We start from the raw sequence: 57671 nt of genomic DNA on the forward strand, positions 1-57671 counted from the left end.
TCTGGACCAAAACCGCCGACCAAATCCTAGCCAGCATCGGCAACTACTGCTCACAAATTAATGACTCAGGACACTAGCTAGCGAGGCCGCCTCGACGTCAGCCCGCTCGGGGGCTGCGGTCGCCGATGAAGAACCCGGCGACGAGCACGACCAAACCGATGATCGCGACGGGAATCGACCACGTGCGACGGTCGGATACGGCCGAATGGCACTGCGCGACGTAATCGGGCGGATCCTCAGTGAGCTCGTCGATGATCGGCAGGTTCTTCAGCTGGTTCGGATCGTTGCTGTTGGCTTGGCTGGCGGCGGTGTCGTCCGCGGCGATGCCATTGCCACACGAGATCTTCTGATTGTCCGGTCCGGCAATCGACACCGGGACCAGCAGAGCGATGACCCCTATCAAGAGGACGACCGCACCGACCAGGACAATCAAACGTCGCAGATTCATGATCGGTTTGATGCCCCAATAGGCGGGGCACCAAACCTCGCAACCGGCAGCCACGCCAAAGCGGCGCGGGTCCGCCGGTCCGTATGTTTGTGCTTGTCGATGTGCGCAGCATGGCCGGAAAGGAGCGAAACGCTTTGGTAGGCCCCTCGTGGTAGATCAGGGTCTGGTAGTCCTGCTCGCCCTGCTCGCCGCGGTCTTCTTGGCGATCGGCATCGTGGTTCGTCAGCGCGCCACCTTGGACGTTCCGCAGGAGCACGGCGTCAGCACCGTGATGGTGATGACGCTGCTGCGCAGGCCACTGTGGTGGGCCGGCACGGCGGCGGCGCTGGCGGGTTATGGCTTCCAGGCCCTCGCCCTGATCAAGGGATCGCTGTTACTGGTTCAGCCCATTCTGGTCTCGGCCCTCCTGTTCGCCCTGCCGTTGAGCGCCCGGCTCGCCGACCGCCGGGTCACCCGCGGTGAGTGGATGTGGGCGGTGGTGCTCACCTCGGCCCTGGCGGTGTTCGTGGTGCTGGCCAAGACCCGACCGGGTGATTACGAAGCGTCCGTTCCCCTTTCCGCACTTGTGGCGGTTCTCTGCACCGGTGCGGTGGCGGCGTGTGTGATCTTGGCTGTCCGTACCGCCGGGTGGAAGCGGGCGGTGCTACTCGCTGTGGCGGTCGGGTTGCTGTTCGGGGTGGTCGCGCTGCTCACGAAGATCGTGATGTTCCTGCTCGCCAACGGCGGCGTCGGCAGGGTGTTGACCACCCCGGCGCTCTACCTGCTCATCGTGCTGGGCGTGTTCGCGGTGTTCCTGCAGCAGTCCGCATTCCACGCCGGATCGCTGCAGACCTCGGTGCCGACGATGCTCGTGCTCGAACCGGTGGTCGCTGTTGTGCTGGGGGCGGTCGTCCTCGGCGAGCACATGACCGTCGGCGGTGTGAAGGCGGTCGCGATCTCAGCCGCCGTCGTCGCGATGGCGGCGGCCACGATCGCACTCGGTCGCGAGGAGGGCGCGCTCGAAGAGGAGCTCGAGGCGGAGGCCGCCGCAGCGGCAGCCGACCGGGGTCCCTAGCCTGCCGCTACCGCACGTCCGGTTGGCGCGCATCCGTCGCCACCGCCGCCCAGAGAAGGCGAGCGGCGTCGCGCGCGGTTTCCCGCGGAGCGATCGGCTCGGCGATCCCCGGCTGCTGGGCCGGACGACCGCTGATGTGCTCCAACAACGCCACCGCCAGCTCGCGCAGCTTGACGTTGAACTCCTGGCTCGCGCGACGCAGCATGACCCACGCCCGCTCGGCATCGCAGCCGACCAACCCCATCAAGGCACCCTTGGCCTGCTCGATGGCGCCGCGTGACTGCAGCGCAGCCAGTAGGTCTTCGAAAGCGGCCTCGTTCTGAGCCGCGGTCGTGACCAGAGCGGCGGAGACGAGTTGTTCATAGGCGATCAGCGTGGTGACGGTGACGGCCGAGGCCGGTTCGGTCAACGAGCACGACAACACAATCGCCGCGTCTTCGCGCCAGAAGCCCGGCACCGCCGCTGCTCCGTGTACGGCCTTCAGGTCGGCCGTGATCCCACTGGCGACGTCGGCCGCCGCATCGAAGGTGAGGTCGGGCCAGCGGTCATCGGTCCACAGGTCAAGGCTCAGCACCGGCACCTGATGGGTGAGCGCGTCGGCGACGGGCCCGCCTAGTCCAGACAGCTGCACCGCGACCATCTCGCCTCCGATCCCGAGCGCCGCGAGCGCAGCCGGATCCTCGTTGAACTGCTTGTCGTGCACGGTGACCGCGATCCCACAGGTATTCGGCAGGTCGGCCTGCAATCGTTCGAGGATCCGGTGCAACAGAGTGATCAGCTCGGGGTGCTGGCGCGGCTGAAAACTGGCTGCTGGCACGGCGATCCGCTCAATCGACGACGGTGACGGTCGCGACCTTGTCCAGGCCGGAGATGCCGAGCAGCGTGGTGATCGGCCCGTTCGCGGGCACCACCAGTTCGAGTTTGGCGCTCGCCGCGACCGAGAACAGCTCACGCAGGGCGGCGCTGTCGCAGTACGTCACTTCAGTGAGGTCAACCGTGACGGAGGAGTTGTCCGTGACCGCGCGCGACAACACGTCGCTGAACTCGTCGACGTTCGCCAAGTCGATCTCGCCGACCGCGGTGACGACCGGAGGCGCCTCGCTGCCCCCGGGCGAAAGCCGGAACTGGTTGCGGGTCACTACTTCAGTCCCCACCGTCGTCGAGGCACCAATGGACGGCAGCGTGATCGAATCCAGTCACAGCACCTCCCGATGTCCTAGAGGCCCCGCCTCCATGCACGCCACACAGCCCGCATCGCTGCCTCTTCCCGACAGACGCTCCTTGCCAGTAGTTGTCATACCACGAGGACGGGGTCGAGGCGGGCAGAGCGGGTTCAAACGCGAATCTCCGGTAATTGAAACGTCATATCGACGGTCGTTCCCGCCGAAGTGCCGTCGAGATCCACGCGATCGCTGACCGCGCGCATCAGCGACAGGCCGCGGCCGCGGGTCCCAGGATCGGAAGGCGGCGCCTTCCATGACCCGAAGTCGGTGACGCGCACATGGATCACCGCGTCGTGGATCTCGGCCTCGACGCGCATGCGCCCTGGCTCACGGCCGCGGTAGGCGTGCTCGACGCAGTTGGAGCAGGCCTCGTTGACGACGAGGATGAGGTCCGACACTGACTCGTCGGAGGCGCCGTTGGCGGCGAGCCAGGCCGCCAGCCTGTGCCGGACCTCGGTCAATTTCGGCGCGGCCGCGGTGTCGTCGATGACGAGGGACGCCTTGGGGGACCGGTAGATCACGATGGCCACGTCGTCGTCGAAACCGCTGCCGGGGGCCAAGCCGCGCAGAACCGCGTCGGCGACACCTTCGATCGGCAGGTTCGCGGTATCGGCCAACACTGAAGCCATCCGCTCGATCTGGGTGTCGATCGGCCGGTCACGGCGTTCGACCAGGCCGTCGGTGTAGAGCATCAGGGTCGAATCCGGGGGCAACGGATGCGTCGTCTGCGGGCGAGGCCGCGAGTGGGCCACGGCGAGCGGGACCGAACCCGCCCCGTCGAGCAGCTGCGGCGGTGCGGCTCCGGACACCAGCACCGGCGGGACGTGACCGGCGCTGCTGTACTCCACGGTTGCGGACGCGGTGTCGACGATCGCGACGAACACCGTGGTGCAGTGGGCGTCCGGGATGAACTCCGCAACCGCGTCGAGGTGTTCGAGCACCGTCGACGGTCGGGCGCCGGTGAGTAGCAGGGCGCGCGTCGACGCACGCAACTGCCCCATCACGGCGGCGGCCGACAGTCCGCGGCCGACGCAGTCTCCCACCACGATCCCGATCCGGCTGTCACCGACGGGGAGCACGTCGTAGAAGTCCCCGCCGATCTCCAGCGGATGGACCGCGGGCTCGTAGCGCACCGCGAACCCGGGCGGAAGATCGATCGGGGACAGCAGTGACCGCTGCAGCGTCAGCGATGTCTCTCTGGCGCTCTCGAACTGCCGGACGTGCTGCATGGCCGAGCTGAGGTGGCCGACGAGCGCCGAGACCAGGCGCCGGTCCTCCGCGCTGACCCGCCGCGGAACCTGGTGCTCGAGGCACAGCACCATGTCCCGCGCACCGGAGAGGACCGCGACGAAGCCTCGGGTGGTGCCGGCGCTGGGCACCGCGCCGACCGGCGTCACCGTCAGCGGTATCCATGTGCGGGCGTCCTCGACCGTGCGACGCCAGTCGTCGTCGAGGTCCCTCCATGATGTGACGGTGGGTTCACCGGCCACCCGCACCGTCGGCTCCTCGCCCTCCGTCTTCGGCCATGTCACCGCGATCAGCCGCTGCGCATCCAGGGGTACGCGGCACTGCGCCAGCGTTATCGCCAGCACCTCGTCGACGTTCTTGGCGACGCTCACCGCCGTCGCCAACCGCGCCATCGCCCGGTCCCGCTCCGCGGCCGCGCGGGGCGCCGTGACATCGCGGATGGTGCCGATGTAGAGACCGCGCCGCGAGCGGTGGTCCGGGACGGCGTTGATGCTGACCGCAACCCAACGCGTTCGTCCATCGCGGTGCCTGATCTTGGTTTCGGCCGTCAGGCGGCCTTCGCGGACCAGTTCGTCCCTGCGACCATCGGCCGCGACCCCGTCGACCGCCCAGGGATGAGGCATGGGGTAGGGCAAGCCGTCCTGGTCGTACCCGGTGATGTCCGCGAAGGCGTCGTTGATCTCGACGATGCACCCGGTGGCGTCGGTGATGAAGAAGCCCTCTTGCAGCGAATTGACCAACGCGCTGCGGAACACGTCGCGATCGGCGAGATCGTCGGCTCTGGCTCGTTCTCGTTCGAAACGCTGGTAGAAGTCTGCGGCGTCGGTCATGTTCGCGGAAGTCGGCCCTCCCAGCTCGCGCTCACACCGGTATCACCGAGCGCACAGTCTGTCTCGACAGTAGCCTGCCTATCGCAGCACGATCCCCTGAAGCACTGATCTATGGCTGGAGGCGACGGGTTAAGCTCGCCACATTGCCGTCGTCGTGGCGGCGCCTACCGAAGGACCACCGTTGTCACGTAATGACCCGATAACCACTTCGATCTCCCACGAGGACGGCATCGCTGTGTTGACGGTCGGCGGTGACGTCGACCTGGCCACGGTCCCGGCGTTCCAGGCGGCCATCACCGAGGCGCTCACGCAGGAGCCATCCGCCCTCGTCGTCGATCTGCTGGCGGTGGACTTCCTCGCGTCGGCGGGGCTGCAGGCACTTGTCGCGACGCATGAGACCGTGAGCAGGTCAGCGCGCTTCGCGGTGGTCGCGGACGGGCCGGCGACCAGCAGGCCGATTCAGCTGACCGGACTCGATCAGGTGTTCTCGCTGTATCCGACGCTGGCAGAGGCGTTGGGCGCGTTGAAGTCCAACTCTTAGTCCCAGCGCTCTCGCCGGCCGGAATTTCCCACTGAGCGGGGCTCTCGATCTTGGGTTAGAGTTCGAGCGCCGGCTTGATCTTGAAGCTTTCTGGCACCGGTCGGGACAGTTAGGACTGCATCATGAGATCAGCTCAGTTCGGTCGTCGTATCGCTGCCGTCGCTGCTGGTGCCGCTGCCGTGGCGATGGTCATGTTCAGCGCATCATGCGCAAGCGAGGAGAAGGCGCCGGAAGAGACCACGACGACAACGACCACGACGACGACGACCACGACGACGACGACCACGACGACGACCGAACCGGCGCCCGCACCGCCACCGGTCGAGACCACCGACAAGGCGCCGCGCATCTCGCCCGGACCCAACCCGTTCTCGCCCACGGTGACCGCACCGGCGGCGCCGACGGCCATCCCCGGCGACAACTAGCCATCCCCCGAGCCGGGCCGGACGGTGAGCGCGCGGCATCTCGGCGTGCTGGTGCTGATCATCGCGGGCGTATTCGTATTCGTCTCCGATCTGCGCCTCGCCTCCGGTCGGCCCGGAGGTGAGGTGATCGCCGGCCCGTACTCCTACCTGTTGGCGAGTTCGACCGATCTGGGGCCCTCGCGCGACGGCGGGGTACAGCTGACGATGGCGTTGCGCGACGAGCACCGTCCCACGGGGGTGTTCGCCTGGGCCGACGGCCACGGCCTCTCCGTCCGCTGGCGCCCCGGACACCAGTGGGCCGTGGTGGAAGGGCCGGCGGCATCCGTGGCCGATGCGTTCGACGTCGAAATCCACGATTACCGCGGCCGCCGCGGCCAGGTCTTCTACGCATCCCGACAGCAGCCCTACGTGCCGAATGTGTTGCGTCAGGACGTCTTTCAGGTCGGCCGGATCCTCGGATACGTGCCGCACCACACTTCGCACACCTGGACGCTGCCGCTCGATGTGCCGGACAAAGGCCTGACACCCGAAGCGCTGCGCAACACCTACAACGCCGCGCCGTTGGCCGCGGCCGGCTATACCGGCAAGGGCACCACGATCGTGTTCTTCGCCTTCGACGGCTTCGACCAGGCCGATCTCGACAGCTTCGCCGACACCCACGAGTTGCCCCGCTTCACCCCCGAGGTGATCGGGGAACTCGACGAACCCCGCGGGGAAGCCACGATGGACCTACAGGTGGCCCACGCGGTCGCTCCCGATGCCCGCAAGGTCGTGGTCAGTGCCCTTCCGACTGTCACCACCGACGGCGCCTTCGAACGCATCGGTCAGATGCTCGAGGAGACAGACCGGCGGTATCCCGGCGCCGTGTGGAGCTTCTCCATCGGGTGGGGTTGCGACAAGCTGCTCACCGCCGCCGACCTCGCCCCCGTGCGGTCGGCGCTGGCCACCGCGCAGTCACATGGCACCTCGGCGTTCAATGCCAGCGGCGACCTGGCGGGCCTCGAGTGCAAGGGCGGCGACGACTGGTCCTCGCCGCCGGGTGAGTCCGACATCGGGTTGGACTCCGTCGCCTCGCTGCCGGAGATGACAGCCGTGGGCGGCACCACCTTGTCCACGGACAGCCGAGGCCGGTGGCTGTCCGAGCAGGCTTGGTTCGACGTGCCGCTGTCGGTGGGCACCGGCGGCGGAGTCTCGGCGGTGTTCGACCGTCCGGACTGGCAGCGCGGGGTGTGGCCCGACCGCGACACCGACCGCCGGCTGACTCCGGACGTGGCGGCCGTCGCGGACCCGTTCACCGGTGTGCGCATCGTCTTTCGGCAGACGCCGTTGGTCGGCGGCGGCACGTCGCAGGCGGCGCCGATCTGGGCCGGCCTGGCCGCGGTGATGAACCAGTACCTGCTCGCGAACGGCGGGCGCCTGCTCGGTGAGCTGAACCCGCTGCTGTATCGGATCGCGCGGGGCGCCCCGCTGCCGGCGTTTCGAGACGTGACTCTCGGCGGTAACGCCGTCGCCGACGCCGCGCCCGGCTACGACCTGGTGACCGGTCTGGGCACCCCGGATGTCGACAACCTCGTCCGCAACGTGCTCATCCTGCAGAAGGCGGCCCCATGACGACCGGCGACGACGACAGCGTGCCGACCGCGCAGTGCCGAGTCTGCAATTCCGACGTGCCGGCCGGCGAGTACTGCGGGTTGTGCGGATGTCACCTGACACCGCGGCCGCGGGAGGGTCCGGACTGGTTGCGGCCGCTCGACTTCAGCGCCGCGCCGAACGAACACCTGTTGCAGCTGTCGGTCGCGAGCTCGCTGTTCCCGCACCTTCCACAGCGCTCCCGCTCCGCATTCCGGTTCGGGCTGCTGGTGTTGGTGGCGGCGCTGATTGCCTGCACATTCCTACGGTTGCCTGCCGCTATGGTGACCGTCGCCGCGCTGGGGCTTCCGCTGCTGTTTCTTCTGTACCTTCGCGAGTCCGATGCGTTCCGCGACTTTCCCGTTGGCACAATTATTCTCACCGTTGCTCTGGCGGTCGGGCTCGCGGTGGGGTGGGCGCTGTTGACGGGTGCGATGTTCGCCAAATCCTATGGTGTCGCGCTCGGCTCGGCGATCGTCGGTGCGCGCATGCTGAGTATGGGCATTGTGATTCCCCTCGGCGGGGTCATTCTGATGTTGTTACCCGCCGTCGTCGTTCGCGTGGCGCGTCCCTCCTCGCGAGAAGCATTGGACGGCTTCGTGATCGGGGCTCTGAGCGCACTGAGCTTCTCCGCGGCGGCGACGCTCACGCGGCTGGCTCCGCAGTTCGGCACCGGTGTGGTGAGCAAGCGGCCGATGGAGAGCCTGCTGGTCGAGGCGGGCATCAGGGGACTGGCGGCGCCGTTGATCGCTGCGGCGGCCGGCGGATTGGTCGGTGCCGCACTGTGGTTCATCCGCCCACCGAACAAGCGCGACCAGCGTCCGGGGGTCGTCCGCGCGGTGCTGCTCGGTTTCGCGGGCGCGGTGCTCGTGGTGTATCTGGCGCTGGGCTTGATCGACGTTGCCCGCTTCCCGCAGGTGCTGATGCTGGTGCTGTACCTCGCGCTGGCGGTGGTGGCGCTGTTGCTGTTGCGCGTGGGACTGCACCTGGCGCTGCTGCACGAGGCGCACGACGAAATTCACGCCGAGGAGCCGCTGTTGTGTCCGCACTGTGGTCATGTCGTCCCGGATATGGCGTTCTGTCCGGCGTGCGGGGTGGCCACGCGTGCCTCTTCGCGATCATCGCGCAGGGCACGACGTGAATCACGGCCGGTTCGCGGTGACCCGGAATGAGCGCGCCGACGAAATTCTTTCCCGGCTATGCGGTTCCGGCCGGCGCGTACACGGCGGCTGCGCCGCGGCGGACCTCGCGACGGCGGCTGGTGCTGACGTGGGTGGTGGCGATCGCGGTGCTCGCCGCTGCCCTGGTCGGGGTATCGGCGATGCTCGCCAAGCCGCCGGTGCGCTACGTGTGCCCGCCCGACTGCGGGCGCCCACCGACCGGCACCCCGGTGTCGGTCAACCCTCGCTTCACCGCGCCGGACGGTGCGTTCTCGGTGTCCTATCCCGCTCCAGAGGCGGCGTACCGGGTGAGCACCGAGCCCAACGGGGTGACCGCCGAACTACTCGCCGGTGATGGCGGGACACTGCAGTTGTTCAGCGAACCCGCCGCAGGCCGATCACCGCGGGACATCGCAAAGTCGTTGGTGAGTGCCACTTTTCCCGACACCCGCACCGCCTACGAGATCCCCAACGCGATGGTCGGCTACCACTCGGGATACGGCGAGGTCGCCGACTGTTGGCCGCAAGGCGCGAACAGCAACTATCTGCGCATGCGGGTGCTGGTGATGGTCGCGGTGAAGAACGACCTGGCGTTGGTTGCGGCCGCGGTGGGGCCGTACCACCAGTTCGGCCCGGACTTCGGGTTCGGCAAACCCTCCGGCGCGAACCTTCAGATCGCTTTGGACATGGGCAAATACGTCAACAGTTTCAGTTGGCGCGGGGATCCGCCTCGCTGATCCGCTCACGCCGTCGACGCGACCTTGGCGGCAGCGTGGTCGGGCATCGGTTCGTAGCGCGCGAAGGCCCTGGTGAACGTGCCGGCGCCGTGAGCCAGCGATCGCAGATCGATGGCGTAGCGGGTGAGCTCGACCTCGGGGATCTCGGCCTTCACCAGTGTGCGGTCCTCACCGACCTTTTCGGTGCCCAGCACCCGGCCGCGCCGTCCGGCCAGATCGCCCATGATCGCGCCGACGAAGTCGTCGGGAATCAGCACCGTCACCTCGTCGACGGGTTCGAGCAGGTTCACCTTCGTCGCCGCGGCCGCCTCGCGCAGGGCCAGTGCTCCCGCCATCTGGAAGGCGTAGTCGGAGGAGTCGACGCTGTGGGCCTTGCCGTCGAACAGCGTGACGCGGATGTCGACGACCGGATAGCCGGGCCCGACTCCCTTCTCCATCTGGGCCCGCACGCCCTTCTCGACGCTCGGGATGAACTGCCGGGGCACCGCGCCGCCGACGACTTTGTCGACGAATTCGAAGCCGGAGCCTTCCGCCAGCGGCTCCACCTCGATGTCACAAACCGCGTACTGGCCGTGTCCACCCGACTGCTTGACGTGTCGTCCATGGCCTTTGGCCTTGCCGCCGAACGTTTCTCGCAGCGGCACCCGCAATTCGACGGTGTCGACGGCGACACCGTAGCGTCGCGAGAGCACGTCGAGGACAACGCTGGCGTGTGCTTCGCCCATCGTCCACAGCACGATCTGATGCGTCTCAGGGTTCTGCTCGATGCGCAGGGTCGGATCCTCGGCGGCCAACCGCTGCAAACCGCCGGACAGTTTGTCCTCGTCGGTTTTCGCCCTGGGCTGCACCGCGATGGGCAGCAGCGGTTCGGGCATGTTCCACGGCCGCAGCACCAACGGATCGGACTTGTCCGACAGCGTGTCTCCGGTCTCGGCACGGCTGAGTCGGCCGATCGCGCAGATGTCGCCGGCGATCACCGAGGGCGCGGGGCGCTGTTGTTTGCCGAGCGGGAAGGACAGCGACCCGATGCGCTCGTCTTCGTCGTGGTCCTCGTGCGCGGCCAGTGATCCGGTCAGGGCGCCGCTACCGCCGAAGAATGACGAAAAGTGGCCGGACACATGGACTGTCGAGTCGGGCGTGACGGTTCCCGAAAAGACCCGGACCAGGCTGACGCGCCCCACGTAGGGGTCCGAGGTGGTCTTGACGACCTCGGCCAGCAGCGGACCGTTCGGATCACACGGCAGCTCAGCACGCGGCTTGCCCTGCGGAGTGAAGACCTCGGGCAACCGGTGCTCGGGCGGCGGGGGAAATCCGGCAGTGATGATCTCGAGCAATTCGAGCGTGCCCACCCCCGTGCCACTGCACACCGGGATCACGGGGAAGAACGTCGCCCTCGCGACGGCCTTCTCCAGATCGTCGATGAGCACCGACTGGTCGATCTCCTCGCCGCCCAGGTAGCGCTCCATCAGCGTCTCGTCCTCGGACTCTTCGATGATGCCCTCGATCAGGGTGCCGCGGTGTTCGGTGATCGCGTCGGCGTACGAGCCGTCGGGTTCATGGGCAGCAGTGCGCTTGCCGTCGGCGTATTCGTAGTGCGTCTGCGACAGCAGGCCGATCAACCCGGTGCAGGGCGAATCGGCGGGCAGGTACAAGGGAAGCACCTTGTCGCCGAACGCCTGTTGCGCGGCGGCCAACGCGTTGGCGTAGTTCGCGCGCGCATGGTCGAGTTTGGTGATGACCACGGCGCGCGGCATGCCCACCTGGCTGCATTCGAGCCAGAGCGCCTTGGTGGGTTCGTCGACTCCTTCGTTGGCGGCGATGACGAACAGCGCGCAGTCCGCGGCGCGCAGGCCAGCTCGCAGTTCGCCGACGAAGTCGGCGTAACCGGGGGTGTCGATCAGGTTGACCTTGATGCCGTCGTGTCGCAGCGAAGCGAGCGCGAGGCCCACCGAACGCTGCTGGGAGATCTCGGCGTCGTCGCTGTCGCAGACGGTAGTGCCGTCCTGAACGGAGCCCTGGCGGGTCAGGACGCCCGCGGCCACCAGAAGTGCCTCGACGAGTGTGGTTTTGCCGCCACCCGATGGGCCCACCAGCACCACATTGCGGATGGCGGCCGGACTGTCCGCGGTCGGGGCGGCTCCGGCGCCCTGGGAATGTGTCGTCTTGTCAGCCATGACGTTCCCTTCCACGACGGCTGCCCAGCCGCCAAAGTGTGTGTTAGACCACAATCGCCCTAACCGACAACGAGCACAAGGGCTTGACCGAATTCCCGCTCAGGCCTGCCACGAGGACCAATTCGTGATGGTCACGCTGACCACGGGGCCGTCGAGGGCGATCCGCTGATACTGCGGATACTTGTTGCGGAGCAGCATGTACCCGGTCGCCAATTCCTCGCCCCGGTAATGAATTTCGGCTCGGCCGTCGGCGCGTACCCACCACAACCGCGACCAGTCCTCTTCGTAGTGGTCGACGAGCATGCTCACCCGCGGGTTGCCCTCGATGTTGCTCAACCGCCGCAGGTTGCGGGTCGACTTTCGCTTGGCGTCGACGGCGGTGTAGGCCACGCCGGCGTGGACGGCGAACACGACGGGCACCAGGTGCGGCGCTTCTTCCGATCCCACGGTGGCGAGCATCGCGACGCGCGCCGCGGCGAACATGGCCTCGGGCTCGAATGCGGCTTCGTGATCCGCCATCACCGCTGACTCGGCCCGGGCCGCTGCGGCGCGACGCTGATCGGCGATCGCGTCACCGGCGTGCGAGTCACCCCGATCTGGGGATCGCGGCCGGTTCTCGTCGGCGGGGTACGCGGCCGATGGGTCGCGGGCGGAGGCGGGGCGACCGGGGCCGCTGACGTCGAGACGCGTGGCGGTGGGGCTTGCCGCGGCGGAGGTGGCGTGGTGGCGGGTGCTTGCGTGCGTGCCGGCGCGGTGGTCTGGACGGTCGGGCGGACCGGCTCGCGGTGCCGGTCGACGGGCTCGCCCGGGGTGCGAAACACCAGAAGGACACCGGAGACGACGAGCGCGATCGCCGCGCACGCGGTGACGACCAGAACGCCGGCATTGCGCTTGGTCCGATACCAGGGTGGCGGCGCCGGCTCGAAGTACCAGGTGTCCTCGTCGAACGCGTCGAACGTCATGTCACGCCCCGGCGCCTTCTCGGGGTCGAAGACTTCGACGTCCGTTTCGGTGCCCGGCTCGGCGGCGAGCGCGACATCGACCGACTCTTCCTTTCGGTAGTCGAAGTCCCCCGAAACTTCGCGTCGCGCCACACGAGAATGCTAACGCCGGGCAACGCGGGAGGCCCGGGAAACTCGGATGGAAGTTGCACGTCGCCGCGTTCGCCGCGATGGGATTTCGAGCGCCGCCGGTCCGGTGTCGAGGTCGAGCTCAATGTGTTTGCGCTAACGCCGGATTGGGGAACTACGGCGCGATCATCGAGGCCGACCAGCAGAAGGGCAGAAGTGCGACGCGCGACATGTTCGACCTCTTCGTCGCGGAGTTCGTCGGCCTGAACGACAAAGTGCGCGCGGCGGTTTCGGATAACCGGGCCCGCCACGGACGTGCGGGGTCCACGTTCGCGCCGGACGGGTCAGACGTCTTTGACCGGTTCGATGCCGAGGTCTCGGTAGGTGACCAGCGCGGCGAACGGCACGCCCCGCGCGGCAAAGCGCTTGGCCGCGATGTCGCCGCGGTCCACCATCGGGATGACGCCGGTGACGACCGCACCCGCCGCGGTCACCCGGTCGAACGCGATCTCGGTCGAGCCGCCGGTGCTGATCACGTCGTCGACCAACAACACCCGCGTACCCGGCGCCAAGCGGGTGCCCTCGATCCACTGCTCGCGTCCGCGCGCCTTCTGTTCCTTACGAACCGAGAACCACGCCTTGCCGGTGACCATCGCGACGCCGTGGGCCAGCGGGTCAGCACCCATGGTCAACCCGCCCACCGCGTCGAACTCGATTCCGCGGCTCTCGGCCAATTCGGCGACCGCGCGGCTGACGATCGTCAACCGCTCACCGGTGTCGATCGCGTACTTGCCGTCGATGTAGTCGTGGCTGAGCTGGCCGCTGGCCAACCTGAACGGCTCGTCGCGACGTTCGTGGCCGCGGGTGGCGATCAGGTCGAACGCCGCTTGCCAGGTGGCCGGTCGCCCGGAGGGAGCCGCAGTCATGAGGTGATCGTATTTCAGCCGCGGCGCGCCAGGCGGGTCAGCTCGACGGCGGCCGAACGCAATTCGTTGATCGAGTCGATCGGCGTCGGGTAGCCGATCCGGGTGTAGGCGAGCCCGCGTTCGGTGGCCAGGCGCAGGTCGAGGCCGTACCGGTCAGCGCCGGTGCAGGTGGCCGCGGTGGTGTCCGGGTAGCCGCCCAGCACCTTGGCCATCGCGACCAGCGCGTCGGCGTGGTCGGCGTTGAGATGTGCGACGGCTCCGGCCGCGAGAGGTTGCACCGGGTCGGGTTGCGCGGCCGAATACGCCTCACCCGTCGTCGACTCCATCCGCCCGTAGCCGCCGACCCAGCGCACCCGCCGCACCCGCAGCACCCACAGCGTGAAGTCGCTGTAGTCGATGTAGTACCTGGCGGCGGCGACGGCGCTCAGGTGTGCCTCGCGCGCGGCGGCGAGCTCATCGTCGGCGGGCCGCTCCACCACCCCGGCCAGCGTGACCCGCCCGCTGGCCAGCGGATCGGACTCCGACGTCGGCGCGACGATCGCGATGCTCGCCCGCGCGTCAGCCAAGAGGTTGCGGCCGTGCTCGGCGAGGTTGGACACACACAGGACAGGGGCGCCGTCGAGCAACCCGTACGTCACGAACGACGCCCACGGATCGCCGTCGGCGGTCAGCGTCGCCAGAGTCCCGGTATTGGTGGACGCGGCGATGGTCCGAGCTTCCTCGGCGGCCGACGGGCGGACGGCGTTGACGACCTCCGTCAGCGGCGGAGGAATCGACGGTGCGTCGCCCGGGTCGCCGTGATCACGTGTGGCCACGCCGGAACGATACCGAAGGGGTCGCCGCGGGAACTTCGGCCGATTCGTTTCTTCGCGACGTGGGTAGGTTGAGGACCGTATGGAACAACGCAGCGGTGTCAGAGGATCCGACGTACCCCCCGATCACGATCCGACGGAGGGCAGTCATGTCGAGGACGGTGTCGTAGAGCACCCGACCGCCGACGACTTCGGCCACGCCCGGGTTCTGCCCGAGGACCGTACGTGGTTCAAACGCGCCGTCTTCTACGAGGTGCTGGTGCGCGCGTTCTACGACTCGAACTCCGACGGCATCGGCGATCTGCGCGGACTGACCGAGCAACTCGACTATGTGAAGTGGCTTGGCGTGGACTGTCTTTGGCTGCCCCCCTTCTACGATTCGCCGTTGCGTGACGGCGGCTATGACATCCGCGACTTCTACAAGGTGCTGCCCGAGTTCGGCACCGTCGACGATTTCGTCGAGCTGCTGGACGCGGCGCACCGCCGCGGTATCCGCGTCATCACCGACCTCGTGATGAACCACACGTCCGACCAGCACGCCTGGTTCCAGGAATCGCGCCGCGATCCAGACGGACCGTACGGCGACTTCTACGTGTGGAGCGACACCAGCGACAAGTACTCCGACGCGCGGATCATCTTCGTCGACACAGAGGAGTCCAACTGGACCTTCGATCCGGTGCGACGGCAGTTCTATTGGCACCGATTCTTCAGCCACCAGCCCGACCTCAACTACGACAACCCGGCCGTTCAGGAGGCGATGATCGACGTCCTGCGGTTCTGGCTCGACCTCGGGATCGACGGCTTCCGGTTGGACGCGGTGCCCTACCTCTTCGAGCGGGAGGGCACCAACTGCGAGAACCTGCCCGAGACGCACGCGTTTCTCAAGCACTGCCGCAAGGTGATCGACGACGAATATCCGGGCCGCGTGCTGTTGGCCGAGGCGAACCAGTGGCCGGCCGACGTTGTCGAGTACTTCGGTGATCCCGACACCGGCGGCGACGAATGCCACATGGCGTTCCACTTCCCGCTGATGCCGCGGATCTTCATGGCGGTCCGACGCGAGTCGCGGTTCCCGATCTCGGAGATCCTGGCGCAGACGCCCGACATTCCGGAGATGGCGCAATGGGGCATCTTCCTTCGCAACCACGACGAGTTGACGCTGGAGATGGTCACCGACGAAGAGCGCGACTACATGTACGCCGAGTACGCCAAGGATCCGCGGATGAAGGCCAACGTCGGCATCCGCCGACGGCTGGCGCCGCTACTGGACAACGACCGCAACCAGATGGAGCTGTTCACCGCGCTGCTGCTGTCGCTGCCCGGTTCGCCGGTGCTGTATTACGGCGACGAGATCGGGATGGGCGACATCATCTGGCTCGGCGACCGCGACGCGGTACGCACCCCGATGCAGTGGACGCCGGACCGCAACGCGGGCTTCTCCACGGCCACACCCGGGCGGGTGTATCTGCCGCCGAACCAGGACGCGATCTACGGCTATCAGGCCGTCAACGTCGAAGCGCAGCGGGACATCTCGAACTCGCTGCTGAACTGGACGCGCACGATGCTCGCGGTGCGCAGCCGCCATGAGGCGTTCGCCATCGGCAGCTTCCACGAGTTGGGCGGCTCGAACCCGTCCGTGTTGACCTACGTGCGCGAGGTTGAAAAGGACTCCGGCACCAAGGACGGCGGGAAAGACACCGTGCTGTGCGTCAACAACCTCTCGCGGTTCCCTCAGCCGATCGAGCTGAATCTGCAGGCCTACAACGGGTACACGCCGGTCGAGATGACCGGATACGTGGAGTTCCCGCGCATCGGCCAGTTGCCGTACCTGCTGACCCTGCCCGGCCACGGGTTCTACTGGTTCTCGCTGAAGGCACCCAGCCCGGAGCATGGAGAACAGTCATGACCCTGCCGTTCGAAGAGTGGCTACCACACCAACGGTGGTATGCCGGTCGCAGCCGCGAGTTGGCCGCTGTGCGGCAGGCGGCCAGCACCGCCCTGCGCGATGACCTGGACCTCGTGCTGCTCGACGTCTCCTACACCGACGGCTCCCAAGAGCGGTATCAGGTGCTGGTGCGGTGGAATACCGGCCCCATCGAGGAGTACGCGGAGGTTGCGACGATCGGCGCCGACGGGGATCGCACCGCGTACGACGCGCTCTATGATCCCGCCGCCGCCCGGTACCTGCTGTCGCTGATCGACTCGTCGGCGACGGTGGGCTCAGGCGACGCGACGGTGCGCTTCGTCAAGGAACCCGGCGTCGAACTGCCGCTCGACGCCGCGCCGCGGGTGTCGGCGGCCGAACAGAGCAACACCAGCGTGGTTTTCGAGGAGGAGGCGATCCTCAAGCTCTTCCGTCGCATCACGCCCGGGACGAACCCGGACATCGAGTTGAACCGGGTGCTGGCCCGCGCCGGGAATCCGCATGTCGCGCGGTTGTTGGGCTCGTTCGAGACGAGCTGCGACGGCGAGCCGTGCGCGCTGGGCATGGTGACCGAGTTCGCCGCGAATTCGGCCGAGGGCTGGGATATGGCGATGGCCAGCACCCGTGACCTGTTCGCTGAGGGAGACCTGTACGCCGACGAGGTGGGTGGTGACTTCGCAGGCGAGTCGTATCGGCTCGGTGAGGCGGTCGCGTCGGTGCACGCGACACTGGCCGACGAACTCGGCACGGCGACCACCGTGTTCCCGACCGACACCGCGCTGGAACGGCTGGCGTCTGCGACCAAGGCCGTGCCCGATCTCGGACAGTACGCGCCGCTGATCGAGGAGCGGTACCGCAAGCTGTCGGAGGAGACCGTCACCGTTCAGCGCATCCATGGCGACCTGCATTTGGGTCAAGTGTTACGCATTCCCGCGGGTTGGCTGCTGATCGACTTCGAGGGTGAGCCCGGTCAGCCGCTCGAGGAACGGCGCCGACCGGATTCCCCGCTGCGCGACGTGGCCGGGGTGTTGCGGTCCTTCGAATACGCCGCCTACCAACGGTTGATGGAACAGTCCTCCGACGAGGACCACGACCGTCAGCTCGCGGCGCGAGCCCGGGAGTGGGTCGACCGCAACGCCGCCTCGTTCTGCGAGGGCTACGCCGAGGTGTCGGGTACCGACCCTCGCGACTCCCGGCAGCTGCTGGCGGGCTACGAGTTGGACAAGGTGGTCTACGAGGCCGCTTACGAGGCGCGCTTCCGGCCGAGTTGGTTGCCGATCCCGCTGAAGTCGATCGCGCGCATCGTCGGCTGAAGCGGCCACGGCGCTGCTGCTGCGGCGTTTAGCGGCCGAGCAGGTGGGCAACCGGATAGCTGTGAGCGCAAATCCGGACCCAGGCTATTCACCCAACGACGGCGGGGGCGTCGGCGACACGTTGCGCCCGATGGAGGCGTTCGACTCCGACGACGTGCGCAACGCCGACGGTGACGAAACCGTCGACCCGCCCGACGGATGGCGTGAAGCCGACAAGATCAACGCCGACGGCGAGGTCGACGAGAGCCTCGACGAGAAACTCGCCGCCGAAGAACCCGAGCAACCCGAGTTGAACCAGCCGTTGGGCGAGCCGAGCGGTGACACCGAGCTGCGCACGGACGACGAGTTGGACCACCTGGACCCCGACCAACACGGTCGTGACGCGGGTCAGATCGACGGCAGCCCCGAGGACGGCGACTCGTTCTTCCCCGTGGTCGAGTAGGGGTCTCTTCAGTCGCCGAGTCTGAGCTTGTGTTCGAGAACCAGTCGATTTTTCGCGCACAACTTCAGATTCGGCGCATGGGGGGTTCGCCTGAGAGCGTTTCGGCCTACTCCGCCGGGGCGGCCTGCAACACCAGAACCGAACGCGCGGCCACTGCTACCTTCTGCCCGGCTTCCACCGGTGTCGATTCGTCGCCGTCCTCGGCGGAGGTGTCGACCACCGCGATCCAAGAATCGCCGAACTTCTTCTCCGGCATCACAAAGTCGAGCGGTTCGTAGTGGGCGTTGAAGCACAGCACGAACGAGTCGTCGACGATGCGCTGCCCCCGCACGTCGCGGTCGGGTATCCCGTTGCCGTTGAGATACACCGCGATCGACTTGGCGTAACCCGTTTCCCAGTCCTCATCGCTCATCTCGGACCCATCGGGAGCGAACCACGCGATGTCGGGCAGCCCGTCGCCGCCGCGCTGGCGCACCGGCCGTCCGGAGAAGAACCGGCGCCGGCGAAACACCGGATGCGCCGCGCGCAGCGCCGACACCTTGCGGGTGAATTCCATCAGATCGGTGTCGGGGTTGGCCCAGTCGATCCACGACAGCTCGTTGTCCTGGCAGTAGACGTTGTTGTTGCCCTGCTGGGTGCGGCCGAGCTCGTCGCCGTGGGCGATCATCGGCACACCCTGCGAAAGCAGCAGTGTCGTAAGGAAATTGCGCTGCTGTCGCGCTCGCAGCGCGTTGACCTCGGGGTCGTCGGTTGGCCCCTCCACGCCACAGTTCCAGGACCGGTTGTGACTTTCCCCGTCGTTGTTGTTCTCGCCGTTGGCCTCGTTGTGCTTCTCGTTGTAGGACACCAGGTCGCGAAGCGTGAAACCGTCGTGGGCGATCACGAAGTTGATGGAGGCGACGGGTCGGCGGCCGGTCTGCTCGTATAGGTCCGCCGAACCCGTTAGACGGTAGGCGAATTCGTCGAGTGTGGCGGGTTCGCCTCGCCAGTAGTCACGGACCGTATCGCGATACTTGCCGTTCCACTCCGTCCACTGCGGCGGGAAATTGCCGACCTGATAGCCACCGGGTCCGACGTCCCAGGGCTCGGCGATCAACTTGACCTGGCTGACGGTCGGGTCCTGTTGTACGAGTTCGAAGAACGTCGACAACCGGTCGACGTCGTAGAACTCGCGGGCCAGTGTCGAGGCGAGGTCGAACCGGAATCCGTCGACGTGCATTTCGGTCACCCAATACCGCAACGAGTCCATGATCAGCTGAAGCGAATGCGGGTGGCCGACGTTGAGGCTGTTACCGGTGCCGGTGTAGTCCATGTAGTAGCGCTTGTCGTCCTCGACCAGCCGGTAGTACGCGCCGTTGTCGATTCCCCGCATCGACAGTGTCGGGCCCAGATGGTTTCCCTCGGCGGTGTGGTTGTAGACCACGTCGAGGATCACCTCGATGCCGGCCTCGTGCAGCGCGCGGACCATCGCCTTGAACTCCTGCACCTGTCCGCCCGGGTTGGGGCTGGAGCTGTATTTGGAGTCGGGCGCAAGAAAGCCGATCGTGTTGTAACCCCAGTAGTTGGACAGGCCCTTGTCGACCAGCGTCGAGTCGTTGGCGAAGTGGTGCACCGGCAGCAGCTCGATCGCCGTCACTCCGAGCGACTGCAGGTGCTCGATGATCACCGGATGCGCCACCGCCGAGTACGTGCCGCGGATGTTCTCGGGGATGTCGGGGTGCGTCTGCGTCAGACCCTTGACGTGTGCCTCGTAGATGACCGAGTCGGCGTACTCGTAGTCCGGCGGCCGGTCGTTGCCCCAGTCGAAGTACGGGTTGATGACCACCGACTTCGGCATGCTCGCCGCGGAGTCGTCGTCGTTGCGGCTGTCGGGATCGCCGAAGTTGTAGCTGAACAGCGACTGATTCCACTCGAAGTTGCCGTCGATGGCCTTCGAGTACGGATCGAGCAGCAGCTTGTTCGGGTTGCAGCGCTGGCCCGACGGCGGGTCGTAGACGCCGTGCACCCGGTAGCCGTACCGCTGACCGGGCTCGATGTTCGGGATGAAACCGTGCCAGACGAATGCGTCGTTCTCGGGCAGCGTCATCCTGGTCTCGGTCCCATCGGGGTCGAACAGGCACAGCTCGACCTTGTCGGCGGCCTCGCTGAACACCGCGAAGTTGGTGCCCGTCCCGTCGTAGGTCGCGCCGAGCGGATAGGCCTTACCCGGCCAGATCTCGAGGGACGCGGCTTGGGGGGCGGGGGCTTGGGTCAATTCTCACTCCAGACGACGACACACGGACAACGAGACGATACGGGTGTGCCCAATGCGGCACCATCACAACCAACTCCACACCGAAATCACACGAGCCGGGAACCGGTCACTAAGCGATCTCGACGCCGTGCGCGCGAAGGTCTTCGACCGCGCTGGCCGTCGACTCAGGGGCGACTCCGGCGGTCAGATCCAGCAGGACACGTGTGGTGAACCCGTTCGCCACGGCGTCGGACGCCGTCGCCCGCACGCAGTAGTCGGTCGCGATGCCGACCACGTCGACCGCGTCGACCCCGCGCTGAACCAACCAGTCGGCCAGCGGCGTTCCGGCGTCGTCGGTGCCCTCGAAGCCGCTGTAGGCGGCCGAGTACTCACCCTTGGTGAAGACCGCCTCGACCGCGTCGGGCCGGAACTGCGGATGAAAGTCCGCACCGGCGGTACCGACGACGCAATGCCGCGGCCAGGACGTCACGAAATCGGGGTTGTCGGAGAAGTGGTCACCGGGGTCTATGTGAAAGTCCTTGGTGGCCACCACATGCGCGTATTCGGTCTGGTCGGCGAGCAACTCGCTGATATTGCGGGCGACGTCGGTGCCGCCGGCGACGGCAAGCGAGCCGCCCTCGCAGAAGTCGTTCTGCACGTCGACGATGATGAGCGCCTTCATGTACGGCCACGCTACCCGCCGAACAGCAGGTACAGCCCGGTGAAGGTGTAGCCGACCATCACCAGCATCATCGCCAGCTGCCCGGTCAGTTGATGGCCCGACGGCAGCAGGCGCAGCGCCCGGTCATGCGCCGCGACGACACCCCCGACGTGCCCGGCCAGGACGAAGCCGACCTTCAGCGTCGACAGCAGCGCAGGGTGTTGGGACAAGAAGTAACTGACCTCGGCATCGCCCAGCCAGAACAGGTTCCACCCGCGAGCCAGCGGGTCGGCCAGCAGGATGATGGTCTGCTGACCGCGCTCGACCAGATAGGTCAGGTAGTGGGCGAACACATAACCGATGACGATCGGGATCAGCGAGTGCGCCATCAGCCCGGGCAGCCGGCGACGCCGGTCGCGGTCCACACCACCGGTGGCGACCGAAGCGAGCCAGAACGTGCCGGCGACGACGGCTGCGAACGCGGCCAAGCCGGCGGTCTTGATGAGGGTGGCGGTCAGCGTCGACGACGAATGGTCGTCGACGAAGTTCCGCCATGCGGGTGTGGCCGAAAAGCTGTCGAACGCGGTCGATCCCAGAAGCACGGCCATGACCGCGACCACGCCCGGGCGCACCGGCAGCGACGGGAGATGGTCGAACGGGTTGCCGATCGCGACCCGACCCGTGTCGGGATCTCGGCGAAACGGCGACAGCCGCGAGGCCACCACGCTGTACATCTCGAAAGGGTCGGCCCGTGTGCACCAACGCTCACCACACAGCAGCGCCCCGGCCAGCGTGATGACGAGGTAGATCAGCAGCCAAATGCGGATGGCGCCAAGCGAACCCGGATCCGGACTGGCCAGTTCCAGCCACACGAACGCGAACAGTCCGAAAACCGCGGGCCAGTATCCCAACCACGTGGGGTAAGGCAGGCGCAACGACCGTCCGCCCAGCAGCCGAAGAACCGCCCGCACCGGCGATATGGCCCGCCACACCGGTCCGATGATCAGCGACACCGCCACCAAGCCCACCCACAGCAGGACGTAGAACACACCGGGTAGCGGGTTCCTCGCGTCCTGGGGGCCGAAGACGGCGGCGACACCGACCCACACCGCGAAACCCAATCCGGCGAGCGCGAGAGCCCACCGGGTCACGGGCGCGTCGACCGTCGTCGTCACCCAACGGGGAAGGGGCCGAACGGGATTGGCCGGGTCGAACCGCGGCTTCTTCCAAGCCAGCGCCACCACCGCGAACGTGAACGTCAACGCCCATGCGGCCCCCACCAACGCGTAGGTGAAGGGAATCGGCAGATCGGTCGAACCGCCGAGACCGTGGGCCAGTACGGAGACCGACGGCCCCGGCATCACTGCTGGACTTGAACGGTGGCGACGACGCGATTCAGTTCATGCAGTTCGATCTCGACGTTGCCGGGCACATCGACGGTGAACTGGAACTGCTGGCCCGGCTTGGGCGCCACCTTGAAAGTGTGCTCCGGCACCGAGTGCACGTGCAGTGCGTCGGCCGCGTCGCTGTTGACCCGAAGAACGATCGGTTCGCCGACCTTGCCTCGTACTTGCGCATTCGTGGGGTCGACCTTGCCGCCCTCGATCGTGATGTCGATGGTCAGGCGATCGCTCGGGCGCTGCTGAGCCGGCGTGTCGGCCGCACCGACAGTCGACTGGGCGGGACCGCTCGGTTCGGAGTCGGCGTCGCGCGAGCCACCACACCCGGCGAGGAGAAGTGTCACAGCGGTCACGATGGCGATTCCGTAGCAGCGAACAGGCGTTGTCACGGTTTCCCTTCGTCGGTCGATTTCGTTTCGCTTCTGCGTCGGTTCTTCACCGCGATGTACACCACCACCCCGGCGACGACGATCGCCGGGGCGAAGGCGGGCACCGCCAACCAGATCGGATGGTCCGCGAGAATCAGGACATCTGTGCCGTCTGGGCTGGCTGTCATGACTGCGCGCTGGGTTGTAGCTCGGCCTCGCTACCGGTGGGCTCACTGCGGTTGATGCGGCCGCCACCCCAGGTCACGCCGGCAACCATGGCCAGCGAGCAGACGAGCACCACCAGGCAGCCGATCAGCCACAACGACTCTGGGATGTCGGGGCTGCGTTCGCGCTGGAGGATCGTGATTTCCGAGACGAACGGACGCGTCATGTTCGGCTCGGCGGGCACCTCCTGCGCGCCGATGCCGGGGTCACCGGCCAGGTAGATCGGCACCGCCGTCAGCATCCGACCGTCGTGGACGCGCAGCAGCGTCTTCCACGTGCCGGAAACCGGCATCGGTTTCGTGGAGCGGTAGTGGCCGGGCGCGACCTGCTCGAGGTTGTCGATGAACATGCCCCGCTGGTTGGACAGGCCGCCCTGCCACCCGAGTATCGTCACCCAGTTCGGATCCTCGCTCAGCAGGTTGGCAGGCGTGATCTGCACATCGGCCGTCACGAACCGCGCATCGTCGTCACCGGGAGCTTCGGTCAGGACAATCGTGGCGTTGGCGTTCTCGGGAACGTTGTAGCGGAGTCCGTTCGCTGCGGCGCCGCCGATCGCAAGCACCGTCAACACGACCAGGCCAACGCTCAGCGCCCGGCGCGGAAGCCGTTGGTCGGTCAACACCATGCCGATCAACGCGCCGCAGGCGCCGGTCAGGATGGCCACGGGTACGGCCATCGCCAGACCCTCAGGCCAGATGCTGCTGTGCCACGGCAGGTGGTAGACGCTGTTGATCCACAGCGATTCCAGCCACAGACCGACGGTGCCGACGCCAAGGCCAGCCACGGCTCCGTAGAGCACGGGACGCTTGATCAGCGGAGTCAGGCCCAGAAGCTCGACCACCACGGCAGCGCCGAGGTAGAGGGGGAACCAGTTGACCGGAGCGTCGAGCACGGGAGCGACCAGGAACGCCACGATGCCGCGTAAGCCGATGGCGATGACGGCGGCGATGAGCGCGGCGCCACGACCGAGGAAGATGCGCGCGGCGACCAACGCGAGCGCGGCGGCTGCGGCGATGAGCATGGGCTGGAAGACCTGGCGGAACTGTGGAACGCCGAAGTCGAACTCGATCTGATAGACCGACATGCCGATCAGGACACCGGCGAACGCCAGGTACTGGATGAACTTCAGGCCGATACCGTCGGGCGGCGCGTCTGGGCCTCGCACACGCTTGCCTTCGAGTTCGAGGTAAGCCGCGGCCAATGTCGAGAAGCCTGCGCCGCCGATCATCATCAGGTGGGTGGGCCCCCACAGCGTGACGTCCTGGCCGAAGATGCGGTGCCACATGTCGTCGAGCGGGAAGCCCAGGAGTGCGTAGAACCCGCAACCGGCCATCACGATGCCGCCGACCGGGGCATACCAGTGGTCGGTGATGCGCACCGCGGCCGGACCGGGACGCTCTTCCTCACCGCGGGGCAGCACCATCGCGGTGCAGCCGGCGACGAAGATGCCGAACAGACCGATGAGGATGAAGTAGTGCGCGGGGTTGGCGAGCGCACCGTCGTCGCGGCCGTTGCCGATGTGCAAGCTGACGTCCCAGATGAATCCGAAGAGCGCGCAGATGATCGACGCGACGAAGATCGCGATGGGCAGGGCGACCCACGAGGGCCGCTTGAAGCGGCGTCCTGACCAGTCACCCAGGCGCGCCAGCCAGTCGATCTTGTGTGTGCGGTGCATCCAGCCGATCCATAACAGCACCGCGGCGACCACCGCGGCGGCGACCGTCAGACCGACAATCTCGTGGATGGCGGCGCCACCGCCCTCGCTCTGGGCCAACACTGAAGTCTCTGAGGCTTTCCAAGTACCCGTCATCTGCCCACCTGCCGGAAGTCGGAGGAACTCCTTACTCGTCGGTAATGTTGCCAGAACCCGCGCGACCGAAACCAGGGGTATCAGGTAACGACAACACCAATTGTCTCAAGCGTTGTGTCGGCCGCATCGGCACGCTCGTCAGGGCTTGAGGATGACCTTGACCATGCCGTCCTCCTTCTTCTGGAAGGTTTCATACGCGCCGGGGGCGTCCTCGAGCGGTAGCCGATGGGTGGCGAACCGCTCGACACCCAGCGGATCCTCGGCGGTCAACAACGGCATGATCTCGGGAACCCACTTCTTGACGTTCGCCTGACCCATCCGCAACTGGATCTGCTTGTCGAACAACGTCATCATGTTGATCGGGTCGGCGGCGCCGCCGTAGACGCCGGACAGTGAAACCGTGCCCCCGCGGCGCACGAGGGTGATCGCGGAGTTGAAAGCGGCGAGCCGGTCGACGCCGGCGTTCTTCATCACGACGCGGCCGATGGGCGAGGGCAGGAAGCCGCTGGCGGTATGCAAGGTTCCGGCGACGGGAGATCCGTGCGCCTCCATTCCGACGGCGTCGACGACCGAGTCGGCACCCCGACCGTCGGTGTGGCTCTTGACGACCTCCTCGGCGTCCTCGGTGCGGAGGTCGATCACCTCATCGCAGTAGGCGCGGGCACGAGAGAGTCGATCGTCGACCAGGTCGACGCCGATGACCTTGCAGCCCTTGCGGTGTGCGGCGATGCGGCAGGCCATCGCGCCGATCGGACCCAGACCGAGAACCACCAGGGTGCCGCCGTCGGGTACCGCTGCGTACTCCACGGCTTGCCATGCGGTGGGCAGGACGTCGGAGAGGTAGACGTAGCGGTCGTCAGGGCCGTCGTCGGGGACCTTGATGTGGGTGTACTGCGCCTGAGGCACGCGCAGGTACTCGGCCTGTCCGCCGGCGACCTCGCCGTAGAGCTTGGAATAGCCGAACAGGGCGGCGCCGGTCCCTTGGTCGCGGTTCTGGGTGGTTTCGCACTGGCTCTGCAGGCCTTGGCCACACATGAAGCAGTGGCCGCAGGAGATGTTGAAGGGAATCACGACGCGGTCGCCGGGTTGCAGACCGTCGACCTCGCGCCCGACCTCTTCGACGACACCCATTGCCTCGTGGCCGAGGATGTCGCCGGGGGTCATGAACGCGCCGAGCACCTCGTAGAGGTGGAGGTCTGAGCCGCAGATGTTGGTGCTGGTGACCCGGATGATCGCGTCGGTGGGTTCCTTGATGGCCGGATCGGGCACATTGTCGACGGACACCTTCCGACGACCCTGCCAGGTGACTGCTCGCATGGGCGCCTCCTCGTTGTTTGAGGCTGGCGTGCCCAATCGGCCGGAAGCCAAACTTCAGTCAGCTTGGTAAGGGGGTCTCGAACGTGGGGCTCGAACGTGGCGCGAGGTGGTGGTCAGACGGTGGCGCCGGTGGCGGTCGCATCCTGCATCAGGACGCTCAGGTGCTGCCAGTAGATCCAGTCGGCGATGGCGGCGCGCTGGTCGGCGGCATCGGTCGCGGTGTGTGCTCGGTGCAGCGCCAGTTCCTGGGCGTGGTCGGCGTAGGTGATGAAACACCGCAACTGAACGGGAGCTCGGTCGGGAGAGTTGCTGAGCAAAGGACGGAAGACCTCAAACCACAGCAGGGCGCGGCGGTCCTCAGGGGGAGTGGCGTCGGTGGGCGGGGGTGGTAGCACCTCGGAGAGCCCGGTGGGTGCGATGGCCGCCAATTTGCTTGCGGCATCGGGGGATATCACCTGAAGGCGATGGCGACCTTTCATTTGGCCGTCCTCGGGGATGTCGTCGGGCCGCAGGATGATCCGGGGCGCGCCGGGGTCGAAGCCCTTGAACTGGTCCTCGGTGGCGATGACGGCGCGTAGTTCTGTATTGTGGTGCTGCGCCCAACCATGAAGCGCGAGAATGGGATACGTCGCCCAGGATCCGCGAACGTGAGCGGGGATGTCTTCGTCGGCGGTGGCCATCTTGATGCGGTCGGGCAACTTGACATCCTCGGGGATGTAGCCGAGGCCGTAGTTGTTGGCGACGACGATGCTTCCGTCTCTTGCGAGGCCGGTGACCCAGCAGAAGCCCATGTCGGTGATGCCGACGTTCAGCGCCGCGGCGATTCGTTGCGCGAGTTGAGCGGGATCACTGCCGGAGGACCGCCGGAGGGTGGCAGCCGCGATCGCCTCGCGCTGAGCGCGTGCGGCCGAAACCGGAACGGGCGCAGGCGCGCCAACCGTGCCCGCGCCGGATGCGGCGGTGCCGGACGGAACGCCGGGGCCGACATTGGCGGCCGGAGCGGCGGGAGCGGCCGGCGAAGGAGTGGGTGGCGGCCCCAGCGGTACGGGTGGAGCGGGGGCGGCGCCTGTTGCGGGAGGCGGTGCGACGGGTGCTTGGGTGTTGGTCGGACCTGAGGCCGGCGGGACTGCGGTATGGCTGGGCGGGGATGGCGACGACGTGTCGGGGAGCGGGGGAAGATTGGAAGGCTGCATCGCTGAGGCGGGGACGATCGGAGCTGCTTGCGGCGGCGGGATCGGCGTCTGCGCAACGGCTTTCGTTGCTGACTCTGCCATCGTCCGGTGGAAGTCAGCCATTTGTGCCTGAGCCGGAGCGGTGGCTGCTGCGGGACTGACGGTGCTAGGTGAGCTCGGCGCAGTGGGTGTGGATGGGACCGACGGCGCGGGTGACCCGCCGCTCGATAGAGGACTGATCGGAGCGGCGATGCGTGGAGGTACGGGGGCTGCGGGAGTGCTTGGCGCGCTTCGGATTCCGGGGGTTACGGATCCTACACTGGGCGAATCGAGCGGGGAATATTGTCCCCGAGGTCCTTTTGGGGACTCGGACGCATCGGGTCCAAGAGCTTTTGGCCCAAGATCAGCGGTAAGAGCATCCGGCGCAACGGTAGACGGCCCTTTCGGTCCATCGACTGAAGCAGGGACTAGCGCTTGCGAAGGCGAACCGGATATAGACGGTCCCGAAGACGTCGGCGGCCCTTTAGGGCCGCCTTCTGATCCTCCCCCCATGAAATGGGAGGGCAGTACGAGCGGACCTTCGTCTCGATGCTGACGAAGCCAGTGAATCTGACCTTCAGTGGCCTCTGGGTTACCGTGTCGGAGAGGGACTTCTCCGGAGATACGAGAGCCAGCCAGAGCTACGAGACTTAGGTTCTGGCCGCGAACCATTTGAATCACTTGATCTATGACGGCCTGCTTGTCCTGAGGGGAGCCTTCAGCACTTTGGCTTATACGATCGATTAGGTCATTAGCTCGCTCGACGAGGTCGGTTATAGCTTCCTTTGTGTCCTTAACCTCGTCCCTGCTGTCCACGAACAGGTTCTTGGAAGCGATGAGTTGGCTCTTGACTGACTCAAGCTGAAAGATACGTTTATTCAGAACCCCCGAGGCAGCCCCCGCTGCACCACCGGCCCATAGGTCGGCGCTCTCGAAAAGCTTGGACCGCTCGTGACGCAGGCTCTCAATTTGGCGTCCAATCTTCCTTGAGGCTTCGTTGAATACAGTTGCGCACCTCTGAAGTACATTTTCATCGGCCTCTGGCCAAGCTGGTGGTGCAGCCATTCCGTGGGGGTCTGGTGGCCTTTCGATACCCATTGATTAGCTCTCGACGGCCTTGCAAGCCTGGTAAACAATTGCGGCCGCTCGGGCGGAAGTGCTCGATAGGTATGAATCCGCTTTGGTGTATGTGGGAAGTGCAGCGGCGTAGGCGCTTCGATATTGAGCCACCAGAGTGGCGAGGTCCTGGATCACCGGGTTCTTGCTCTCAATACCTAGCTCTTGGATGTCGTCAGCGAATCGCATCATTACCGGAATGGTTTTCTCTGCGATAGCTCGCTGTTCAGGAGACCACTCGCTCGCCGAAAGGGACGGATCGATCTCCTGCCACCGCTTCGTATCTGCATCTACGCGATCTACAAGCCGATACCAAGGCGAGCAGATCGGATCGGTCGACTCCAAGAATCGCTCAGCTGTTGCGGGGTTCGTCACGTGTGCAATCTGGCTCGGTTGCGGCGGTGCCGCCACCAGCGGAGCTCGCGCTTCTGCCGAACCATACGTGATGGCGTAGCACGCCCACGTGATGGTGGAAGCTGTGTTCGTTAAGGCACCAGCAAGGTGCTCGTCGGCGGGTTTATAGGTCGGGACCGCATCGCTGTAAGCCCGTGCGTATGCGATGAATTGCTCGTATAGTTCGCGCATCACACGATGCGGGGTGACCTTGGTGACCGCGACGGTTTGTTCGGCTGCATCCCCGGCTGCCCGGCCGACCTCTTGGTATTCCCTGCGCTGGTCTGGTGTCCATTCTGCAGCCGGAATCGCTGCATCACGCCTATTCCAACCACCCCGCTGAATATCGACGAAAGTGTCATTGATCGGCGTCCACGCCGCACAACTCGGGTCCTCCGTGATGATGTTCGCCGGACCTGTGTCATCGGCGCTTGCCAAACCGAATGTCTCACCGGAAGGCGGGGCACCTTCGTCTCCGCTGTCGGCGGTAACCGAAATCGTCACTGCCACAGTAACTCCGATGACAGCAAGCAGCGCCACACTGCCAAGCAGCCACTTCCATGCGTTGCCGCGCCTCTTCGGCGGCGGGCCCAGCGGCCACTGCTGCTCCCATGGCGGCTGCTGTGGGGGCGGACCGTAGGGCCCCGAATACCCCTGTGGCGGCCCGGGATTGCCCGGCGGAGGACCACCAGGCGGAGGCGGATGACTCACTGCGCGGTCCCCGGTCCCTCCCCGGCCGCATCGCTGAGCGATTCGAGGCGCTTCAGTATTTCCTCGGCGATCTGCCGGTCAACCGCCTCGTAGGTGTTGGCGGCGTTGATCACGTTCTGGGCGTACTTCGCCAACTCCGCCTTGACCACCGGCAGCTGAGCGATGGCCGGGTCGACCACTTCAGCCACCTTGGCAGCGATCGCCGTCGACAAGGCATCGTCACCCGACGGCTTGAACGAAGCCGGCGGCTCGGGGATGGCATCCGCGAGCGCCCGCAACCGTCCACCGGCCTCAAGCACCAGGTCGGTATCGATTCGCAGCGTCTCAGTCATCGTCATTCCGCGCAGCGATCAGCGTCGTGCCGATCGGTCGGCATGCCCCCTCAGGCGTCACCCGGCAAATGGTACCCGACCCACAACACCAGCCACCGCGCCAAATTCCGCGACCCGGGCGCGTCCGGTTTCCGTACGGCCCTGCATCCGACACCGTCCTGCAGCGGTTCTGCCACGGCCGACGAGTTACTCACCGGCGCCGCGCCCGGACCGAACCGTCACCGGACAACCGACCACAGCCGCGACCGCCAGCAAACCCTCCACGGCGATCGCCGCCCGACAGACGATTCCGCTATCGTTCCGCAAATGTCCGACCCTGACTCCAAGACTCTCGACGAGCTCTTCAATCGCATCCTGCACACCGAGGACGACGCGCTGCGCGCCGCGCGTGAGTCCGGCAACGCCGCCGGCATGCCTCCCATCGAGGTATCCGGACAGCACGGCAAGCTTCTCTACTTGTTGACGTCGTTATCCTCGGCCACCCGCGTCCTGGAGATCGGCACTCTGGCCGGATACAGCACCATCAACCTCGCGCGCGGTGTCGGGCCCGGCGGCCATGTCGTCACCTTGGAGTACGACTCCAAGCACGCCGAGATCGCCAGGGATAACTTCGCCCGCGCTGGCCTGCAGGATCGCATCGAGATCATCGTCGGCGCGGCACTCGACACACTGCCGATGCTCGCCGACCGCGGCGATGTTTTCGATCTGGCCTTCATCGATGCCGACAAAGAGAACAACGTCGCCTACGTCGAGTGGGCCATCAAGCTTGGCAGGCCGGGGTCAATCATCGTGGTGGACAACATCGCTCGTTTCGGTCGCGTACTCGAGCCTGCAGCCGACGACGCCCAGGCCCGCGCCGTACGCGAGATGCTCGAGATGATGGGCGACCATCCGCAATTGGAGACCGCAGCGATACAGACCGTCGGGCTCAAAGGCTGGGACGGCTTCGCCGTCGCCCGCATCGTCGAGTAGTCACCTCGACCAGGGCGCCGTGGCGGCCGCGGCCGTCAGCGCCGCGACGATCCGCTCCTCATCGGCCACGAATCGTTCGGTCGGCGCAGGCACCGAGATGGCGACGACGTGTCCGCCGGCCGTACGCCCCGCCACACCGGCAGCCGAAATCCCGACGGTGTGCTCGTCACGATCGAACGCCACAACGGTCGAGCCCTTCAACAGCGCCGTCGCCGCCTTGCCGTTGGCCGTCGACTCCAGGGGGAAACGCATGCCGACCGCCGACACCGCGCGCAGGCGATGCGTCGATTGCAGTTGGTCGATGAACAACATCTCGCCGCCCCGCAACACCGACAGATCGACTGTCTCCCCAGTGGTCGTCGCCAGCTGCTCGAGCGTCGGCCGGAACAACGCTGCCAGTCCCGCAACATCGGCGCTTCCGAGGCCGAGCAGCCGATCCCCGAGCGAGAACCGGCCCTGCTCGTCGACCGCCGCAAAGCCGATCTCGACCAATCCGACGAGCAACCGGCGCGTGGTGGACTTGGCCAGGCCCAGCTGAGCGCCCAGATCCACCAACCGAAGACGACCGGGCGCCGCTGCGATCTCGTCCAGGGCGGCTGCGGCGCGACGCAGCACCTGAATGCCGTCCTCGCGCGGCGCAGGAGTTCGTTCGTTTCGACCCGGGCGCGTCACGCCCTCACTATATTGATCCGCATATCGGTTCACAAAGATTCGGTATATGGACCAAGGAGGTCCTCCGATGTCGCTCCCGCCTGGTCGTTTTTACACCCGCTCGGACGACGGATACGAGGCTGCTCGACGCGCGACGGTTTGGAATGCACGCACCCCGGACCGCTATCCCGACGTGGTGGTGCAAGCCGCTGAAGTCGACGACGTCGTCGCCGCGCTCCGCTATGCGGCCGCGCACGACCTGCAAGTCGGTGTCCGATCCGGCGGTCACAGTTGGGCGGGTAACCACGTACGCGACGGCGGCATGCTGCTCGACGTCAGCCGCCTGAACGACTGCGCCATCGACGCCGAGCGCATGACGGCGGTGGTCGGGCCCGGAAAAGGTGGCAGCCTACTGGCCGCGGATCTGGAGGCGCACGACCTGTTCTTTCCGGCCGGACATTGCAAGGGCGTGTGCATCGGCGGATACCTGCTGCAGGGCGGATACGGCTGGAACAGCCGCATTCTCGGGCCGGCCTGCGAAAGTGTCATCGGACTGGACGTGGTGACCGCCGACGGCGAGCGGATCCACTGCAGCCCGGATAGCCATCCCGAGATGTATTGGGCGGCAAGAGGTTCAGGACCCGGCTTCTTCGGTGTAGTGACCGCGTTCCATCTGAAGCTGTATAAGCGCCCCGCCATCTGTGGCAGCAGCCTGTACGTGTATCCCATCGAGTTGGCCGACGACATCTTCACCTGGGCCCGGGCGATCAGCGCCGACGTCGACCGACGGGTCGAGCTGCAGATCGTCGCGTCGAGAAGCGTGCCGGGCGCGGGGATCGAGCAGCCGGGGATCGTCATGGCGTCGCCGGTGTTCGCGGATTCGGAGGACGAGGCGACACAAGCGTTGGCGCTACTCGACACGTGCCCGGTGCGTGACCGGGCCGTCCTCGCGGTCCCATACGCGCCGGCCGACCTGGCGGCTTGGTACGAGGGAGTGATGAGCAACTACCCCACCGGTTACCGCTATGCCGCCGACAACATGTGGACCTCGGCATCCGCAGACGAACTATTGCCTGGGATTCGCAGCATCATCGAGACATTGCCCCCGCACCCGTCGCACTTCCTGTGGCTGAACTGGGGGCCCTCGCCGGCTCGCCAGGACATGGCGTACAGCCTCGAGGACGACATCTACCTTGCCTTGTACGGAGTTTGGCGCGATGCCGCGGACGATGATCGCTACGCGGACTGGGCTCGCTCGAACATGGCGGCCATGGCGCATCTGGCCACAGGCATCCAGCTCGCCGACGAGAACCTCGGGCAGCGGCCGGCCCGATTCGCCACCGACGACGCGATGATCCGTCTCGATCGTGTGCGCGCGCAGTACGACCCTGACGGACGGTTTCACAGCTGGATGGGCAGGGTGTGAGGATGAAGCCCTACCTTGGTTACCGCGGCGAGGACCTCACAGTCGAATTCGCGCAGTTCTACAACCCCGAGATGGCGCCTCTACCACGACATGTCGTCGAGGCCCTGGAGCACGGCCCCCAGGCCGAGCCGACACTGCCCGCGTTCGACGACCTCACCGCGATGCGCGTCGACGGATACCAGCAGACCGAGAACGGGTACGGCGTCATGCGCGACGGCGGCATCCAGGTGTCGGTACGCACCGACATGCCCGGCGTCAGTCCGGCCATGTGGGATTGGTGGTTCGGGTGGCACGGCAGCGACTCGCGCCGCTACAAACTGTGGCATCCGCGCGCGCACCTGTCTGTCCGCTGGGACGACGGCGGTGGTGAAGGTAGGTACGTCGGTCGGACGTCGCTGGTGGAGGAGTATCTCGGCTCGTCGTTCACCCGGCCGGCGATCCGGTTCGTACCGCCGTCCGAGTTGGGTCTCGGCGACCTGGCCACCGGTGTGGCGATCTGCGCGCGACTCGGATCCGGCGATATCCCGGTTGATGTCGGCTGGCTGGTGCATCAGGTCCGCGAGACGCCCGACGGCGCCGAGATGCGTTCGCGGTTCTGGATGGGAGGTCGGCACGTCGCGGTGAGACGTGGAAACCGGTTGACCGACAGAGCGATTCGACCGATCGCCGCCCGGCAGCTTCCGAATCCGCGAGACCTGATGGTGCACTGCGCGCAGGAGATGAACCACCTCGCCGGATTCTTGCCCGAGCTTTTCGCCCGATTCTCCGGGTACTGATCCTGTCGACGACCGTCGGGGGACTCGGGTGATAGCCCTGCTCTGTGACCGCCACAATGCGAGCAGTGCCGTGAACGCCGCCGCGATAGTCGTCGTTTAATACGCCCCTGACCGGGGCATCAGCCTTTGGTGGACTTCGGATTCCGACGGGGGATGCCGACGGTGGAGTTGCGCACCGACGCGGCTTCCGAAGCGGTCTGGGATGTCATCACCGACCTCGACACGTGGCCGCAGTGGGGGCCGACGGTATCGCAGGCCGAGCTGGACGAGCCCGGACCCATGCACCTCGGATCACAGGGCAAGGTCTACACGCCTGTCGGTGTCGCACTGCCGTTCACCATCACCGAGTTTCGCCCCCGCCGCTGCTGGGCGTGGAACGTTGCGGGCGTCGGCGCAACGCGCCATGAGGTGATCCCCGAGGGCGACGGGTCCCGAGTGGTGTTCGGCGTGCCGTGGTGGGCGACCGCCTACCTGCCCGTGTGCGCGATTGCCTTGCCGCGCATCGCGCGGCTGGCAGCCGCCCGCCGAGATCGTTGATTCAGTGGGCGACTGGCACGTCGCTGTGTTATTCAGTGCCTAGAGTTCTCCGGCCGCCGAGGGCTCCGACGGAAGGGGCTCTGGTGAAGTCGAAGGCAGTCTCCCTCGCGGTGGGCATCGGCTGCGTCACCGTGGCACTGGCACCCGTCGCCGCCGCCGATCGCCCCGAGCCGGTGCCGATCTACGGCTATTACAACGCCTTCCTCGATCACTCGCGACAGACGTTCAACGGTGCGCCGGCGTTCGCGCATCCGGCCACACAGCTGGGGCTCTTCACCACCCATTGCGATGTGAACGGCTGCGTCGCGCGGTGGCTGCGGGAAGCGGAGATCTCTCAAGACCCCGATGCACCAGCGCAATTCGAGTACCGGTGGAACGGTGATCGGTGGGAGTCCGCCGGTGAGTACCCCTTCTACTGCAATCCCGACGGCAGCGGTGGCACGGTGACGACGCAGCGTTCGGACTGGCTCAGACCCAATGGTGACGGCAGCTTCTCCGGTGAGCGCACATTCGCGGTGCCCGCGCCGGGATGCCCGGGACAGGGGCCTGGCACCTACTGGCTGCCGATCGCGCTGACACCCACCGATCCGCCGCCGCGATAGCCGCGTTCGCCAACCGGGTTCAGCCGCAGACCGCGCCGACCGCCGCCGAACCGACCAGCTTGGTGTACTTGGCCAGCACGCCGGTGGTGTATCGCGGCGGCAGCGGCTCGAAACCGGCCTTGCGGGACTCGAACTCCGCGGGGTCGACGAGAACGTCGAGCGTGCCGTCGGCCACGTCCAGCCGGACGCGGTCACCGTCTTGCAGGAACGCGATCGGGCCGCCGTCGACGGCTTCGGGCGCGATGTGGCCAACGCACAGGCCGGTCGTCCCGCCGGAGAACCTCCCGTCGGTCATCAACAGCACGTCCTTGCCCAGACCCGCACCCTTGATGGCGCCGGTGATCGCCAGCATCTCGCGCATCCCAGGCCCACCTTTGGGGCCCTCGTAGCGGATGACCACGACGTCGCCGGCCTGAATCGTGCCGTCCTCCAGAGCGTCCAGCGCGGCGCGCTCACGCTCGAAAACCCTTGCGGTGCCCTCGAAGACGTCCGAGTCGAAGCCCGCCGACTTGACCACCGCGCCTTCCGGCGCCAGCGAGCCGTGCAGGATCGTGATGCCGCCGGTCGGGTGGATGGGGTCGCTGAGCGCACGCAGCACCTTGCCGTCGGGATCCGGCGGCGCGATGTGGGTCAGGTTGTCGGCCATGGTCTGACCGGTGACCGTCAGGCAATCGCCATGCAGCAGACCGGCATCCAGCAGTGCCTTCATGACGACGGGGACGCCGCCGATGTGGTCGACGTCGTACATCACGTGCTTGCCGAACGGCTTGACGTCGGCGAGATGGGGCACCTTGGCACCGACTCGGGTGAAGTCCTCGAGCGTCAGCTTGACGTTGGCCTCGTGGGCGATGGCCAGCAGGTGCAGCACGGCGTTGGTGGACCCCCCGAACGCCATCACCACGGCGATCGCATTTTCGAAGGCCTCTTTGGTGAGAATGTCGCGGGCGGTGATGCCGCGTCGCAGTAGGTCGACGACGGCCTGACCGCTGCGCCGGGCGAATCCGTCGCGGCGACGGTCGGTGGCCGGCGGCGCCGCGCTGCCCGGCAGCGACATGCCCAGCGCCTCAGCGGCCGAAGCCATCGTGTTCGCGGTGTACATGCCCCCGCAGGCGCCCTCGCCCGGACAGATCGCGCGCTCGATCGCGTCGACGTCCTCGCGGGGCATCAACCCGCGCGCACACGCCCCGACCGCTTCGAACGCGTCGATGATCGTCACCTCGCGTTCGGTGCCGTCCGACAGCTTGGCCTTGCCCGGCAGGATCGACCCGGCGTAGAGGAACACGCTCGCCAGATCGAGACGCGCGGCGGCCATCAACATGCCGGGCAGTGACTTGTCGCATCCGGCCAGAAGCACCGAGCCGTCCAGGCGTTCGGCCTGCATGACCGTCTCGACGCTGTCGGCGATCACCTCGCGCGAGACCAGCGAGAAGTGCATGCCCTCGTGGCCCATAGAGATGCCGTCGGAGACCGAGATGGTGCCGAATTCCATCGGGAATCCGGCCGCCGCGTGCACACCGTCCTTGACGGCCTTGGCCAACCGGTCCAGCGACAGGTTGCACGGGGTGATCTCGTTCCACGACGAGCCGACGCCGATCTGCGGTTTGGCGAAGTCGTCGTCCTCCATGCCTACCGCCCGCAGCATCCCGCGGGCGGCGGCCTTCTCCAGGCCGTCGGTGACGTCGCGACTGCGGGGCTTTATGTCGGGAGTTTCTGAGGGCATCAAACAAGTATGCCCTCGCGGTTTCCCCCGGCCAAACCATTATCGATACCCCGGTGGGGTATGCGGTACCATCGGCTCCATGACGTCCCTGATCGCTCGCCTCGCTGCTGTCCTGGTCGCCTTCGCCACCACGCTGATGCTCGCCTCGTGCACCTCCGCGTCCGACGGTCACACCGACCAGGAGCATTCCGACGAGCCGGCGATCAGCGGTCAGCCGGCCGGCTACAACGCCGACGACGTCGCGTTCGCGACGAACATGATCCCGCATCACGAACAGGCCGTCGAACTGTCGGCGCTGGTTCCGGACCGTTCCACAAACCCGGAGCTGAAGGCGCTCGCCGAGCAGATCTCGAAGGCACAGGAGCCCGAGATCCGCACGATGCAGGTGCTGCTCGTGCAGTGGAAGGAGAATCCCGACGCCGACACCGGGCACGGCGGGCACCAGGGGCACGGCGGTGCGATGGAGGGCATGGTCGACGACGCCACCATGGCCAAGCTCCAGACGCTGTCGGGCCCTGAGTTCGACACCCTGTGGTTGCAGTCGATGATCGCCCACCACCAGGGTGCGATCGAGATGGCCCGCGCGGAACTCGCCAACGGCGAGAACGTCGACGCCAAGCGCTTGGCTCAGACCATCGTCGACACCCAGCAGGCCGAGATCGACCAGATGAATCAGATGTTGAGAGGCTGAAGATGACTGCGACGCATGGCTATTCAGAGCAGAAGGAGAACTACGCCAAGAGGTTGCGTCGGATCGAGGGTCAGGTTCGCGGCATAGCGAAGATGATCGAGGACGACAAGTACTGCATCGACGTGCTCACCCAGATCAGCGCCGTCAACAGTGCGTTGCAGTCGGTCGCGCTCGGCCTGCTCGACGAGCATCTCGGACACTGCGTGGCCCAAGCGGTCGCGGACGGCGGTGACCAGGCCGACGCGAAGCTGGCCGAAGCCTCCGCCGCCATCGCGCGACTGGTGCGTTCCTAGCCGCCGAGGGCCTCGTCGATACGCCTGACCTTCGCCGTCAGCTGATCGGTGTGGCCGGGGCGGATGTCGGCTTTGAGCACCAGGCTCACCCGTGGGGAGGTCGCGGCCACCGCGTCGACGGCGCGCTTCACGACGTCCATCACCTCGTCCCAGTCGCCCTCGATGTTGGTGAACATCGCGTTGGTCTCGTTCGGAAGCCCGGACTCGCGGACCACCCTGACGGCTTCGGCGACCGCGTCGCCGACGCTGTCGTCTCCACCAGTCGGGCTCACACTGAAAGCCACAATCATGCGTCAAGCCTGCCAGGGGCGGGCGGCTCGCTGGTAACAGAAGACGCCCGCGACCGATGAACATTCGAGTGTGGATTGAGCGGTTGCATAAGGCGAAGGGGCCCACCAACGGCGGGGGATGCCCGGAGCGTTATGCCACACTGGTTGGAGTTCCGCGACTGGGAGGTTGTATATGCGCAGGGTAAAGCGCAGTCGGCTGTTCATTGCGATCCTGGCGGCGAGCGTCGTCGGCGGGATGCTCACCAGCCCGTCAGTGCTGGCTCAGCCCGGCGTCCCGCCGCCACCGCCACCCGCACCGGCACTGCCGCCCCCGCCACCGGCGGATGGGCTCGCCGCCCCGGCGGCGCAGCCTGCACCGGCCCCGGCGGCCGAGAATCCGCCGCCACCGCCGCCGTCGAACCCGTTCTTCGCGCCGCCCGATCCACTTGCTCAGCAGCAGCCGATTCCCGAGGGCACCCCGGCCGGACAGAATCCCACGCCGTACGTCGGTGCACCGGTGTTCGCGCCGCCGTCCTTCAATCCGACCAACGGTTCCATCGTTGGCGCGGCCAAGCCCATCTACATCAACTTCCAGCGGCCGATCGCCAATCGCAAGATGGCCGAAGACGCGATCCACATCTCGTCGAACCCGCCGGTGCCGGGCCGGTTCTACTGGACCAGCGACACCCAGGTGCGGTGGCGTCCGCAGGACTTCTGGCCCGCGGGCACGGTGGTCAACATCGACGCCTCCGGCACCAAGTCGAGCTTCTCGGTTCCCGAGCAGCTCGTCGCGACCATCGACAACGACACGCTGCAGATGCAGGTCCACCGCAACGGCGAACTCGAGAAGACGTTCCCGGTGTCGATGGGCAAGAAGGGCCACGACACCAAGAACGGCACCTACTACGTGCTGGAGAAATTCGCCGACATCGTGATGGACTCGTCGACTTACGGTGTGCCCGTGGATTCCGCGGACGGCTACAAAGTCAAGGTGCAGGATGCGGTGCGTATCGACAACAGCGGCGCCTTCGTGCACAGTGCGCCGTGGTCGGTCGGTTCGCAGGGCGAGGAGAACGTCAGCCACGGCTGCATCAACCTGAGCCCGGCCAACGCGCAGTGGTTCTTCGACAACTTCGGCAGCGGCGACGCCGTCGTCATCAAGAACTCGACCGGGATCTACAACCAGCCCGACGGTGCGTCCGACTGGCAGATGTTCTAGGGCGAAATCCCTAGTTCCAGATGCGCACCCGCCGCCGCGGATCGAGGTAGAGCGCGTCGTCCTCGGTCACGTCGAACGCCTCGTAGAACGCGTCCATGTTGCGGATGACGCCGTTGCACCGGAACTCCGGCGGTGAGTGCGGATCGATCGCCAGGCGCCGGATGGCTTCGGCGTCACGGGATTTCGTACGCCACACCTGAGCCCAGCCGTAGAAGACCCGCTGTTCACCGGTCAGCCCGTCGAGGACCGGCGCGGGCTTGCCTTTGAGCGACAGCCGGTAGGCCAGCAGCGCGATCGACAGCCCGCCGAGATCGCCGATGTTCTCGCCGACGGTGAAAGCGCCGTTCACATGGTGCCCGTTGCTCAACTGGCGAGGCACGTACTCGTCGTACTGCTCGATCAACTTCTTTGTCCGCGCGCCGAACTCGGTGCGGTCCTCGTCGGTCCACCAGTCGACCAGGTTCCCGTCGCCGTCGTACTTGGCGCCCTGATCGTCGAAGCCGTGGCCGATCTCGTGGCCGATGACCGCGCCGATGCCGCCGTAGTTGGCGGCGTCGTCCGCGTCGGCGTCGAAGAAGGGCGGCTGCAGGATCGCCGCCGGGAACACGATCTCGTTCATGCCCGGGTTGTAGTAGGCGTTGACCGTCTGCGGGGTCATGAACCACTCGTCGCGGTCGACCGGCCCGCCGAGCTTGCGCAATTCGCGGTCGTACTCGAACGCGTAGCCGCGACGGTAGTTGCCGTAGAGGTCGTCGCGCTCGATCACCAGCCCCGAATAGTCGCGCCATTTCGCCGGATATCCGATCTTCGGCGTGAACTTGTCGAGCTTGGCCAGCGCCTTCTCCCGCGTCTGCGGCGTCATCCAGTCCAGCGAGTCGATGCTCACGCGGTAGGCCTCGCGGATGTTGGCGACGAGTTCGTCCATCCGCTCCTTGGCGTGCGGCGGGAAATGCCGCTGTACGTAGAGCTTTCCGACCGCGTCGCCCAAGAGGCTCTCCACGACCGAGACGGCGCGCTTCCACCGGTCGCGGATCTGCTCGGTGCCCGAGAGCCTGCGACCATAGAACGCGAAGTCCTCGGCGACGAGGTCGTCGGTCAGCAGGAACGCGCGGGCGTGGATGACGCGCCACCGCAGCCAACGCTTCCAGTCCTCGAGATCGCCTCCGGACCACTCGGCGGCGAACGCGGCGAGGTAATCCGGCTGTCGCACAACGACTTCAGCGGCCTTCTCTGGGCTGGTCCCCAGCGCCGACACCCAGCCGGCCCAGTCGAAGCCCGGCGCTTCGGCCGGCAGCTCGGCGAAGGTGCGCAGGTTGTAGGTGAGGTCGGCGTCGCGCCGCTTGACGACGTCCCAGTGCGCGGCGGCCAGCTTGGTCTCCAGAGCGACGACACGCGCGGCGGTCTCGGCGTGATCGCCTGCGCCGTAGACCAACTCGAACATCGCCGCGATGTGCTCCGGATAGGCGGCGAGGATCTCGGCGTGCTGCTCGTCGCGGTAGTACGACTCGTCGGGCAGGCCAAGACCCGACTGGCTCAGGTGCAGCAGGTAGCGGGTCGAGTCCTTGGAGTCGGTGTCGACGTATACGCCCGTTGCACCGCCGATTCCGGTGTGCTGCAACGCACCGAGCACTTTCGCAAGCGCCTCGGCGGAGTCGGCCGCCTCGATCGCGGCCAACTCCTCCAGCAGCGGCTGCACGCCGCGCGAGGCGACGGTCTGCTCGTCCATGAAGCTGGCGTACAGATCGCCGATGCGCTGTTCGTCGGTGCCACTGGACGCATCCGAGGCCGCCGCCTCGGTGCCTGATGTCGCCGCCGCTGCGGCTCCGGTGATCAGATCGCGCACGTGCTCCTCGGCGCGGTCGTACAGCGAGCGAAACGCGCCGTCGGTGGCTCGGTCACCGGGCATCTCGTACTCGGTCAGCCAGCGGCCGTTCACGTGGCCGAACAGGTCGTCTTGCGGGCGGGCTTCGGCGTCGACGTAACTGAGGTCGATGCCGGATCTGATTGCTTCTACCGTCACCCCACCAGGGTGCCAGAACGCGCCGCCCGCCTGCCGGGCCGCTGTGGCACGGCCAGGCCCGCCAACGTCTCGGCGATGCGGTCGAACGCGTTCACCTCGCGGATCTCCCGGCCCAACCGGCGCGCTTCGGCGCGGTAGGTGTCGGTGTTGAGAACCTCGTCGAGCGCATCGACGATGGCGGCGCGAGTCGGCCTCGAAGTACCCAGGTTGATGCCCACCCGGGCGTAGCCGACGCGGGCGGCGACCTCCGGCTTGTCGGCCGAACCGCCGGCGATGATCAGAGGGATGCCGTGCGACAACGCTTGGTGGACACCGCCGTATCCACCGTTGGTGATCATCACGTCGACGTGGGGGAGGAGTTTGGCATAGGGCAAGAAGTCGGTGACGCAGGCGTTGGCCGGGACTCGGCCGGGGACCGTCGTGCGACCCTCGCGCCCGGTCGTCGCGACCACCAGCAGATCCTCGCGGCCGGCCAGCGCCTCGATCGTGGGTACGACGAGCGCGTCGAGGTCGTCGTTGTCCCAGGTGCCCTGGCTGACGTGGACCACCGTGCGCGATTCGCGGGCCGAATCCCACGGCGGTCCCCGCGTCTGATCGGCGGCCCTCGGGATGACGGGGCCGGTGTACACGACGGTCGCCGGCAGGTCGGCGCGCGGGTATTCCAGCGACGGCACCGTGAACTGCAGCAGTCGGTCGGCGAGCAGCGGCCAGTCCGTCAAGAACACAGGAGACGGCGGGGCATCGACGGCGGCGAGGGCTGCGTTGAGGTCGGCGTGGACATCGCCGAACAGCACCCGGTGCGTCACCCACGTCATCGGTTCGTAGTTGAGGTCCGAACGCGGGGCCCACGCCGTTCCGAACGGCGGCGCGTCGGCGCTCGACAGGGTCAATGGACCGACCCCACAGACCAGGATCCACGGCCGGGGCAGGTGGCCGGTCAACAGCGGAAGGGTGCCGGTGAAGGCCACGTCGCACAGCACCGCGTCGAAGTCGTCGTTTCGAAGCGCCTTGCGTAACGCCCAGTACTGCGCCACCAGCGGCTCGATGAACACCGAGCGCATCTCGGCTCGCCCTCGGTACCAGCGGTCGAACAATGCCGGTAGACCACGCACGCCGGCGTCGTCGCGCTTGGGGCGAGCCGCGTCGGGCAGGTCCAATGCCGCGAGGTCCCGCTCGGTCACCGCTTTCGTGTGCTCGGTTCCTGTCAACACGGTGACGCGGTGACCACGCGCTCGCAGGTCGGCGCCGACGTGCAGCAGTGGCATGACATGCCCGGGGATCGGGCTGGCGGCGATCAGGTAGTTGGCCACGCATCCCTTTCGCTTCGCCGGTTGCAAGCCTTCATACCCCTCTTCTCGGTTCTCCAGCGCCGAGGCGGGTGTGAGATCGACCGCTCACGGGTGTTCTCGGGGCAGCCCGGTACCCTCACGCGCATGCCCGAGGACGAGCCCACCGCGGCCGAGGACGGTCCCGTCTTCACCCGCTACGGCATCGCGTCGGCGGTGTTGGGGCTGATCGCGGTCGTGGCGGTGGCGCTGGCCGCCCTGATCTGGACCCAGCACCGCGACGACACCGACGAATTGCGGTACCGCGCCCGCGTCATGCAGACCGCGGTCGACTGGACCAACGTGCTGATCAACATGAACACCGACACCGTGGAGGCCGACATGGTTCGGCTGCACGAAGGCACCGTCGGTCAGCTCAACGCGGACTTCGACGCCGCCGTCGAGCCGTACCGCAAGCTCGTCCAGACTTTGCAGTCGCGGACCACCGGGGGAATCGACTCGGTCGCGGTCGAATCGATCCATCACCCGCCGCCGGGCCGGGACGGGACGCCGCCGCAGCGGCCTCAGCCCGAGATCGCGGAGTTCGCGTCACGCACCGACACGGTCCTGGTGGTGGCGACATCGATCAGCGAGAACGTCGGCGGGGACAAGCCCCAAACGGTGCGCTGGAATCTGCGGCTCGACGTGTCCGACGTGGACGGCAAGCTGATGATCTCGCGGCTGGAGCCGATCCGATGAGGAACGTCTGGCGGGTCGCCGCGTTCGACGTGGCCCCTCCACTGGCCGCGATCGCGGCGCTGGTGTACATCGGCATCGCGCTGGCGTGGCCGCTGTGGTGGGTGGCCGTCTGTTCGGTGCTGTGCGTGTTGATCGTCCAGGGTGTCGTGGCCAACGTGGTGCTGGCGCGCCGCGACGCGGTGACGGTCGGCACCGACGACGACGGGCCGGGACTGCGGCTGGGCGTGGTTGCGGTCGCGACCGCCGCGCTGGCGGCCGCGGTGCTCGTCGGCTACTTGAAGTGGACGGTGCCTGACCGCGCGCTGCGCGACGACAGTAGCGAGGTCGTCGGCATCGCCAGCAGTGTCGCCGAAGCGTCCGCCACGTTCACCCCGCAGAGTCCCACCGCGTCGATCGACCGGGCGGCGGCGATGATGTCTCCGGAGCGTGCTGAAGCGTTCAAGAACGAATTCGCCACGGTGGCAAAGGATTTGGCGAGCCGCAACGTGTCGGCCCACGCGAGCACGGTCTCGGCGGGCGTCGAGGCGATCGGCCCGAACGCCGCGAGCGTCGCGGTGATCCTGCACGGGACGCAGAACTCGCCGGGGAGACCGCCGGACAACGCCGTGCTGGCGCTGCGGGTGACGTTGTCCAAGACCGACGGTCGGTGGTTGGTCGACAATGTGTCGCCGATCCACACGCGCTGACGGGTCGGCTAGCGGAGCAGCCGCGCGTGGTCGACCTTGATGCAGCGGTCCATGACAACCTTCAATCCGGCCGCCTCACCGTCGCGAGCGACCTGCTCATCCCACAGGCCGAGTTGCAGCCACAGCACTTTGGCTCCGACGGCGATCGTGTCTTGTAGTACCTCAGGCAGATGCTCACGCCGGCGGAACACGTCGACGAGGTCGGGCACCACCGGCAGATCGGCCAGTGACGGGTAGACCGGGGTGCCGTCGATATCGCTGACGGTCGGATTGACCAGATACAGGTCGTAGTCGCCGGCCGCCTTGAGGTAGGTCCAGATTTCGTGGCTGGCCCGCGAGGGGTTCGGCGATGCGCCGACGATCGCCACCGTGCGGGTGTCCCGCAGGATCTGTTCGAGGTCCATGTCCGGGGTATACCCAGCGGGCGGACCGTCAGCCGTTGGGCCGGTTCGAACGCATCCGCGCGAACCGCTCGGACAGCCGCTTCATCCGCACCATCAACGCCGCCGACGGGCTCGTCTGTCCGCTGAGGAACGCCGCGAACTCATCGGGCGGCACGCCGATCCGTGACGCGAACTCCTGATGCCCCAGACCGGAGTGCTCCAACAGTGCGCGGATGTGACGGGCCACCTCTTCTCGCTCGTTGGCCTCCAGATGTTCGCGGGTCCGGTTGAGCACCTCGGCCAGCGCCTTGGACACCCCGTACGGCCGCGCCGTCTCGAGGACCTCCTCGACCTGACGGGCGGTCCGGCCGAACGGATCCCGCTTGATCGCCGCGACGATGCGCTGCCAGACGGCGAGGTCATCGGTCTCCAGGGCCGCGCGGATCGCCGCGGTCGGCCAGAATTCGACCGGGCGCTCGTCAGCCGCCGACGTCGCGGGCGGTCTCGGAGTCGCGGAGACACCCTCTTGGCGGCGGGTATCCCGAATATCGGGAGTCACCGTCACCTCGCCTCCTCCAGCATCGCGACCGCCACCGAAAGGCAGCGCTCTCGAACCTTGGCCCACTCCGCCTCCGCCTCCGGACCGGACATCCGGGTGTCGTGCTCATCCGACGGTTGAGGGTCGGCCAGTCGGCGCACCAGCTGAGTCGCCACCCACTGCTTTCTTGACTGCGAACCAGAGTAGTACCGGTCCATCGTGCTCAGCACTTCCGCCACCGTGCGCGTGTCCATGCACTCGACCAGATCGGCGAACTCCGCGTAGTCGCGTGTGGTGTTCCGGCACATGATGAGGTAGCCCTTCAGCCGCAGCGTCTCCGCGCCCGTCGGAATCTGCAGCCGGTCGCCGGTCGGCAGTTGGACGTTGGTGGTCTCCATCGGACTGCGCCGCTCCATCGTGGCCTGCTCGCATTCCGACGCGGTCTCGAGCGCGTCGAGGGCGACCGCCAGCCGGCCCCGCCACATCGTCACCGGATGCACCGGTGGTGGGGCGGTGGCCACCGCGGTACCGCCTCCGCCTCCGCCTCCGCGGTGTCCGGCGTTCAGTCGTCCGACACTGCGCATCTTCGTCGTCGGCGCGGCCGGACCACAGCCGCTGAAGGCCAGCGGGTCGGTGACCGTGACAGCCTGCGGCACAAGGGTTTTCAACTTGGCCGCCGACCTGACGACGGTTCGCAGCTCCGACCCGGTCGGTCCCAGCGACGAGAGGTCGTCGGGGATGATGATCAGATCGGGTGTGTCCACCTTGGGCAGTGGCTTCTCGAAATCCACCGACGGCAGGATGCGGGCCAGCCAGCGCGGCAACCACCAGTTCCACTCGTCGAACATCGCCATCAGAGCAGGCACCAAGACCAGCCGAACGACCGTCGCATCCACGGCGATGGCCACCGCGCAGGCCACACCCAGCTGAGCGACCAGCGGCATGCCCGCGAACGCGAACCCGATGAACACCGCGATCATGATGAGGGCGGCGCTGGTGATGGTCCTCGCGCTCGTGCTCACGCCGTAGGCCACCGCGTCGCGCGTGTTGCGGGTCAGCAGGAAACGCTCGCGGATGCGGGTCAGCAGGAAGATCTCGTAGTCCATGGACAAGCCGAACGTCATCGCCAGCACCAGGGGCGGGATGGTGCTGTCCAGCGACGAGATCCGCTCGAAGCCCAGGCCTTCGAGCCAGCCCCACTGGAACACCGCCACCAGGCTGCCGTAGGCGGCGGCGACCGACAGCACGGTCATCAGGACACCCTTGAGCGCCAGGACCACCGAGCGAATCGCGACGAGCAGCATGAGAAACGCGATCAACGCCACGAAGAGGAACACGAGCGGCTGAGTGGCGGACACCCGGTCGTCGAAATCCTTGATCAGGGCGGTCGGACCCCCGACGTCGATCTGCACGTTCTCGGTGCCGGGCGTCGACGGCAACTCCGCGCGCATCCAGTCGACGGTCTCGCGTGCCCCCATGTCCTCGGGGTCGACCGACAGCACCGCCGAGAGCAGCGCGTGCCGGTAGTCCTCACCGAACGACGGCGGGCTGACCGACACCACGTTCGGGCCCTGCGCCATCCGCTGGCGAAGCGCGTCGAGCACCGGTTCCTTGGCGGGCGCCGATGCGGCGTTGCCGTCGGGGAACGCCACCAACACCCGGACCGGGCCGAGCGCACCGGCGCCCAGGGCCTCTGCCGCGGCACTGACGCCGCCGCGGATCTCGTGAGTCGGCTCGAACTGACGCTGCATGCTGTTGCCGAGCATCATCGAGAACGCGGGTGCGGCCAGCGTGATCAGCAGCGCGGCCGCGGCCATCGCCGACAACCACGGCCGGCGCATCACCCAGCCGGTCCAACGTGTCCAGAACCGTGACTGGGTGGCTTCGGGGCGTCTCGACCAATGCAGGTACGACGAGCGTCGCGCCGCCGACCGACCGAACGTCGCCAGCACGGCCGGCGTCAGCGTTGTGGAGGTGAGCACGGCCACCGAAACCGCGAGGATGGCGCCGGTGGCCATCGAGACCAGCACGGGCGTCTGGATGAGGTAGATGCCCGTCACCGAGGCGATCACCGTCACCCCGGACAGCACCACCGCAAGACCCGACGTCGCCATCGCGGCGTCGGCGGCCTGATCCGGCTCCCGCCCGGCGCGCAACTCCTCGCGGAAGCGCATGAGGATGAACAGCGAGTAGTCGATCGCCAGCGCGATGCCGAACATCGACACCGTCGACGTGACGAACACCGACATCGTCGTGAACATCGACAGCAGGTAGACGAGCCCCATCGTCACCGCGACGGTGCACACACCCAACACCAGCGGCACAGCCGCCGCGGCCAGCGACCCGAACACCGCGAGCAGGACGATCAGGACGATGGGCAGGTTCCACCGCTCCGCCTGGGCGATGTCGTGTTTGGTGGCCTGCGTCGCGGCAGCGCCCAAGGCGCCCTGGCCGATGACGTACAGCTTGACCCTGCCGTTCTCGATCTCGCCCGGGTCCTCGCCGTCGATTCCGACCTTCTGGCGCAGTTGTTTGGCGATGTCGACCGCGCCGGTGTTGTCGAAGTCCAGCTGCAGCGTGACGACGTAGGGCCGGTCGGGCTGCGGCGGCGGCTGTTGCGGGTTCGGAACGATCTTGACGCTGGGTACCTCGGCGGCCAGGCTTTCGAGCTGCGCGACGGCGTCGTTCATGTCCTGGTAGGAGGCATCGGCGCGCGGTGCGGCGACCAACGCCAGCGCGGAGGCGCCCTGATCGGGGAAGTGCTTCTCGAGTTCGCGCTGCACGCGCAGCGACTGGGAACCTTCGACCTCGAAGCCGCCACCCGTGAGGTGGCTCGACTGGTTGAGCGCGAGCCAGATCGAGGGGACGAGCAGGAGCACCCACACGGCGAACACCGCCCAGCGATATCTGCGCAGTTTGCTACTCAAGCGCAACATGAATTGCTGTATTCGAGTCCCCGCTTTCTCCCCGGCGTTTTGTAGCCGAAGCGTACAGCAACCTGCGGTAAGGTGCCGGTCCCTTCGATCTCCTCTCGGGGTCCCTGAGCCGTCGTCAGCAACGCCTCAAGATGTCCTTACTTGATCTCGCGACCAAGCCGGATGCCGTTACGTGCGCGCCAACCGTGCTCGTCCGGTCCGTTATCCCGGCCGGATTGGCAAGGATGACGCTGCGGATGGCAGGATGAGGCCCGGCCGTTTTCGGCGCCGGGGACTGATTGCCGTCCATCGCGAGTGCATTTGCGGACCGCTCGAGATCGTCCGCGAATCGTTAGGAGTTGAGATGAAAACGACCACGCGGCTGATGCGCCGCAGGGTTGTCGGTGTCTTCGCCGCCTCCGCCGCTGGCGGGGCCGTGGCGGCCGCGCTGGTGTTGCCGTCGCTCTCGGCTCCTCCGTCGGCGACCGCCGCTGAGGACCCGTGCGCCGCCAGCGAAGTTGCCAGGACGATAGCGAACGTCGCCACCTCGACGGGTGATTATCTCGACGAACATCCGCAGACGAACCAGGCGCTGACGACGATCTCCAAGCAGCAGGCAGGGCCGCAGTCGCTGGGTGCGCTGAAGGCGTACTTCGACGCCAACCCGCAAGTCGCCAAGGACTTGCAGCAGCTGCAGCAGCCGCTGGCCAGCCTGTCGGGCAAGTGCAAACTGCCGCTCACGCTGCCCCAGGTGATGGGCCTGATGCAGGCTGCCCAGCAGCAGGGCGGAGCTCTGCCCGAGGGTTTGCCGGGGCAGGCGCCGACCGCGAAGACCCCGGCGCTGACCGAGCCGGGCGCCACGGCCCAACCGCATGGCGCGTCGCCGGTTTCGCAGGGCGGCTCTCAGTCACCTGTGTCGGCCATCACTGGCCTGCCCTGACCACAAACGACGCGTAGCCACCCGCCGCGGGCAGCTCGAGCTGCGGATTTCGACATTTCGGCGATTCGTTGACCGCAAGGCAAGAAAGTCTGGAGACATTCTGCTTAGCTTTTCTTCGTTGGTCCCAGTTGGTAGACGTCGCTAACCGCCATGGTTACGGCCACCCCACTTCCGATGAAGGAGCTCACCATGTTTCTCTCGGCCCGTTCTGCGCGTCGTGCGGTTGCTGGCGCGGTCGGTACCGGCGCGATCGCCGGTGCGATGTTCTTGGGTGCGACGCCGCTCGCGGCAGCGGAACCACCGAACTGCACCGCGGCCGATCTCGCCGGCGTGGCCTCCGGCGTCTCCGCGGCGACGTCGGCTTACCTGTTCGCACATCCGGACGTCAACTGGTTCTTCACCAGCCTCGAGGGCCTGCCGCGTGAAGAGGTCCGGGGCAAGGTGCAGGACTACCTGAACTCCAATCCTCAGGTCAAGGCCGACCTGACCGGGATTCGTCAGCCGCTGGTCGATATCAAGAACCGCTGCGGTGACACCAACGGCGACGGCATCGCCGACAGCTAGGCCTGCCTTCGCTTGACACCGGTGCCCTCGGTGCATCAGCAGCGTGCATCCTGACGGTGTCAGCGCCGAGTCATGACATGGATCCCCGCGCGCCAGCCAAGCAACAGCACGGCCGTCGAGATCGAGGCGACCACAATGAAACTCGGCGCCACACCGGCAGACGTCAGCTTGCGTAGCAACATTCCCAGCACGATGGTGCACAGCCATACCGCAAGGCCGGTCGGGACCAGCGAGTAGGGCCGCCGCCACCCGAGGGACAGCACCCAGCCGGCGAGGGCACCCGATACGAATGGCCACGCGGTCTCGGCGATACCGGCGAGATCCAGGCCCTCGCCGTGGCTGCGCCGCCCGATCGTCGCGAACACGATCAGACAGGCCACGTCGGTGGCCAGCGCCGTCAGGGCGGGCCGGGTCTGTGCCCGGCTATCGATCGCCATCTGTCATCACATCCCATTCCACTGGCATAGCAAGGCAGGGCGGTGCGTGCCCTGGGAACAAGCGGCGATCATCGCAACGGCGCCGAGAACGGCTACTGCCGGTCGCATGCGTCGGGGTCGACGTCGGTGTCGGTGCGGAACATGAAGGAGAACACCACCCAACCGATTGCGGCGACGAAGATCCAGCTGACCAGCCGGTAGATCAGCATCGCCGATATCGCCGAGGCCAGAGTCATTCCGCTCGACACCAGACCGGGTACCAGCACCGCCTCCACCATCAGCAGCCCGCCGGGCATGAGGGGAATGGAGCCGACCGCGCGGGCGGCGACATAGGCCACAATCACCCCGAGCAGCGATGGTCGCCCGCCGGCGGCGTAACACGCGAACAGCAGCGTTCCCACGCCCGTGACCAGAGTGAACATCGACCAGGTGAACGCGACGCCGAGCTGGCGCCGGCTCAGCTTCACCGACTCGAGCTGAGCCAGCGTCTCGCGCCACTTGGTCACCCCGTTGTCGGCGGGTTTCGCGCGGACGTAATTCACCCAGGACAGCAGCCGCACTCCGATGCCGTCGAGCAGATCCGGCCGGGAGGCCACCGCTTGGGCCAGCACGATCAACATGATGAACCCGGTCAGCGTGAAAATCAGCGAGAACGGGTTGTGCTTGGCCCCGAGGAAGAACGCGCTACCCAGCCCCAGCAGCGCCAGGCTGATCACCTGCAGTGCGCCCGACATCACGAGCTGCCAGGAGGCGATGACCGGCGTGGCACCCCAGAGCCGCTGCTGACGGTAGATGAACGTCGCCGACAGCACCGGTCCGCCGGGAAGTGTCGTGCTCAGCGAATTGCCCGCATAGAACGCCGCCTGCGAACGCCATTGCCGCACAGGAACTCCCGCGGACCGCAGCAGCTTGCGCTGGATGTCGCCGAAGAAGTGCATCGAAGCCAACGCGGTGCCCACCGCCGCGAGCACCCACCACCAGTCCGCGGTGTAGAGGCTGTGCCACGCCTTGGCGAGCTGATCCCACACCAGTCCGAGCTCGACGCTCAACACGACGGCCGCAGCGGCGAGGACGGCCCACCGCAACCACCAGTACTTGCTGCGGGTGAGGCGCCCTTGGCTGCGGGCCGCACTCGCAGGCGCGTCGTGTGCCACGGGGTAAGGGTAAGGCGTGGTGATGCGGTTTCAAGAGATCCGTCGCCGCAAGTGCCAGGCCGTTACGCTATCGGGATGCCCGCGGGCCTTTCTCTCGACGACGAGTCCGTATCCCCTCTTGTTCGCAAAGGTGCGGCCTGGTCGTGGCGTCTGCTCGTCATCCTCGCCGCCATCGTCGCCTTGCTGTGGGTGTTCAAGCGACTGGAGATCATCGTCGTACCGGTCGCGCTGGCGACGATCCTGGCGGCGCTGCTGATGCCGGCGGTCGACTTCCTCGACCGGCGGGGAGCTCCGCGGGCCGGAGCGGTGGCGCTGATGTTGCTCAGCGGGTTCGCCGTGGTCGGCGGGATCCTGTCGTTCGTCGTCACCCAGTTCATCGAGGGCGCACCGGAATTGACCCAGCAGGTCAGCCGCAGTATCGACGGGATGCGCAACTGGTTGATCGAGGGTCCGCTACATCTGAGCCGGGATCAGATCGACAACGCGGGTAACGCCGCGATCGAGGCCCTTCAGAACAACCAGGAACGGGTGACAACGGGCGCGCTGTCGACGGCCGGCACGGTGACCGAGATCGTGACCGGCGCCGTGTTGGTGTTGTTCACGTTGATCTTCCTGCTGCAGGGCGGCCGCAACATCTTCGCGTTTGTCACCCAGATCTTCCCGGTCCACGTGCGTGAGCGGGTGCGCGAGGCGGGCCGGGCCGGCTTCCATTCGTTGATCGGATATGTGCGGGCCACCTTCCTGGTCGCGCTCGTCGACGCCGTCGGCATCGGCACCGGGCTGGCGATCATGGGTGTGCCGCTCGCGTTGCCGCTGGCCTCGCTGGTGTTTCTCGGCGCATTCATCCCGCTGGTCGGCGCCGTGGTGGCCGGTGCGCTTGCGGTGGTCGTCGCGTTGATCGCCAAAGGTTTCATCTACGCGCTGATCACGCTCGGCTTGGTCATCGCGGTACAGCAGCTGGAAGGCCACGTACTGCAGCCGTTGGTGATGGGCCGCGCCGTGTCCATCCATCCGCTCGCGATCGTGTTGGTGATCGCGGGCGGCGGCGTGCTCGCCGGAATCGTGGGCGCGCTGCTGGCGGTGCCGGTGCTGGCGTTCCTCAACAGCGCCGTGCGCGTGCTGACGGCGCGTGATCCAGACGCCGAGAAGGAGGCCCTCGAAGCCGACGAGGGTCCGTTGGTCAAGGCCGAAAGCGACCAGCTCCCGGAGGGTTAGCGGTCACCTGAACTTCGGGCTCCGAGAGTCCAGTCCTACAGCCGCCCTTCGCGCCGCAGCAGATCCTGTGCGCTCACCCCGCCGCCGCGGCGCTTATGCTCCTCGTCCTCGGGGGTGTTGAGCTTCTCGGTCGCGGCATCGGCGTCCTGCGCCCGAGGTGTCGGGATCGCGGTCGTGGCGTCCGGATCCTGTTGCCGCGGAGCGGGAATCGCGGTCGTGGGCGGCTCCTCGGCCGGCGCCGGTTGCGGCGGCCGTGGCCGTTGTTCGGGCATCGCCCGGGTGGCCTCGGCCGACGGACGACTCGGTGCCGACGGGGACGACGGGGCCGCGGGCGGCGGGCCGGCGGGTGCGCCGGTGCCGCGCAGTTCGCCCAGCCACGACTCGATCTCGCGTTCCTCCCGCGGCGGCCTGCCCCCACCCGGACGGGGAGGCGACGGAGCCGGTGCGGGCGGCGCCGATGTGGGCGGCGCCGGTGGCCGGGTGGCCTGTCGCGCCGTCGCGGCGGCGTTGCTGACCGCGTTGCGCACGGCGTTCTTCGCCATTGACAGCCGAGTGGTCTGCGGCTCGTCGGCCGGTGTGGTGGTGCTGGGAATCCGTGTCGTGCCGGTGGCCGAGGGGACCCGCTGCGGCAGCGCCTTGCGGGCGGCGCCGGGACGCGACCCCGCGACGGCGGGATGCGTCGGATCGTGCGGCGGGCGGGGCCGGGGCGGAACCGGTGCGCCCGCACCGACCAGCGCCTCGGGGTCCTCGACGGTCTCGCGCACCGCGGGACGCTTCCGTTCGTCGGGCAGCTCCGTCTCACCCAGGCCCAGGCGCTCCTGGATGCGTTTCATCCACCGCGGCGCCCACCAGCAGTCGTCGCCGAGAAGCTTCATCACGGCAGGCACGAGGAACATCCGGACAATGGTGGCGTCGAGCAGCAGCGCGATCAGCAGACCGAAGGCCAGGTACTTCATCATCACCAGGTCGGAGAAGACGAACGCGCCCGCGACCACCGCGAGCACCAGTGCCGCGCCGGTGATCAACCGGCCGGTGGTCGCGGTGCCGACGCGGATGGCCTCGGCGGTGGACAGCCCGCGCTCACGAGCTTCGACCATGCGAGACACCAGGAACACCTCATAGTCGGTCGACAGACCCCAGATGACCGCGATGATCAACCCGATCATCGGCGCCATCAGCGGCTGCGGCGTGTAGTTCATCAGCCCGGAGCCGTGACCCTCGACGAACATCCACGTCAACACGCCCATCGTCGAACCAAGCGTCAGCGCGCTCATCACCGCGGCCTTGATCGGCAACACCACCGATCCGAACGCCAGGAACATCAAGATCGTGGTCGTGACGATCAGGATCGTCACCATCAGCGGTAGCTTGTCGAACAGGCTGTGGATGCTGTCCTGCTCCAACGCCGGGGTGCCACCAACGGAGATCGACAACCCGCGCGGCGGCACGATGGCGCGAAGCTCCTCGACCTTCTTCGCCGCGTCGTTACGGTTTTCGAGTCCGTTCTGGATCACCCGAACCGAGGGGTCTTCCGAGCCGCCCTCCTGATACGGGCGCGGCTGCCACATTTTGGTCGGGTCGTCCTCGGGTTGGATGAAGCCGGGGATCGTCATCGCCTTGCTGCGGATCTCGGCGACCTGCTGATCGGTGACCGGTTCGCCTTCGTCGTTCTCGATCACCAACGTCAACGGCTCGGTGCGGAAGCCGGGGAACGAACTGTCGAACGCCTCCTGTGCCTGCCGCACGGCGTTGTCCGGCGGCAGATACTTCTCACTGATGCCGCCGAGCGAGAGCTGACCCAACGGGATGATCATGAGAATCATCACGATGACGATGGGTGCGGCGAATGCGATGGGCCGCTTCATCACCCGGTTGACCAGCTTGCCCCAGAAGCCCTTCTCCACCTCGGCGCGCGTCTTGGTCTTCTGGGTCTTCTCCGCCAACCAGTTCAGCCACCACACCGTCGGCTTGCGTACCAGCGAACTCACACCCGCGGCCGCGAGCACCAAGATGGTGCCCGCCACGAACACGGCGATGGCCAGCAGCAGCCAGAAGATCGCCGTGCCGAGGGTGTCCTTCGCGGCGAACAGGCCGACGAAGATCCAGACGAACGAGCCGACATAGCCGAGCACCAGACCCAGTCGGGCGTAGTTGGCGCCCTTGTCATGGGTCCGTCGGATCTGCGCTCTGGCGATGTGTCCGACGGGGATCGCGGCGAAGGGCACGAGCACACCGAGCGGGATGGAAGCGATCGCCAGCGAGTTGGTGCGGTCGGTGGTCTCCGCGGGCGACGGAGCCGGGTAAGGCTTGGTGAATCGCAACAAGGTGCGCACACCGAGCGCGTCGACGCGGGGTCCGAGCAGGGCCAGGGCTGCGGCCAGCACCGTCACCGACAGGATCGCGGCCAGCATGACCGAAGCGATGATCGCGTAGGTGATCGACTTGAGGAAGCCCTGCGGGAACAGCAGCAGCGGCACCGACGACGCCACGAGGATCACCGCGGAGAACATGATGGTGCGGCCCGAGGTCATCACGGTGCGCCGGACCGCCGCCTCGGTGTCGTAACCCTCGGCGATCTCCTCGCGGAACCGGCTCACCATGAACAGGCCGTAATCCACCGCGATACCGAGGCCCATCAACGTCACCACCGGCTGGGCGAAGAAGTGCACCGGCATGAATTCCGCGAGCAGGCGCATGATGCCGAGCGCGCCGGCGATCGTCAGGCCGCCTATGACGCCTGGGAGGGCGGCGGCGACCACGCCACCGAAGACGAAGAACAGCACCACACACACCAACGGAATGGCCGCGACCTCGGCGCGCCGCTGGTCGTCCCCGATACTGCCGGTCAGTTCACTGGCCAGCGGGTTCAGGCCGGCGAGCTCGATGCGGCCGCCGTTGAGCTGTTGCAGGTCAGGTTCGACGGTCTGGTAGTTCTTCAGGATCTCGTCGTCGGTGTCCCCTTGCAGGGGGATGCTCACGAACGTCTTCGACAGATCGCTGGTCTTCATCTGCTGGACGGTCGCGCTCGCGGCGTCGGGTGCCCGCAGCCAGCCGACCCAGCTCACCACCTGGTCAGGGTGGTCCTTGACGAAGCCGTCGAGTTCACCGACGACGTCCCGCTGCCACTCCGGGTTGTCGACCTTCTTCCCGTCGGGCGGGGTGAGGATCGCCACGACGTGGCTGGTCCGGTCGCGACCGAAGGCCTCGTCGGCCACCACCGATGCGTGCACCGATTGGCTGCCTTCGTCGTAGAAGCCGCTCTGGGTGACGTGGCTGCCGAGGCTGATCCCGTAGATGCCGCCACCGAGGCAGAGCGCGACCATGACGCCGATGACGATGTATCGGTATCGGTACACCGTTCGACCCCACCAGGCGAACACGTAAGCTCCTTACTCGATTCTCTCGAAGTCGATGGCGACCTCTGAGCGGTTCAGTTGTTGACCCGCGAGGTCAATAGCGAGGACAGCGGCCGGAACGGCTGCAACCATGCCCCCTGCTCGGGCAGCGAATCGAGGCCGATTCGCGGTAGCGGTTCCCGGAAAACACCAGGGATGTCCTCCAGGTCGACGAACTCCAAGGTATCCGACGCTAGCGCCCAGCTCGCATGTTCGCGAAATCCGAGCACCTGCACCGGGATGCCGTCTCGGGCGATTTCTTCCAGCGGGTGTTTGAAGGCCTGCCCGTCGGCCGAGGCCACCAGGAGGCCGGCCAAACCCTCGCCGCGGCGCAGCGCGATGTGGTCGAGCATGTCGCTGTCGACGTCGCTGTCCTCGCCGATCTTCGGCTTGGCGAAGACCGCGAACCCCACGTTACGCAGCGCCTCCACCCATGGCCGGACGACGTCGGCGCTGCCGGGTGCGATGTTGGTGAACACGGTGGCCTCCGGCTCCAGCGAGGCGGGACGGGCCGTGCCCTCTAGTTGGGCAGACAGTTCGGCGGTACGCGCCAGCAGCCAGCGGCCCAGCGCGTCGAACCGCGGTCGGTGCGCGGCTGTCGGCCTGCCGCCGAGGATGGAGCCGAGCCCCATGTCGAGGTTCGGCGCGTCCCAGACCAGCAGCACGCGGGCCGTGGCATCGGCCGGCGACGGCGGCGCCTCGGGGGGTGCCACCTCTTCTATATGCCCGAGGTCCTCCGTGAGGCTCATCACGCTCTCTCCCACACCAGTTCGGCGACGGCGCTGCCGGCGTTTCGCGCCTTGCCTTCGTATTTGGTGACCGGTCGTTCGACGGAGATTGCAAGCGCGTCGGACGGGTTCACCCGGCGCAACCGCGGCTCCGCGTCGCCGACCTCGGCGATCTGCTCGGCGTAACCGGCGTGGTCCGTCGCCGCATGGAAGACCCCGCCGGGGCGCAGCCGCTCGGCGATCAACCCGACGGTGGCCGGCTGCAGCAGGCGGCGCTTGTGGTGGCGGGCCTTGGGCCATGGGTCGGGGAAGAACACCCGCACGCCGGTCAGTGAGCCGGGTCGGAACATGTGCTGCAGCACGTCGACCCCGTCGCCGCGGACCAGCCGGATGTTGGGGACGCCCTCGCGCTCGATCCCGGAGAGCAGTTGGGCCAGCCCCCGGCGGTACACCTCGACCGCGACGACGTCGATTCCAGGTTCCGCCTTGGCCATCGCCAGCGTCGAGGTCCCGGCTCCGCAGCCGATCTCCACCACCACGGGCGCAGACCGCCCGAACCACGCCTCGGTGTCCACCAGCGGAGCGGGGACGTCGCCGTCGCGTGCCTGCATGCCGATCTCGGGCCACAGCCGGTTCCACGTCGCCTGCTGCGCGGCGGACAGCGTGGTACGCCGCGTGCGGAAGCTGGTGACGCGGGGATAGCGGTGCTGCTGGCCGGCCGGTCGGCGGAGGGCCTCGGGTCCCGAAGTCGACCCCTCGGCGACGTCGGGCCCGGGCAGATGCATCCGTCCATGGTCGCTCATCGGGAGTGGAGTACCCGCATCGTGGTACAGATTGATACCCAACAGTTGCCTTCGGCTGGTATCGGCGGCTATCCCCAGGTGCAGGCTCGGCCGCTCCCCAACACGCTGCGACGTGTCACGATCGTCGAAGGCGGTCGGTGAGGACCGCCGGTCTCCGAGGGGAAGGTCACCAGATTTTCGTCGACGCGCTGCTACAGATCTGCGAAGAACGCCGCGACCCGCGGCTGACGGCGATCATCAAGCGCCTGTGCGCACCGACGCGGGTGGCGGTGCGCGGTCGGCAAGGGGTCGGTCGCGCGACTGTGGCGGCGGCGTTGACGGCCGCTGGGATCGCGGTGTCGACCGACGGTGTCGCCGACATCGACGTGCTGGTGATCGCCGAAGCCCTCAAACCCGACGATCGAGCCCTTCTCGACCGATCGGGCCGGCCCGCCGTCGTCATCCTGACCAAGGCCGACCTCACCGGCTTCGGCGGTGCTGGGCCGATGGCGCACGCGTACCACCGGGCCGCACAGTGCCGTGCCTTGACCGGGCTGCCGACCGTGCCGATGGTCGCGCTGCTCGCCGACGTGAACCTGACCGGCGAGTTGCTCGACGCGCTGCAGACCCTGCTCACCGAACCTGCCGACCTGTCGTCGACCGACGCGTTCGTGCAGTCGCCCCATCGGCTGCCGCGGGAAGCGCGCGAGCGGCTGCTCGCCGCGCTGGACCGGTTCGGAATCGCCCACGCGGTGCTCGCGCTCGACCGGGGCGCGAGTGTTGATTCGCTGCCCCACCACCTGCGCCGGCTCAGCCAGCTCGACCGGGTCGCCGAACACGTCCACGCTGCGGGTGCACCGTTGCGGTACCGCAGGCTCCGCACCGCGGTGAGCCAATTACGCGCGCTGACAACACAATCCGACCATGCACGGCTGGCCGACCTCTTGGTGAGCGACGCCTCCGTCCTCGCGGCGATGACGGCGGCGGTGGACGTCGTCGAG

55 protein-coding genes (1 of these 55 running past the window's edge) are annotated in these 57671 nt (G+C 67.1%); 23 read left to right on the plus strand and 32 right to left on the minus strand.

All coding sequences use genetic code 11. The features are described from left to right. Positions 1-97: 97 nt before the first annotated feature. The gene (locus tag AU193_RS10210) at positions 98-448 is read right to left on the minus strand and encodes a hypothetical protein (RefSeq protein ID WP_064422266.1); all 351 of its coding nucleotides are present in this window, start codon (positions 446-448) and stop codon (positions 98-100) included. Between the two features lie 148 nt (positions 449-596). On the opposite strand from AU193_RS10210, the gene AU193_RS10215 reads away from it, so the two are divergent. Then, entirely contained in the window at positions 597-1502 is a 906-nt protein-coding gene (locus tag AU193_RS10215) for a DMT family transporter (RefSeq protein WP_064422267.1), read from the plus strand. A gap of 7 nt (positions 1503-1509) precedes the next feature. Here AU193_RS10215 and AU193_RS10220 read toward each other — a convergent pair whose 3' ends face one another. The 3 genes from AU193_RS10220 to AU193_RS10230 form a co-directional block, all read right to left on the minus strand. After that, the gene (locus AU193_RS10220) at positions 1510-2319 is read right to left on the minus strand and encodes an ANTAR domain-containing protein (protein WP_064422268.1); all 810 of its coding nucleotides are present in this window, start codon (positions 2317-2319) and stop codon (positions 1510-1512) included. 10 nt (positions 2320-2329) lie between these two features. Further along, positions 2330-2656: an STAS domain-containing protein gene (locus AU193_RS10225; RefSeq protein WP_253867744.1), complete on the minus strand. Its 327-nt coding sequence runs from the start codon at positions 2654-2656 to the stop codon at positions 2330-2332. 179 nt (positions 2657-2835) lie between these two features. Then, the gene (locus tag AU193_RS10230; RefSeq protein ID WP_064422270.1) at positions 2836-4803 is read right to left on the minus strand and encodes a SpoIIE family protein phosphatase; all 1968 of its coding nucleotides are present in this window, start codon (positions 4801-4803) and stop codon (positions 2836-2838) included. A 181-nt stretch (positions 4804-4984) separates the two neighbouring features. Between AU193_RS10230 and AU193_RS10235 the strand changes: the two genes are divergently transcribed. The 5 genes from AU193_RS10235 to AU193_RS10255 all read left to right on the plus strand — a co-directional run bounded on the left by AU193_RS10235 (position 4985) and on the right by AU193_RS10255 (position 9295). Next, positions 4985-5344: an STAS domain-containing protein gene (locus tag AU193_RS10235; RefSeq protein ID WP_172798267.1), complete on the plus strand. Its 360-nt coding sequence runs from the start codon at positions 4985-4987 to the stop codon at positions 5342-5344. A 122-nt stretch (positions 5345-5466) separates the two neighbouring features. After that, positions 5467-5769, plus strand: coding sequence for a hypothetical protein (locus AU193_RS23335; RefSeq protein WP_082682918.1), 303 nt, complete (start codon positions 5467-5469; stop codon positions 5767-5769). A gap of 24 nt (positions 5770-5793) precedes the next feature. Then, positions 5794-7380 (plus strand): protease pro-enzyme activation domain-containing protein, encoded by a 1587-nt coding sequence (locus AU193_RS10245; protein ID WP_064422272.1) that lies wholly within the window; start codon positions 5794-5796, stop codon positions 7378-7380. After that, positions 7377-8570: a zinc ribbon domain-containing protein gene (locus AU193_RS10250; protein ID WP_064422273.1), complete on the plus strand. Its 1194-nt coding sequence runs from the start codon at positions 7377-7379 to the stop codon at positions 8568-8570. Before AU193_RS10245 ends, AU193_RS10250 begins: the two co-directional genes overlap by 4 nt. Beyond that, positions 8567-9295 carry a hypothetical protein gene (locus AU193_RS10255; RefSeq protein WP_064422274.1) on the plus strand — a complete coding sequence of 243 codons (729 nt, stop codon included), beginning with the start codon at positions 8567-8569 and terminating at the stop codon, positions 9293-9295. The genes AU193_RS10250 and AU193_RS10255 overlap by 4 nt, the downstream gene beginning before the upstream one ends. A gap of 5 nt (positions 9296-9300) precedes the next feature. Here AU193_RS10255 and AU193_RS10260 read toward each other — a convergent pair whose 3' ends face one another. From AU193_RS10260 to AU193_RS10280, 5 genes are all read right to left on the minus strand, one after another. Then, positions 9301-11469: an elongation factor G-like protein EF-G2 gene (locus AU193_RS10260; RefSeq protein WP_064422275.1), complete on the minus strand. Its 2169-nt coding sequence runs from the start codon at positions 11467-11469 to the stop codon at positions 9301-9303. A gap of 99 nt (positions 11470-11568) precedes the next feature. Then, entirely contained in the window at positions 11569-11988 is a 420-nt protein-coding gene (locus AU193_RS10265) for a TIGR03668 family PPOX class F420-dependent oxidoreductase (RefSeq protein WP_064422276.1), read from the minus strand. Further along, on the minus strand, positions 11988-12563 hold the full coding sequence (locus AU193_RS10270; RefSeq protein WP_064422277.1) for a hypothetical protein: 576 nt from the start codon (positions 12561-12563) through the stop codon (positions 11988-11990). Before AU193_RS10270 ends, AU193_RS10265 begins: the two co-directional genes overlap by 1 nt. A 320-nt stretch (positions 12564-12883) precedes the next feature. Continuing rightward, positions 12884-13465, minus strand: a complete 582-nt coding sequence (pyrE, locus tag AU193_RS10275) for an orotate phosphoribosyltransferase (protein ID WP_064422278.1) — start codon at positions 13463-13465, stop codon at positions 12884-12886. 14 nt (positions 13466-13479) lie between these two features. Next, the gene (locus tag AU193_RS10280) at positions 13480-14280 is read right to left on the minus strand and encodes a HugZ family protein (RefSeq protein WP_064422279.1); all 801 of its coding nucleotides are present in this window, start codon (positions 14278-14280) and stop codon (positions 13480-13482) included. 79 nt (positions 14281-14359) lie between these two features. Between AU193_RS10280 and treS the strand changes: the two genes are divergently transcribed. From treS to AU193_RS10295, 3 genes are all read left to right on the plus strand, one after another. Further along, positions 14360-16183 carry a maltose alpha-D-glucosyltransferase gene (gene treS / locus AU193_RS10285; RefSeq protein ID WP_064422280.1) on the plus strand — a complete coding sequence of 608 codons (1824 nt, stop codon included), beginning with the start codon at positions 14360-14362 and terminating at the stop codon, positions 16181-16183. Then, on the plus strand, positions 16180-17514 hold the full coding sequence (locus AU193_RS10290; protein ID WP_064422281.1) for a hypothetical protein: 1335 nt from the start codon (positions 16180-16182) through the stop codon (positions 17512-17514). The genes treS and AU193_RS10290 overlap by 4 nt, the downstream gene beginning before the upstream one ends. 130 nt (positions 17515-17644) lie before the next feature. Next, positions 17645-17956 carry a hypothetical protein gene (locus AU193_RS10295; protein ID WP_156425176.1) on the plus strand — a complete coding sequence of 104 codons (312 nt, stop codon included), beginning with the start codon at positions 17645-17647 and terminating at the stop codon, positions 17954-17956. A 106-nt stretch (positions 17957-18062) separates the two neighbouring features. Here the strand turns inward: AU193_RS10295 and glgX are convergent, their stop codons facing one another. The 10 genes from glgX to AU193_RS10340 all read right to left on the minus strand — a co-directional run bounded on the left by glgX (position 18063) and on the right by AU193_RS10340 (position 29733). Further along, on the minus strand, positions 18063-20210 hold the full coding sequence (gene glgX / locus AU193_RS10300; RefSeq protein ID WP_064422283.1) for a glycogen debranching protein GlgX: 2148 nt from the start codon (positions 20208-20210) through the stop codon (positions 18063-18065). 109 nt (positions 20211-20319) lie between these two features. Then, on the minus strand, positions 20320-20871 hold the full coding sequence (locus AU193_RS10305) for a nicotinamidase (protein ID WP_064422284.1): 552 nt from the start codon (positions 20869-20871) through the stop codon (positions 20320-20322). 11 nt (positions 20872-20882) lie between these two features. Next, positions 20883-22211, minus strand: coding sequence for a hypothetical protein (locus tag AU193_RS10310; protein WP_064422285.1), 1329 nt, complete (start codon positions 22209-22211; stop codon positions 20883-20885). Continuing rightward, the gene (locus AU193_RS10315) at positions 22211-22639 is read right to left on the minus strand and encodes a hypothetical protein (protein WP_064422286.1); all 429 of its coding nucleotides are present in this window, start codon (positions 22637-22639) and stop codon (positions 22211-22213) included. The genes AU193_RS10310 and AU193_RS10315 overlap by 1 nt, the downstream gene beginning before the upstream one ends. Beyond that, positions 22636-22806, minus strand: a complete 171-nt coding sequence (locus AU193_RS23340) for a hypothetical protein (RefSeq protein WP_172798268.1) — start codon at positions 22804-22806, stop codon at positions 22636-22638. Before AU193_RS23340 ends, AU193_RS10315 begins: the two co-directional genes overlap by 4 nt. Continuing rightward, on the minus strand, positions 22803-24653 hold the full coding sequence (locus AU193_RS10320; protein WP_064422287.1) for a hypothetical protein: 1851 nt from the start codon (positions 24651-24653) through the stop codon (positions 22803-22805). The genes AU193_RS23340 and AU193_RS10320 overlap by 4 nt, the downstream gene beginning before the upstream one ends. A gap of 138 nt (positions 24654-24791) precedes the next feature. Then, on the minus strand, positions 24792-25970 hold the full coding sequence (locus tag AU193_RS10325) for an alcohol dehydrogenase catalytic domain-containing protein (protein ID WP_064422288.1): 1179 nt from the start codon (positions 25968-25970) through the stop codon (positions 24792-24794). Between the two features lie 113 nt (positions 25971-26083). Continuing rightward, positions 26084-27244 (minus strand): secretion protein EccK, encoded by a 1161-nt coding sequence (locus tag AU193_RS10330; protein ID WP_253867748.1) that lies wholly within the window; start codon positions 27242-27244, stop codon positions 26084-26086. 1038 nt (positions 27245-28282) lie between these two features. Then, positions 28283-29200, minus strand: a complete 918-nt coding sequence (locus AU193_RS10335; protein WP_253867750.1) for a hypothetical protein — start codon at positions 29198-29200, stop codon at positions 28283-28285. A 197-nt stretch (positions 29201-29397) separates the two neighbouring features. Next, complete coding sequence (locus tag AU193_RS10340) at positions 29398-29733, minus strand: type VII secretion target (RefSeq protein ID WP_082682921.1); 336 nt, start codon at positions 29731-29733, stop codon at positions 29398-29400. 306 nt (positions 29734-30039) lie between these two features. Between AU193_RS10340 and AU193_RS10345 the strand changes: the two genes are divergently transcribed. Further along, positions 30040-30705, plus strand: a complete 666-nt coding sequence (locus AU193_RS10345; RefSeq protein ID WP_064422350.1) for an O-methyltransferase — start codon at positions 30040-30042, stop codon at positions 30703-30705. Here AU193_RS10345 and AU193_RS10350 read toward each other — a convergent pair whose 3' ends face one another. Next, entirely contained in the window at positions 30706-31377 is a 672-nt protein-coding gene (locus tag AU193_RS10350; RefSeq protein WP_064422290.1) for an IclR family transcriptional regulator, read from the minus strand. A 67-nt stretch (positions 31378-31444) separates the two neighbouring features. Here AU193_RS10350 and AU193_RS10355 point away from each other — a divergent pair, with 67 nt between their 5' ends. From AU193_RS10355 to AU193_RS10370, 4 genes are all read left to right on the plus strand, one after another. Beyond that, positions 31445-32782, plus strand: a complete 1338-nt coding sequence (locus AU193_RS10355; protein WP_064422291.1) for an FAD-binding oxidoreductase — start codon at positions 31445-31447, stop codon at positions 32780-32782. A gap of 2 nt (positions 32783-32784) precedes the next feature. Beyond that, positions 32785-33558, plus strand: a complete 774-nt coding sequence (locus AU193_RS10360) for a DAPG hydrolase family protein (protein WP_064422292.1) — start codon at positions 32785-32787, stop codon at positions 33556-33558. A gap of 153 nt (positions 33559-33711) precedes the next feature. Further along, positions 33712-34095 (plus strand): SRPBCC family protein, encoded by a 384-nt coding sequence (locus AU193_RS10365; RefSeq protein WP_064422293.1) that lies wholly within the window; start codon positions 33712-33714, stop codon positions 34093-34095. Between the two features lie 131 nt (positions 34096-34226). Then, entirely contained in the window at positions 34227-34697 is a 471-nt protein-coding gene (locus AU193_RS10370) for a hypothetical protein (RefSeq protein WP_371259182.1), read from the plus strand. Positions 34698-34716: 19 nt separating this feature from the next. On the opposite strand, the gene ilvD is transcribed toward AU193_RS10370, so the two are convergent. Next, positions 34717-36417: a dihydroxy-acid dehydratase gene (gene ilvD, locus AU193_RS10375; RefSeq protein ID WP_064422294.1), complete on the minus strand. Its 1701-nt coding sequence runs from the start codon at positions 36415-36417 to the stop codon at positions 34717-34719. Positions 36418-36496: 79 nt separating this feature from the next. Between ilvD and AU193_RS10380 the strand changes: the two genes are divergently transcribed. Next, positions 36497-37108, plus strand: a complete 612-nt coding sequence (locus AU193_RS10380) for a DUF305 domain-containing protein (protein WP_064422295.1) — start codon at positions 36497-36499, stop codon at positions 37106-37108. 2 nt (positions 37109-37110) lie between these two features. Beyond that, positions 37111-37401 carry a metal-sensitive transcriptional regulator gene (locus tag AU193_RS10385; RefSeq protein ID WP_064422296.1) on the plus strand — a complete coding sequence of 97 codons (291 nt, stop codon included), beginning with the start codon at positions 37111-37113 and terminating at the stop codon, positions 37399-37401. Here the strand turns inward: AU193_RS10385 and AU193_RS10390 are convergent. Next, positions 37398-37691, minus strand: a complete 294-nt coding sequence (locus AU193_RS10390; protein WP_064422297.1) for an MTH1187 family thiamine-binding protein — start codon at positions 37689-37691, stop codon at positions 37398-37400. The genes AU193_RS10385 and AU193_RS10390 overlap by 4 nt on opposite strands. A 172-nt stretch (positions 37692-37863) precedes the next feature. Between AU193_RS10390 and AU193_RS10395 the strand changes: the two genes are divergently transcribed. Further along, positions 37864-38889, plus strand: coding sequence for an Ig-like domain-containing protein (locus tag AU193_RS10395; RefSeq protein WP_064422298.1), 1026 nt, complete (start codon positions 37864-37866; stop codon positions 38887-38889). 10 nt (positions 38890-38899) lie between these two features. Here the strand turns inward: AU193_RS10395 and AU193_RS10400 are convergent, their stop codons facing one another. After that, a complete protein-coding gene (locus AU193_RS10400) occupies positions 38900-40909 on the minus strand; it encodes a M13 family metallopeptidase (protein WP_064422299.1) in 2010 nt (669 codons plus the stop codon). Further along, the gene (locus AU193_RS10405) at positions 40906-42219 is read right to left on the minus strand and encodes a glycosyltransferase (protein WP_064422300.1); all 1314 of its coding nucleotides are present in this window, start codon (positions 42217-42219) and stop codon (positions 40906-40908) included. The genes AU193_RS10400 and AU193_RS10405 overlap by 4 nt, the downstream gene beginning before the upstream one ends. Before the next feature lie 123 nt (positions 42220-42342). Between AU193_RS10405 and AU193_RS10410 the strand changes: the two genes are divergently transcribed. Next, complete coding sequence (locus AU193_RS10410) at positions 42343-42933, plus strand: hypothetical protein (protein WP_064422352.1); 591 nt, start codon at positions 42343-42345, stop codon at positions 42931-42933. After that, the gene (locus AU193_RS10415) at positions 42930-43619 is read left to right on the plus strand and encodes a hypothetical protein (RefSeq protein ID WP_064422301.1); all 690 of its coding nucleotides are present in this window, start codon (positions 42930-42932) and stop codon (positions 43617-43619) included. The genes AU193_RS10410 and AU193_RS10415 overlap by 4 nt, the downstream gene beginning before the upstream one ends. An 8-nt stretch (positions 43620-43627) precedes the next feature. Here AU193_RS10415 and AU193_RS10420 read toward each other — a convergent pair whose 3' ends face one another. The 3 genes from AU193_RS10420 to AU193_RS10430 are packed head-to-tail and all read right to left on the minus strand — an operon-like array spanning position 43628 to position 47476. Further along, complete coding sequence (locus AU193_RS10420) at positions 43628-44023, minus strand: CoA-binding protein (RefSeq protein WP_064422302.1); 396 nt, start codon at positions 44021-44023, stop codon at positions 43628-43630. A gap of 28 nt (positions 44024-44051) precedes the next feature. Continuing rightward, on the minus strand, positions 44052-44567 hold the full coding sequence (locus tag AU193_RS10425) for a helix-turn-helix transcriptional regulator (RefSeq protein ID WP_064422303.1): 516 nt from the start codon (positions 44565-44567) through the stop codon (positions 44052-44054). Next, the gene (locus AU193_RS10430) at positions 44564-47476 is read right to left on the minus strand and encodes an MMPL family transporter (protein ID WP_064422304.1); all 2913 of its coding nucleotides are present in this window, start codon (positions 47474-47476) and stop codon (positions 44564-44566) included. Before AU193_RS10430 ends, AU193_RS10425 begins: the two co-directional genes overlap by 4 nt. A gap of 343 nt (positions 47477-47819) precedes the next feature. Here AU193_RS10430 and AU193_RS10435 point away from each other — a divergent pair, with 343 nt between their 5' ends. Continuing rightward, positions 47820-48395 (plus strand): hemophore, encoded by a 576-nt coding sequence (locus AU193_RS10435; protein WP_064422305.1) that lies wholly within the window; start codon positions 47820-47822, stop codon positions 48393-48395. Between the two features lie 189 nt (positions 48396-48584). After that, positions 48585-48959: a heme-binding protein gene (locus AU193_RS10440; RefSeq protein WP_064422353.1), complete on the plus strand. Its 375-nt coding sequence runs from the start codon at positions 48585-48587 to the stop codon at positions 48957-48959. 59 nt (positions 48960-49018) lie between these two features. Here AU193_RS10440 and AU193_RS10445 read toward each other — a convergent pair whose 3' ends face one another. After that, positions 49019-49396, minus strand: a complete 378-nt coding sequence (locus tag AU193_RS10445; RefSeq protein ID WP_064422306.1) for a DUF3054 domain-containing protein — start codon at positions 49394-49396, stop codon at positions 49019-49021. Positions 49397-49488: 92 nt separating this feature from the next. After that, the gene (locus AU193_RS10450; RefSeq protein ID WP_064422307.1) at positions 49489-50550 is read right to left on the minus strand and encodes a YbhN family protein; all 1062 of its coding nucleotides are present in this window, start codon (positions 50548-50550) and stop codon (positions 49489-49491) included. Between the two features lie 75 nt (positions 50551-50625). Here AU193_RS10450 and AU193_RS10455 point away from each other — a divergent pair, with 75 nt between their 5' ends. Continuing rightward, positions 50626-51765 carry an AI-2E family transporter gene (locus AU193_RS10455; RefSeq protein WP_064422308.1) on the plus strand — a complete coding sequence of 380 codons (1140 nt, stop codon included), beginning with the start codon at positions 50626-50628 and terminating at the stop codon, positions 51763-51765. Positions 51766-51800: 35 nt separating this feature from the next. Here the strand turns inward: AU193_RS10455 and AU193_RS10460 are convergent, their stop codons facing one another. The 3 genes from AU193_RS10460 to trmB are packed head-to-tail and all read right to left on the minus strand — an operon-like array spanning position 51801 to position 56691. Then, entirely contained in the window at positions 51801-55145 is a 3345-nt protein-coding gene (locus tag AU193_RS10460; RefSeq protein ID WP_064422309.1) for an MMPL family transporter, read from the minus strand. A gap of 50 nt (positions 55146-55195) precedes the next feature. After that, positions 55196-55909, minus strand: a complete 714-nt coding sequence (locus AU193_RS10465) for an NYN domain-containing protein (protein WP_064422310.1) — start codon at positions 55907-55909, stop codon at positions 55196-55198. Further along, positions 55909-56691: a tRNA (guanosine(46)-N7)-methyltransferase TrmB gene (trmB, locus tag AU193_RS10470; RefSeq protein WP_064422311.1), complete on the minus strand. Its 783-nt coding sequence runs from the start codon at positions 56689-56691 to the stop codon at positions 55909-55911. The genes AU193_RS10465 and trmB overlap by 1 nt, the downstream gene beginning before the upstream one ends. A 137-nt stretch (positions 56692-56828) precedes the next feature. On the opposite strand from trmB, the gene AU193_RS10475 reads away from it, so the two are divergent. Beyond that, positions 56829-57671: the 5' portion of a hypothetical protein gene (locus AU193_RS10475; RefSeq protein ID WP_371259179.1), read on the plus strand. The gene runs 162 nt beyond the window's last position; 843 of the gene's 1005 nt are visible here — the first part of the coding sequence; the start codon lies at positions 56829-56831; its stop codon lies beyond the right edge, outside the window.

It is taken from the genome of Mycobacterium sp. GA-1285 (assembly GCF_001499905.1).
Classification (GTDB): Bacteria; Actinomycetota; Actinomycetes; order Mycobacteriales; family Mycobacteriaceae; genus Mycobacterium.

Bases quoted from the DNA above. Each gene is read 5' to 3' on its own strand.
- AU193_RS10385 (WP_064422296.1), top strand. From the start codon at position 37,111: ATGACTGCGACGCATGGCTATTCAGAGCAGAAGGAGAACTACGCCAAG.
- AU193_RS10305 (WP_064422284.1), bottom strand. From the start codon at position 20,871: ATGAAGGCGCTCATCATCGTCGACGTGCAGAACGACTTCTGCGAGGGC.
- AU193_RS10230 (WP_064422270.1), bottom strand. From the start codon at position 4,803: ATGACCGACGCCGCAGACTTCTACCAGCGTTTCGAACGAGAACGAGCC.
- AU193_RS10250 (WP_064422273.1), top strand. From the start codon at position 7,377: ATGACGACCGGCGACGACGACAGCGTGCCGACCGCGCAGTGCCGAGTC.
- AU193_RS10465 (WP_064422310.1), bottom strand. From the start codon at position 55,909: ATGAGCCTCACGGAGGACCTCGGGCATATAGAAGAGGTGGCACCCCCC.
- AU193_RS10325 (WP_064422288.1), bottom strand. From the start codon at position 25,970: ATGCGAGCAGTCACCTGGCAGGGTCGTCGGAAGGTGTCCGTCGACAAT.
- AU193_RS10390 (WP_064422297.1), bottom strand. From the start codon at position 37,691: ATGATTGTGGCTTTCAGTGTGAGCCCGACTGGTGGAGACGACAGCGTC.
- AU193_RS10415 (WP_064422301.1), top strand. From the start codon at position 42,930: ATGAGGAACGTCTGGCGGGTCGCCGCGTTCGACGTGGCCCCTCCACTG.
- ilvD (WP_064422294.1), bottom strand. From the start codon at position 36,417: ATGCCCTCAGAAACTCCCGACATAAAGCCCCGCAGTCGCGACGTCACC.
- AU193_RS10210 (WP_064422266.1), bottom strand. From the start codon at position 448: ATGAATCTGCGACGTTTGATTGTCCTGGTCGGTGCGGTCGTCCTCTTG.
- AU193_RS10265 (WP_064422276.1), bottom strand. From the start codon at position 11,988: ATGGCGGATCACGAAGCCGCATTCGAGCCCGAGGCCATGTTCGCCGCG.
- AU193_RS10345 (WP_064422350.1), top strand. From the start codon at position 30,040: ATGTCCGACCCTGACTCCAAGACTCTCGACGAGCTCTTCAATCGCATC.
- AU193_RS10420 (WP_064422302.1), bottom strand. From the start codon at position 44,023: ATGGACCTCGAACAGATCCTGCGGGACACCCGCACGGTGGCGATCGTC.
- AU193_RS10310 (WP_064422285.1), bottom strand. From the start codon at position 22,211: ATGCCGGGGCCGTCGGTCTCCGTACTGGCCCACGGTCTCGGCGGTTCG.
- treS (WP_064422280.1), top strand. From the start codon at position 14,360: ATGGAACAACGCAGCGGTGTCAGAGGATCCGACGTACCCCCCGATCAC.
- AU193_RS10380 (WP_064422295.1), top strand. From the start codon at position 36,497: ATGACGTCCCTGATCGCTCGCCTCGCTGCTGTCCTGGTCGCCTTCGCC.
- AU193_RS10260 (WP_064422275.1), bottom strand. From the start codon at position 11,469: ATGGCTGACAAGACGACACATTCCCAGGGCGCCGGAGCCGCCCCGACC.
- AU193_RS10430 (WP_064422304.1), bottom strand. From the start codon at position 47,476: ATGTTGCGCTTGAGTAGCAAACTGCGCAGATATCGCTGGGCGGTGTTC.
- AU193_RS10445 (WP_064422306.1), bottom strand. From the start codon at position 49,396: ATGGCGATCGATAGCCGGGCACAGACCCGGCCCGCCCTGACGGCGCTG.
- AU193_RS10340 (WP_082682921.1), bottom strand. From the start codon at position 29,733: ATGACTGAGACGCTGCGAATCGATACCGACCTGGTGCTTGAGGCCGGT.
- AU193_RS10320 (WP_064422287.1), bottom strand. From the start codon at position 24,653: ATGACGGGTACTTGGAAAGCCTCAGAGACTTCAGTGTTGGCCCAGAGC.
- trmB (WP_064422311.1), bottom strand. From the start codon at position 56,691: ATGAGCGACCATGGACGGATGCATCTGCCCGGGCCCGACGTCGCCGAG.
- AU193_RS10255 (WP_064422274.1), top strand. From the start codon at position 8,567: ATGAGCGCGCCGACGAAATTCTTTCCCGGCTATGCGGTTCCGGCCGGC.
- AU193_RS10455 (WP_064422308.1), top strand. From the start codon at position 50,626: ATGCCCGCGGGCCTTTCTCTCGACGACGAGTCCGTATCCCCTCTTGTT.
- AU193_RS10440 (WP_064422353.1), top strand. From the start codon at position 48,585: ATGTTTCTCTCGGCCCGTTCTGCGCGTCGTGCGGTTGCTGGCGCGGTC.
- AU193_RS10395 (WP_064422298.1), top strand. From the start codon at position 37,864: ATGCGCAGGGTAAAGCGCAGTCGGCTGTTCATTGCGATCCTGGCGGCG.
- AU193_RS10435 (WP_064422305.1), top strand. From the start codon at position 47,820: ATGAAAACGACCACGCGGCTGATGCGCCGCAGGGTTGTCGGTGTCTTC.
- pyrE (WP_064422278.1), bottom strand. From the start codon at position 13,465: ATGACTGCGGCTCCCTCCGGGCGACCGGCCACCTGGCAAGCGGCGTTC.
- AU193_RS23340 (WP_172798268.1), bottom strand. From the start codon at position 22,806: ATGACAGCCAGCCCAGACGGCACAGATGTCCTGATTCTCGCGGACCAT.
- AU193_RS10360 (WP_064422292.1), top strand. From the start codon at position 32,785: ATGAAGCCCTACCTTGGTTACCGCGGCGAGGACCTCACAGTCGAATTC.
- AU193_RS10290 (WP_064422281.1), top strand. From the start codon at position 16,180: ATGACCCTGCCGTTCGAAGAGTGGCTACCACACCAACGGTGGTATGCC.
- AU193_RS10355 (WP_064422291.1), top strand. From the start codon at position 31,445: ATGTCGCTCCCGCCTGGTCGTTTTTACACCCGCTCGGACGACGGATAC.
- AU193_RS10295 (WP_156425176.1), top strand. From the start codon at position 17,645: ATGGAGGCGTTCGACTCCGACGACGTGCGCAACGCCGACGGTGACGAA.
- AU193_RS23335 (WP_082682918.1), top strand. From the start codon at position 5,467: ATGAGATCAGCTCAGTTCGGTCGTCGTATCGCTGCCGTCGCTGCTGGT.
- AU193_RS10410 (WP_064422352.1), top strand. From the start codon at position 42,343: ATGCCCGAGGACGAGCCCACCGCGGCCGAGGACGGTCCCGTCTTCACC.
- AU193_RS10365 (WP_064422293.1), top strand. From the start codon at position 33,712: ATGCCGACGGTGGAGTTGCGCACCGACGCGGCTTCCGAAGCGGTCTGG.
- AU193_RS10330 (WP_253867748.1), bottom strand. From the start codon at position 27,244: ATGGCAGAGTCAGCAACGAAAGCCGTTGCGCAGACGCCGATCCCGCCG.